Source organism: Paracoccus sp. PARArs4 (assembly GCF_947311865.1).
In the GTDB taxonomy this organism is placed as follows: Bacteria; Pseudomonadota; Alphaproteobacteria; order Rhodobacterales; family Rhodobacteraceae; genus Paracoccus; species Paracoccus zeaxanthinifaciens.
Genome location: NZ_CAMZMW010000017.1, coordinates 1 through 54,531, shown reverse-complemented (window position 1 = coordinate 54,531; position 54,531 = coordinate 1). Strand labels below are relative to the sequence as shown.

The following is a 54,531-nucleotide window of genomic DNA, read 5'->3' as shown; positions in this document are numbered from 1 at the left end:
AAAGCCGCTGGATCGCGATCCACGACCATACCGAGGTGCTGGCAGGCATCCGCCTGACGCCGACGACGGCCCGCTGCGGCATCTACAGCTACATGATCCGGGACGCGCAGGAAGGCGTGCTGGGCGGATCGATCCCGCAGAACCTGCTGGATGACAAGGCCCCGGTCGATCCCAATGTCTGGGAATGTTCGCGCGTGTTCGTCAGCCATGCCATCCCCCAGAGCGCGCGTCGCCGGGTGCATTTCAAGATGGTCGAGGCGATGACCGGGTCCGCCCGCGAACTGGGCGCGACGCAGCTGATCGCGCTCACCGGTGCGAACTGGGAACGCTGGTATGGCCGCTGCGGCCTGGATGCCCATGCCCTCGGGCCGGTGATGTGGATCGACGACGGCGAATTCCAATGCGTGTCCATCGACCTCAGCGTCAAGATGCACTGATGACGAACGGGGCTGTTGCAGCCCGCGCGTCGTGCTTAGATTGGGGCCATCATGGCCGATCTGTTCGACAGCAAAGACGACCCGCAGCCCCCGACGCGTTCGGGGGTCCGACCCCTTGCCGACCGCATCCGGCCCGCCAACCTGTCCGAGGTGATCGGCCAGGCGCATGTTCTGGGCGATGACGGCCCCCTGGGCAGCATGCTTGCGGCGGGCAGCCTGTCCTCGGTCATCTTCTGGGGCCCGCCGGGGGTCGGCAAGACCACCATCGCGCGGCTTCTGGCGGACGAGACCGACCTGACCTTTGTCCAGATCAGCGCGATCTTCTCGGGGGTGCCGGAGCTGCGCAAGGTCTTCGACGCCGCCAAGATGCGGCGCGGGCAGGGGCAGGGCACGCTGCTGTTCGTCGACGAGATCCACCGCTTCAACAAGGCGCAGCAGGACAGCTTTCTTCCCCACATGGAGGACGGCACGATCCTTCTGGTCGGCGCCACCACCGAGAACCCCTCGTTCGAGCTGAACGCCGCACTTCTGTCGCGCGCGCAGGTCATCGTCCTGCAGCGCCTGTCCTTGGCCGAGCTGGAGCTGCTGGCGCAGCGCGCCGAGCGCGACCTGGGCCGCAAGCTGCCCCTGACCGCGCAGGCCCGCGACGGGCTGCTGGAAATGGCCGATGGCGACGGGCGGGCCGCGCTGAACCTGATCGAGCAGGTCGCGGCCTGGCGGACGGATGCGCCGCTTGGGCCCGACGATATGGCACGCCGCCTGCAACGGCGGGCGATGAAATACGACAAGTCCGGCGACGAGCATTACAACCTCATCTCCGCGCTGCACAAATCGGTGCGCGGCAGCGATCCCGACGCGGCGCTGTACTGGCTGGGCCGCATGCTGGAGGGGGGCGAGGATCCGCGTTACCTTGCCCGCCGCATCACCCGCATGGCGGTCGAGGATATCGGCCTTGCCGATCCCGCGGCGCAGCGCCACTGCCTGGATGCCTGGGCGCTGTATGAACGCCTTGGCAGCCCCGAGGGGGAACTCGCGCTGGCGCAGGCCGTGATCTATCTCGCGCTCGCGCCGAAATCGAACGCCGGATATGCCGCCTACAAGGCCGCGCGGGCCGAGGCGAAGCGCACCGGCAGCCTGATGCCGCCCGCCCATATCCTGAACGCGCCGACCAGGCTGATGAAGGAACAGGGCTACGGTTCGGGCTATGCCTATGACCACGACGCCGAGGACGGCTTCAGCGGGCAGAACTATTTCCCCGACGGGATGAAGCGGCCCGTTCTCTATACCCCGGTCGAGCGGGGGTTCGAACGGGAGCTGAAACGCCGTCTGGACTGGTTCGTCAGCCAGCGTCTTAAGCGCGGCGGTTGACTTTGGCGGCCAAGGGGAACAGAGCCACGTGATGATGAACCCTTACCTTCAGGTGGCGATCGGCGGTGCGACGGGCGCGGTGATGCGCTTTGCCGTCACGCGGCTGATGCCGTGGCACGGTCCGCATTTTCCCGTCGCGACGCTGACGGTGAACGTGCTGGGCAGCCTTGCCATGGGCGTCCTTGCGGCGTCCTTAGCGCATCGCTTCGGCAACCAGTTCGCGCCGATGCTGCTGACGGGCCTTCTGGGCGGGTTCACGACATTCTCGGCCTTCTCGCTGGATGCGCTGACGCTGTACGAGCGTGGGCAGCATCTGGGGGCGGCCATTTACGTGCTGGCCTCGGTCACGCTGTCGCTTGTGGCAGTGATCGCGGGGCTGGCAGCCGGACGAGGGTTATTCGCATGAGCGGCGTTCAGACGATCCGCATCGGCCAGGACGAGGGCGACCAGCGCCTCGACCGCTGGCTGAAAAAGAAATTTCCGCAGCTGACGCAGGGCGCGGTCGAGAAGATGTGCCGCACCGGCCAGCTTCGCGTCGATGGCGGTCGCGTGAAGGCCGCGACACGGCTGGAAGAGGGGCAGGAGGTCCGCATCCCGCCACTGCCCGACGACCGTCCCGCGCCCTCGCAGGCTGCGGGCCCGCGCGTGGGCGATGCCGACGCGCAGATGATCCAGGCCGCGGTCCTGTGGAAGGACGAGCACATCATCGCGCTGAACAAGCCGCCGGGCCTGCCCAGCCAAGGCGGAAGCGGGCAGGGGAACCGTCACGTCGACGGCCTGACCACCGCGCTGATGTTCGGCTACAAGGACCGGCCCAAGCTGGTGCACCGGCTGGACAAGGATACCTCGGGGATCCTGCTGCTGGCGCGCACCGATCGTGTCGCCCGCGCCCTGTCCGAGGCGTTCCGCAACCGCACCACGCGCAAGATCTACTGGGCCGCGGTCGCGGGCACGCCGCATCCGCGCATGGGCACGGTCCGCTATGGCCTGGTCAAGGCCCCCGGCCACGGGCGCGGCGGCGAGGGCGAGAAGATGATGGCGATCCATCCCCGCGACATCGACGCGACCGAGGGCGCGAAGCGCGCGACCACGGATTACGCCGTTCTCGATGCGCTTGGCACGCGGGCCAGCTGGTGTGCACTGGTGCCGATCACCGGGCGCACCCACCAGCTGCGCGCGCATATGGCCGAGCTGGGCCATCCGATCGTGGGCGACGGCAAGTATGGCGGCTCGGGGCAGGAGAACCTGGGCGACGGCTGGGGTGCGCAGCTGGGCGGAGAGATCAGCCGCAAGCTGCACCTGCACGCCCGCAGCCTGTCCTTCGACCATCCGATCACCAAGAAGCGCATCACGGTGACCGCGCCCTTGCCCGATCACATGGCGCGGACCTGGAAGACGCTCGGCTGGAACGAGGCCGACGTTCCGGCGGATCCCTTCGCGGACGACGAATGAGGCTGGTCGTCTTCGACGTGGACGGCACGCTGATCGACAGCCAGGCGCTGATCCATCACGCGATGTCCGAGGCATTCGAGGGCGAGGGTCTGGCCGCGCTGCCCAAGACGCAGGTCCTGTCGATCGTGGGGCTGTCGCTGCCGGTCGCCGTCGCGCGGCTGGCGCCGGACCTGCCCGGTGACATGCAGGGCCGCATCGTCGAGGGCTACAAGCGGGCCTTCATGGCGGGCCGCAAGGCGCAGCCCGCGCCACTCTATCCCGGGGCGCGGGCGTGCCTCGACCGGCTGGGGGCGCGCGACGACCTGATGCTGGCGGTCGCGACGGGCAAGTCCCGCCGAGGCCTGGATGCGATGATCGCGCATCACGGGCTGGAGAACCGCTTCCTCAGCCTGCAGACGGCGGACGGCCATCCGTCCAAGCCCCATCCCGCGATGCTGCAGGCCGCCATGTCCGAATGCGGGGCCGAACCCGCGCGCACGGTCATGATCGGCGACACCAGTTTCGACATGGAGATGGCGCGCGGGGCAGGGGCTACGGGCCTGGGCGTCGCGTGGGGCTATCACGACAGCGATATGCTGTGGCAGGCGGGCGCGTCACGGATCGCGCCCGATTTCGCGGAACTTGAACGGATGATCGAGGAGTGGGCGGCATGAGCGAATGGAAAGCGCGCCGGTTCTGGAAGGTGGCGGATATCAGGACCGCCGATGCCGGATGGGAGGTCGTGCTGGACGATCGCCCCCTGCGCACCCCCGGCAAGCAGGCGCTGATCCTGCCGACCGAGGGGCTGGCCCGCGCCGTCGCCGCCGAATGGGACGCGCAAGAGCAGGAGATTCGCCCCCAGACCATGCCGCTGACCCGCGCCGCGAACTCGGCCATCGAAAAGGTGCGTCCGCAATTCGCAGGCGTTGCGGCCATGCTTGCCGAATATGCGGGCACGGACCTGCTGTCCTATCGGGCAACCGACCCGCAAGAGCTTGTCGATCTTCAGGCGCAGGGCTGGGACCCGATCATCGATTGGGCCGCCGAACGCCATGACGCGCGGCTGGCGGTAACCGCGGGGGTGATGCCGGTGGCGCAGGACCCTGCCGTGCTGGGGCGGCTGCACGACCGGGTGGCGGGGCTGGACCTGTTCGGCCTGACCGCGCTGCACGACCTTGTAACGCTGCCCGGATCGCTGATCCTGGGCCTTGCCGTCATCGAGGGGCGGCTGGATGCCGAGGGCGCCTTTGCCCTGTCGCGCATCGACGAGGAATACCAGATTCGCCAATGGGGCGAGGACGAGGAGGCGCAGGAGGCGGCGGCCGCAAGGCTGGTCGCGATGCGCGATGCGGAACGTCTCTGGCAGTTGACCCGCACCGATTGAAAGCGCGCGCCTGTCCAAGGCGGCGCTTGACGCAGCAACTTGTATCGGCACAATACCGCCTATTGGGGCGGCAATTCGTGGCCCCAGAACGATAAGGATCGCCAATGCGGTCCATTCCGCGTCCGGACGGGGTCTGACGTCGCCCGGAAGCTCCAACACAGAGGTAGAAATGAAAAAATCGGTTTTCCTGGGCACGGCAGCCGCGGCGACGCTGATCGCGGGCATGGGTGTGGCGCAAGAGGGATCGACCCTGGCCCAGGTGCAGGAACGTGACGAGCTGAACTGCGGCGTGAACACCGGCCTCGTCGGCTTCGCGGCACCGGATGCGAACGGCAACTGGACCGGCTTCGACGTCGCGCTGTGCCGTGCGGTCGCCGCCGCCGTGCTCAGCGATTCGTCGAAGGTGAAATTCGTGCCGACCACGGGTCAGACCCGCTTCACGGCGCTCAGCTCGGGCGAAGTCGACGTGCTGGCGCGCAACTCGACCTGGACCTATTCGCGCGACACCGACCTCAAGCTCGATTTCGCGGGCGTGAACTACTATGACGGCCAGGGCTTCATGGTCCGCAAGGACCTGGGCGTGACCTCGGCCAAGGAACTGGACGGCGCGACCATCTGCATCCAGACCGGCACCACGACCGAGCTGAACCTCGCCGACTATTTCCGCGCGAACCAGATGGACTACACCCCCGTCAACATCGACAGCAACGCCGAGGGCGAGCAGCAGTACATGGCGGGCGCCTGCGACGCCTATACCACCGACGCCTCGGGGCTGGCCGCGACCCGCGCCGCCTTCGCGGATCCGGAGAACCACATCATCCTGCCCGAGATCATCTCGAAGGAGCCGCTTGGCCCGGCAGTCCGCCACGGCGACAACAACTGGGGCGACATCGTCGGCTGGACGCTGAACGCACTGGTCGCGGCCGAGGAATACGGCGTCACCTCGAAGAACATCGAGGAGCTGTCGAAATCCTCGAACAACCCCGAGGTCCAGCGCCTTCTGGGTTCGACCGACGAGCTGGGCGCCATGCTGGGCCTGGACGCCGAATGGGCCAAGCGCGCCATCCAGGCGGGCGGCAACTATGGCGAGATCTTCGCCGCCAATATCGGTGAGCAGACGCCGATCGGCCTGGCCCGTGGCCTGAACGCGCAGTGGACCCAGGGCGGCCTGCTCTACGCGCCCCCGTTCCGCTGATCCGGGACAGGGCCGGTCCCGTTCGGGGACCGGTCCGACCCTCGCGCCCGCGCGGGGGTCACCTTCAACGATAAGCCCGCCGCCTTATCAAAACGGCGCAAAGCCGATGGCGGGTGACAGGGGAAAATTTCTATGACGGACCTTCCGGCGCCGGCGAATCCGCCGTTCCGGCCGAGCATGCTGATCAATGATCGGCGATATCGGTCGCTGACCTTCCAGGTCGTCGTGTTCATCCTGGTCATGGCTGCGGCCTGGTGGCTGGTGGACAACACGATCCGCAACCTTGCGGCACTGGGCAAGACCTTCGATTTCGGCTTTCTCTGGAACCGCGCGGGGTACGACATCCCGCAGACTCCGATCCCCTATACCGCGGACGACACGCATTTCCGTGCCGCCGCCGTGGGCCTTCTGAACACGCTGATCGTCTCGATCCTGGGCTGCATCGCGGCCACGGTCGTCGGGATTGCCGTCGGCGTCGCGCGCCTGTCCAACAACTGGCTGTTCGCGCGGCTGATGACCGTCTTCGTCGAGATCTTCCGCAACATGCCGCTGCTGCTGTGGATCCTGATCATCTATGCGATCTTCACCGAGATCCTGCCCGCGCCGAACGCCTATCGCGGCGAGGACCCGGCATGGTCGATGATCCTGTGGGACAATGTCGCGCTGACGAACCGCTATACCGCGATCCCCACCCTGGGGATGACGAACGACCCGGGCAGCCTGGATCTGGGCGCGCGCATCACGATCAGCTGGGCCACCATCGCGATCGTCGCGGCGCTGGTCCTTGGCTGGATCGTGCGCGGCCGCATCCGCGATCACGCGCAGAGGGTTCAGGACAAGACGGGCACGCGCCCGACCACCTGGTGGAAGTCGCTGGCCGTCATGACCGTGCCGACGCTGCTGCTGATCTGGTATTTCGGCCTGCACCTGGTCCCCCCCTCGCTCAAGGGGTTCAACTTCACGGGCGGCCTGAACGTCGCGAACGCGCTGGTCGCGCTGTGGCTGGCGCTGACGCTCTATACCGCGGCCTTCATCGCCGAGATCGTGCGCGCGGGCATCCTGGCCGTCAGCAAGGGCCAGTCCGAGGCGGCCTTCGCCCTGGGCATGCGTCCCAAGCGGACGATGAACCTGGTGATCCTGCCGCAGGCGCTGCGGGTCATCATTCCGCCGCTGATCTCGCAATACCTGAACCTGACCAAGAACAGCTCTCTGGCGATCGCGGTCGGCTACATGGACCTGCGCGGCACGCTTGGCGGGACCACCCTCAACCAGACCGGCCGAGAGCTGGAGGCCATCCTTCTGATGATGTTGACCTACCTGGCGCTCAGCCTGATCATCTCGGCGGGGATGAACGTCTTCAATTCCCGCGTGAAGCTGAAGGAGCGGTGAAATGAGCGATACCCACGCCCAGACCGTCGCCTTCGTGCGCGACACCATGCTGCCCGCCGCCCCGCCGCCCGCCCAGCAGGCCGGCGCGGTCCGCTGGCTGCGAGAGAACCTGTTCTCGGGGCCGGTGAACACGGTTCTGACCCTGCTGGGTCTGGCCATCATCTGGTTCCTCTATGTCGCCTTCGGGGACTGGTTCGCCCATTCCGTCTGGAATGCGGACAGCCTGCCCGAATGCCGCGAGATCATCGCCCAGACCTGGGGCGAGGGCGCGCGCGGCGCCTGCTTCGCCGTCATCCGCGAACGCTGGAACCAGTATGTCTTCGGCTTCTATCCGCCCGAGCTGTACTGGCGGCCGGTGATGACCTTCGGCCTGCTGATGGTCGCGCTGATGCCCGTCCTGTTCGGCGCATCGCTGTCGATCCGGCGGATCGTACTGTCGGCAACGGTGGCGCTGACGCTGCTGGCGATGATCGCGCTTGGCGCGCCCATCGTCTGGCTGGTCTTCGCCGTCGCGGTCATGGCCTTCGCCTTCTACGCCTCCGAGACCGAGATCACGCGGCTTCTGCCCTTCTCGGCGCTGTTCCCGCTTCTGGGGGTCTGGCTTCTGTGGGGCGGTTCGCTCTGGGGTCCGATCTTCGTGCTGGTGGGGCCGGTCCTTGGCTGGATCACCTGGCGCGTGCTGTCGCCGCGCTCGGCGATGCTGGCCACGATCATGGCGGCGCTGGTGACGGTGGTCTTCTGGCTGTTCGTCGCGGGCGACGCGGCGGGCGATGCGCAGAACCTGCTGCCGATGGGGATCCCTGCGGTCGCCTCCAGCAGCTTTGGCGGGTTCCTCCTGTCGATCACCATCGGCGTGGCGGGCATCGCCCTGTCGCTGCCCCTGGGGATCGTGCTGGCGCTGGCGCGGCGTTCGGACATGTTCCTGATCACGACCCTGGCCGTCGTCTTCATCGAGTTCATCCGCGGCGTGCCCCTGATCACGCTGCTGTTCGTGGCGTCGCTTCTGCTGAACTACTTCCTGCCGCCGGGGACCAGCTTCGACATCATCCTGCGCGTCATCATCATGGTGACGGTCTTCGCCGCCGCCTACATGGCCGAGGTGATCCGCGGGGGCCTGGCCGCGCTGCCCAAGGGCCAGTACGAGGCCGCGGACGCGCTCGGGCTGGACTACTGGAAGGCGCAGCGGCTGATCGTGCTGCCGCAGGCGCTGAAGATCTCGATCCCGGGGATCGTCTCGACCTTCATCGGCATGTTCAAGGACACGACGCTGGTCACCTTCGTGGGTCTGTACGATCCGCTGAAATCCATGTCCGACGCGGTGCGCGCAAGCACGTCCTGGAAGGGTATCTACTGGGAACCCTACATCTTCGTCGGCTTCATCTTCTTCCTCATCTGCTTCGGCATGTCGCGGTACTCGATGTACCTGGAACGCCGTCTGCAGCGTGGTCACCGTTAAGGACAGGATCATGAACGAAACCATCACCCGCCAGATCGACCGGAGCCACATGACGGTCAGCGACGAGGTCGCGATCGAGATCCGGAACATGAACAAGTGGTACGGTACCTTCCACGTGCTGCGCGACATCGACCTGACCGTGCATCGCGGCGAACGCATCGTCATCGCGGGCCCCTCGGGGTCCGGGAAATCGACGCTGATCCGCTGCATCAACCGGCTGGAGGAACATCAGGCCGGCCATATCGTCGTGGACGGGGTCGAGCTGACCAGCGACATCAAGAACATCGACAAGGTGCGTTCCGAAGTCGGCATGGTGTTCCAGCACTTCAACCTGTTCCCGCACCTGACCGTGCTGGAGAACTGCACGCTGGCGCCGATCTGGGTCCGCAAGGTTCCCAAGAAGCAGGCCGAGGAAACGGCCATGCATTTCCTGTCCAAGGTCAAGATCCCCGACCAGGCCCACAAGTATCCGGGCCAGCTGTCGGGCGGGCAGCAGCAGCGCGTCGCCATCGCGCGGTCGCTGTGCATGCAGCCGCGCATCATGCTGTTCGACGAGCCGACCAGCGCGTTGGACCCCGAGATGATCAAGGAGGTCCTGGACACCATGATCGAGCTGGCCGAGGAGGGGATGACCATGCTGTGCGTCACCCACGAGATGGGCTTTGCCCAGGCCGTGGCGAACCGCGTGATCTTCATGGACCAGGGCCAGATCGTGGAACAGAACGAACCGGTCGAGTTCTTCAACAACCCCAAATCCGAGCGGACGAAGCTGTTCCTCAGCCAGATCCTCGGGCACTGAACGGGGCCATCGAATGCGCAAAGGCGGGGAGCGATCCCCGCCTTTCGTCGTTTCGGGCCTGCCTTGTCAGCTGCGCCCGTCGAAGCGGATGAAATCCATCACGCTGCCATTGCCCGGGGCGATCTCGGCCCAGCTCTCGACCTCGAAATCGACGACGAGGGTCGCGGCTGTGGGATAGCTGCGGAACTCGGGGTCCAGCGGTGCGCGCGCAGGCAGCATCGCCGCGAATTCCGAGATGCCGGGGTTGTGCCCGATCATCATCACCGTGGGCTGAGTGGCCGAACGCAGCACCGCCAGCATCCGGTCCGGCCCCGCGTGATAGAGGGATTTCTCGAAGCGCATCACGGGCCGCACTTCCAGCGGTGCGCCGGACACCACGTCCCAGGTCTGGCGCGTGCGCGTCGCGGTCGAGCACAGAACCTCTTCGGGTTCGTAGCCGCGGCTGGCCATCCAGTCGCCAAGCGCGCGGGCGGAACGGCGTCCGCGTTCGTTCAGGGGCCGGTCGTGATCGTCCAGCGTCGGATCGTCCCACGCCGATTTCGCGTGTCGCGTCAGGATCAGTCGGCGATGTCCAAGCGGGGTCATGTTCGGGTCAGCCCTTTCGTGCCGTGGCAGGAATCGCAGCCTGCCACAGCCCGTCTTGTCCCCGCAAGCGCGTTACAGGCCGCTTGCGCCCTGCCGCAGGCCGCGCGGCTTGACGCGCGGTTCGGTCGTGCGGATCAACGAGCCCGCGCCATGTTCGGTGAACAGCTCCAGCAGGCAGGCGTTCTGGACGCGTCCGTCCAGGATGACGACCGCGCGGACACCGTCCTCGATCGCCTTCAGGGCGGTCTCGGTCTTGGGGATCATGCCGCCCGCGATCTGGCCGTCGGCGATCATGTCGCGCACCTGGTCCGGGGTCAGCTGGGTCACCACCTCGCCCGAGGCGTCCTTGACCCCCGCCACGTCGGTCAGCAGCAGCAGGCGGTCGGCCTGCAGCGCACCGGCGATGGCGCCCGCGGCGGTGTCGCCGTTGACGTTGAAGGTCTCGTTATCCTCCATCCCCGTGGCGACGGGGGCGATGACGGGGATCATCCCCGCGCCGTAAAGGTCGCGGATGATCTGGACGTTCATCTCGACGGGGCGGCCGACGAAGCCCAGTTCGGGATCGTCCGCCTCGCAGACCATCATGTCGTCGTCCTTGCCGGAAATCCCGACCGCGCGGCCGCCGGCATCGTTGATCGCCTGGACGATGCGCTTGTTCACCAGGCCCGACAGCACCATCTCGACGACCTCGACGGTCTCCTTGGTGGTGACGCGCTTGCCGCGGACGAAATTGCTCTCGATGCCCAGCTTGCCCAGCAGTTCGTTGATCATCGGGCCGCCGCCATGGCAGACGATGGGGTTCATGCCGACCTGCTTCATCAGCACGATGTCGCGGGCGAATTCCGCCATCGCATCGTCGTCGCCCATGGCGTTGCCGCCGAACTTGACCACGACCACCGCGCCTGAATAGCGCTGCAGATAGGGCAGGGCTTCCGAAAGCGTGCGTGCGGTGGCGATCCAGTCCCGGTTCATGTTCTGCTTTCTCATCCCTTGATCCCCGTGATTAGGGGCGGACCCTAGGACGCGCGGGCGGTTCAGTCCAGCCCGGCGATGATGGCGCGAAGCGTGGCGATCCCGTCGGCCTTCTCGGACGAGGTGACGACCAGCTCGGGGAAGGCGGCGGGGTGCTTCTGCAGCTCTTCCTCGCATTGCGCCAGCACCGGCTTGATCGCGTTCGGGCCCAGCTTGTCGGCCTTGGTCAGCACGACCTGGAAGGGCACGGCAGAGCGGTCCAGCAGGGTCATGATCTCGTGGTCGACCGGCTTGATGCCGTGGCGCGAATCGATCAGGCAGAAGGCGCGGCGCAGCGTGGGCCGCCCCGCCAGATAGGATTTCAGCAGCGTCTGCCATTTCTGGACGACCGGCAGCGGCGCCTTGGCAAAGCCATAGCCCGGAAGGTCGACCATGAAGGCGCGCTCGCCCAGCTTGAAATAGTTGATTTCCTGCGTGCGGCCCGGCGTGTTCGACGCGCGGGCGATGCCCTTGCGGCCGGTCAGCGCGTTGATCAGGCTGGACTTGCCCACGTTGCTGCGGCCCGCGAAGCAGATCTCGGGGCGGTCGGCGGGGGGCAGGCCGTCCATGGCGACGACACCCTTGAGGAAATCGACCGGACCCGCGAACAGCTGGCGCGCGGCCTCGGCGACATGGGCTTCGGGTTCGGGGGCGACGGGGAAAGAGACCTTCATGCGGTAACCTGATCCTGAAGGCGGATCGTGCCGCCGGTGACGACCTCGGCAAAGACGCCGAAATCGGTATGTCCATAATTCTGGCGCAGCGCGTCCAGCATGTCGATGTCGCGCTGGCCGGTGGTCGTGTCGATGCTGGTGGCCTCGCAGCGGGTCACATGGTCGGTGACGCGCAGCTCGACCTCGCCCAGGCGGATGACGCGACCGATCCAGTCGCGCTCCTCGAAGGGGGCGAGGCCCTCGATCCACAGGTTGCCGCGCCAGCGACGATGGCCCGCGACAAGGCCCGTGCGGGCCTCGAGGTCTCGCAGGCTGTCCAGCGACAGGATCGACAGCCAGGGCCATTTCTGGTCGGTCCAGATCGCCGCGCCGCGAACAAGGCGCGTCGGCGCGGGGCCCTGCCACAGCGGGCGCAGCCAGTCGATCAGGCGCGGCCCCTCGGTTTCGGGATCCAGCGTGATGCTGCCTGCGCGGGGATGTGCAAGGTGCAGAAGCCCGTCGCGCCAGCCGCCGTCGATGGCCTGCAGATCGGCCGAGGCGACGCCGCGCAGAAAGGCGGATTTGGGCAGCCAGCGATCCGGCTGCCCTTCGGTTTCACTGGCGATGGCCAGCCGCTCGCCCGCCTCGGTCAGGACCGCCCATTCGCGGTCGCCCGGCATGCGGGTGGCGGGCTGCAGGCGCACCGCGTCCAGCCCCTCGCCTCCGATCGACTTGACCGGATGGCGACGGATCATGGCCAGACGCGGCGCGCCCATCACTTGCCCTTGCCGCGCGACGGCAGCGAGGCGCGGATGTTGCCGAACAGGTCGGGCCGGTGGCCGTGCATCGACATGATCGTGTACTGCTGGATGATCGTGATCGTGTTGTTCGTGATCCAGTACAGGACCAGCCCCGAGGCGAAGCCGCCCAGCATGAACATGAAGATCCAGGGCATCAGCGCGAAGATCATCTTCTGCGACGGGTCCTGCGGCGTCGGGTTCAGACGCTGCTGCATCCACATGCTGACACCCAGCAGGATCGCCAGCGCCGGCAGCGACAGCGAGTGCAGCAGCGTGCCCTGCGCCGGTGCCGCGAAGGGCAGGACGCCGAACAGGTTCAGCAGGCTGGAGGGGTCCGGCGCCGAGAGGTCGCGGATCCAACCGATCCAGGGCGCGTGGCGCAGTTCGATCGTGACGAAGATCACCTTGTAGAGCGAGAAGAAGATCGGGATCTGCAGCAGGATCGGAAGGCAGCCCGCGGCCGGGTTCACCTTCTCGCGCTTGTACAGCTCCATCACCTCTTTCTGGAACTTCATCCGGTCGTCGCCGGTGCGGGTCTTGATCTCCTCCATCTGGGGCTGAAGTTCCTTCATCTTCGCCATCGAGATGTAGGATTTGCGCGCCAGCGGGAAGACCAGCATCTTCAGCACGACGGTCAGCGCAATGATCGCCCAGCCCATGTTGCCGATGATGCCGTTCAGGAAGTGCAGCAGGCGGAAGATCGGCTTGGTCAGGAAGTAGAACCAGCCCCAGTCGATCGAGTCGACGAAGCCCTGGATGCCCAGGTCGTCCTCGTAGCCCTTGATGACCTCCCAGACCTTGGCGCCCGCAAAGAGGTAGCTGTCCGAGGATGCGGTCGCGCCCGGCTGGACGGTCTGCATCGGGAAGCGGGCCTCGGTCTGGTAGATGTCGGCGCCGTCGGCATATTTTACGACCGCGGTGAAGGCCTGGCCCGGTGCGGGGGCCAGCGTCGTCATCCAGTACTTGTCGGTGAAGCCGATCCAGCCGTTCTCCTCGACCTCGAAGATCTCGGCGCGGCCCTCGCGGGGCTGCTGTTCGAAATCGGGCAGGTCGTCGTAATCCTGTTCGATCAGCGTGCCGTCCTGCATGCCGACGACGCCCTCGTGCAGCACGAAGAAGTTCTGCGTGTCGGGTTCGCCGTGGCGGGCGATGATGCCGTAGGGGGCGGCGGCGAAGGCCTGGTCGCCGTTGTTCTCGACGCTCTGGCTGACGGTGAACAGATAGTTGTCGTCAAGCGCGAAGGTCCGGCGGAAGACCTGGCCCGCGCCGTTGTCCCATGCCAGCGTGACCGGGTTGCCGGGCGACAGGGTCTCGCCCTGCTCCAGCGTCCAGACGGTCGCGGGGTTCGGGACCAGCGACGGGTCGGTGCCCGCGCCGGGGGTCCAGCCATAGACGGCGTAATAGGGCTTCGAGGCGCCGGATTCGATCCCTGCCTCGGCCGTGGCGGAAGAGGGCGACAGAAGGCGCACATTGGGCGAGCTGTCGTCGTTCTCTTCGCGGTAGCGAAGCAGCAGCAGGTCGTCCACGCGACCGCCGGCCAGCGAGATCGAGCCTTCCAGCGCGGGCGAGTCGATCGCCACGCGGCCCACGGGCTGATCGCCCGCGGTCTCGGGGGTCTCGGCCAGGTCGGCGCCGTTGCCCGCGGTCGTGGCGGGGGCAAGGGGCTGGTCGGGCATGCTCTGCTCGGCCACGGGCTGTCCCGAGGGTTGATCCGTGGCAGGTTCCGGTGCGAACACCGTGTACCAGACCATGATCACCAGGAACGACAGCACGGTCGCCAGGATCAGATTGCGGTTGTTGTCGTCCATTCCGTCACCACCGTCATCGCGTCAGTCGCGCCGGTTCAACAGAACGGACCCCGAAAGGTCAAGCGGAATTGGGCTTTCGCGGCCCCTGGCGGGGCTGCGCGGCCCGTGAAAACGTGGCGTTCAGCCCCGTTTCGCGATCTGCGGCAGCTGCGATGCGGCGGTCGCCTGCGCGGTCAGGAAATCATGCGTCGCCGACAGCGGCATGGGTCGCGCGATGGCATAGCCCTGAACCTCGTCGCAGCCCATCTGCGCAAGGAAGGCGTATTCCTCGCGCGTCTCGACGCCCTCGGCCAGCGCGGCGATGCCCAGCCGTTCGGCCAGGGCCAGGATCGCAAGGATCATCCGCTGCTGGCCCGCATCCACGTCGCAGGCGGTCACGAAGCTGCGGTCGATCTTGATGCGGTGGATGCCGAACTGCCGGATTGCGTCCAGGCTGGCATAGCCCGTGCCGAAATCGTCCAGGTCGATGCAGCAGCCGGCCTTGGCCAGCTTGCCCAGGTTCACCCGCGTCTCGGCATTGCTGGTCACGGGCCCCACGCTCTCCAGCACCTCGACCACCAGTCGGGCGGGCGCGATCTCGTGGCGGTCCAGTTCCCACAGCAGGCAATCGGCAAAGCCGCGGCTGGACAATTCACAGTTCGAGATGTTGATCGAGACGGTCGGCACGTCGAAGCCCGCCCGGTCCCATGCCTTCAGCGCCTGCATGGACTGCGCCAGCATCACCAGCGTCAGGCTGTTGTGATCGGCATCGCCCATCTGCGGCATGAAGGCGCCGGGGGGCAGAAGCCCGCGCTGCGGGTGGTTCCACCGGGCCAGCGCCTCGAAGCCGGTGATGCGGCCCGAATGGCAGCATTGCTGGGGCTGGAAGAAGGCCTCGAACTCGCCCGCCTTGATCGCGTCGGAAACGGTGGCGGCCAGGTCGCCCGAGGCAAGCGCGGGATCGTGGGCATACATCGTCATCCGCCCGAGCGCGCTGTCGGGCAGCCCGCGCATCCGGCGCAGCGCGTTGTCGGTCATCAGCGCGACATCGGGCAGGTCGGGCGCGTCGGCATGGACCAGGACGCCCGTCAGCACCGGCGTCACGTTGCGCCCGCCAAGGGGGATGGTCCGCTGGCCCAGCTGGTGCAGCCTGCGCCCCACCTGCATCGCGTCGCGTTCGGACCGGTCGCGCAGCACCACCGCGAACAGGCCCGGCCCCACGATCTGCAGCGGGTCGCAGGGCCTGACCGCCCCCCCGAGCGTCATGGACAGCTGCACGATCAGATGGCTGACCGCCGTCTTGTCGAGGATCTGGGACAGGCTCTCGATATTCTCGAGCCGCAGAAGAAGCACGCTGCGCGCAAGGTCCTGCGGATCGGCCGGTTTCGTCAGCCTGCGGAACGGCGAGAGGATGCGATCGAGTTTCTTGGACATGCCGGACCTTTCACGGAATCACCGACACGAGCATTAGACCCGATTGCTTGTCGTTCCGTTAATGTTCCTGCGTTCCGCGCCCCAGATCGGGCACCGGATCGGCATTTTCGGCCGGATCGCCCGGGAAAAGTCCCGAAAAATCGAACAGTTTCGGATCCAGCAGATGCGAGGGGCGCACGTTCATCAGCGACCGGAACATCACCTGCCTGCGTCCGGGGGTGCGTGCCTCCCATTCGTCCAGCATGCGCTTGACCTGGACGCGCTGCAGGCCCTCCTGGCTGCCGCAGAGATCGCAGGGAATGATGGGATAGTTCATGGCCCGTGCGAAGCGGTCGCAATCGTCCTCGGCCACATAGGCAAGGGGGCGCAGGACCGTCAGGTCGCCATCCTCGTTCAGCAGCTTGGGCGGCATGGTGGCCAGCCGTCCGCCGTGGAACAGGTTCATGAAGAAGGTTTCCAGCATGTCGTCGCGGTGGTGGCCCAGCACCACGGCGGAACAGCCTTCCTCGCGCGCGATGCGATAGAGATTGCCGCGACGCAGCCGCGAACACAGCGCGCAATAGGTCCGGCCGGCGGGCACCTTCTCCTTCACGATGGAATAGGTGTCCTGGTATTCGATCCGGTGCGGAACGCCGCGTTCCTTCAGGAAGGCCGGCAGGACCGTCGCCGGAAAGTTCGGCTGCCCCTGGTCCAGGTTGCAGGCCAGCAGCTCGACCGGCAGAACGCCGCGCCACTGCAATTCGTGCAGGATCGCCAGCAGGGTATAGCTGTCCTTGCCGCCCGACAGGCAGACCAGCCAGCGATCGCCGGGGCGGACCATGCCGTAATCCTCGATCGCGGCGCGGGTCTCGCGCACCAGGCGCTTGCGCAGCTTGCGGAACTCGGTCGAGGAGGGGGCGCCCGCGAAGAGCGGGTGGATATCGGAATCGTCAGCGTCGTCCAGCATCGCGAACCTTCTGGTCGTGGTCCGGGTCGGCGCCCGGCACGGGGTCATAACCTTGGCCGCCCCAGGGGTGGCAGCGACCGATGCGGCGCAGCGTCAGCAATCCGCCCCGCCATGCACCGTGACGTTCGAGGGCCTGCAGCGCATAGGCCGAGCAGGTCGGCTGGAACCGGCAGCCGTGACCGACCCAGGGGGATGCGACAAGCCTGTAGGCACGGACGGGCAGGGCCGCGATCCGTGCAAGGGGGCTCATCTGTGCACCTTGCGCAGGGCGCGGCGCAGTTCGTCCTGCATCTGGGCGAAATCGCGGGTCGCGGTGGCCTCGGGGCGGCCGACCAGAACATAGTCCCAGCCCCGGCGGCCATCCTGCGGCAGCACGAGGCGCGCGATCTCGCGCAGGCGGCGCTTGGCGCGGTTGCGCGCCACGGCATTGCCCAGCTTTTTCGAGCAGGTGAAACCAATGCGCAATTCCCCGTCATCCCCGCGATCGCGGGCCTGAAGCAGGAACGCGGGCATCGGCGTGCGCGACGCCTTGGCGCAAAGAAGGAAATCGGCGCGTTTCGCGATCACCTTCGGCATGGACGCAGACATGCGAAATGCCGCCCGGTCTGCATCCGGCGACGTATCGTCTGCGGGATGGGGCAGGGGCGGCATCTCGAGTAGTCTTGCAGGCAGCAAAGCCGCCGACAGGATCGCCTAGGCGATCACGCCGACAGACGCTTGCGGCCCTTGGCGCGACGGGCGTTCAGCACGCGACGGCCGCCTTTGGTGGCCATGCGGGCGCGGAAGCCGTGACGGCGCGCACGAACGAGGTTCGAGGGTTGGAAGGTGCGCTTCATGGTCATACTCCGGTGTCGTATCTTGCGGATGGTCACCGTACGGGGCAGGTTGCAGAAAACTGCCCCGCGCCACGGCGCCGGTCATTCGAAGCCCGCTCATTAGTGAAGAACCTTCCGCGCGTCAACCATGCAAAACGGGTTCGGCGATGCCCAAATAGACGTGGAACTTCGGTTCAATCACATTCGTTTGATGTGCAATCCATGACGGATCCATCCCAAAAGCGGCTGCCTGCGAAGAAAAGACCACGATAACATGAGACTGAACACGATCTCTGGCCGATTCGCCGCTTTGACGATGATGTTCGTCCTGCTGGCCGAGCTGTTCATCCTGCTGCCGTCGCTGGCGGGATTCCGGCTGGACTACCTCGAATCGCGGCTGGAACGTGCGCAGATCGCAAGCCTTGCGCTGCTTGCCACCGACGAGACGCTGGCCTCCGACCTGGAATCGGAGCTGCTGCAGAACGCGGGCGTGTTCAACGTGGTCCTGCGGCGCGACGACATCCGCCAGCTGGTCCTGTCCTCGCCGATTCCCGGCCCGGTCGTCGCGACATACGACCTGCGCGAGGATGGCGTGATGCAGACCATCGACGATTCGCTGATCGCCATCGCCGATTCCGAGAACCGCGTGATCCGGGTGATCGGATCGCCCGTGAACCAGGCGGGCCAGCTGATCGAGATCACGATGGAGACGCTGCCCCTGCGGCAGGCGATGGTGGAGTATGTCCTGCGGCTTCTGGCGGTGTCGGCGCTGTTCTCGATCCTGACGGCGGTGCTGCTGTTCCTTGCAGCGCAGCGCATGATCCTTGCGCCGATCCGGCGGGTGATCACGCATATGTCCGCCTATGCCGGCGCCCCCGAGGATGCGCGCAGCATCATCATCCCCGATGCCCGGCTGGAGGAGCTGCGCGAGGCCGAGACCGCGCTTCAGACCATGCAGCAGACCGTGACCTCGTCTCTGAAGCAGAAAGAGCGCATGGCCCAGCTGGGGCAGGCGGTCGCCAAGATCAGCCACGACCTGCGCAACATCCTGACCACGGCGCAGATCTTCGCCGACCGGCTGGAGGACAGCGCCGACCCCAAGGTGCGGCGGGCCGCGCCCAAGCTGGTGAACTCGATCACGCGGGCGGTGAACCTGTGCGAGACGACGCTGGCCTTCGGCAAGGCCGAGGAACCCGCGCCCACGCTGTCGCGCTTCAACCTGGCCCAGCTGGCACAGGAGGTGGTCGAGGCCGAGACCCTTGCGGGCGAGGCTGCGGGCAAGGTCGATTTCCTGACCGACATTCCCGGCGGCATGATCCTGCGCGCGGATCGCGACCAGCTGTATCGCGTGCTGTCGAACCTGGTGCGCAACGCGCGGCAGGCGATCGAGGGGACGGGCCAGAACGGCACGATCGAGCTGAGCGCGGGCGAGGGCGAGTCCGATTGGTGGATCCGCGTGGGCGACAGCGGGCCGGGGCTGCCCGAAAAGGCGCGGGAATACCTGTTCAAGCCCTTCTCGGGCAGCACGCGCCGCGGGGGGACCGGGCTTGGGCTGACCATCGCCGCCGATCTCGTGCGCGGGCACGGGGGCAGCCTGAACCTGATGCGCAGCGACGAGGACGGGTCGGAATTCTGCATCAAGCTGCCGCGCGACCTGGCGCAGATGCCTGCGCGCGAGGGTGCCCCCGCCTGACGCCGGGTTCCTGGCGTTGCCTGCGAAAAGTTTCGACACCCGGACGAATGGGCCTTGCGTCCCCCCGCACCCACGGTTAGTAACCGCCCTCACAGACGGACCCGTAGCTCAGCTGGATAGAGCACCAGACTACGAATCTGGGGGTCGGGCGTTCGAATCGCTCCGGGTCCGCCATTTCCCCATAGTCCAGATCGACGCATCGCCAGTGCCCCGGGGCATATTGCGCGTCCTTCGGTCCGATTCGATGCCATCGGCAGCGTGGGGACCGTGCGGGAAACCCGTCCGGAAATATCCCGCCGAATTCGTCACATACTTGTCGGAATGCCCCTTGCAGCCGCCGGCGACCGCGGTTAGTAACCGCCCACACAGACGGACCCGTAGCTCAGCTGGATAGAGCACCAGACTACGAATCTGGGGGTCGGGCGTTCGAATCGCTCCGGGTCCGCCATTTCCCCATAGTCCAGATCGACGCATCGCCAGTGCCCCGGGGCATATTGCGCGTCCTTCGGTCCGATTCGATGCCATCGGCAGCGTGGGGACCGTGCGGGAAACCCGTCCGGAAATATCCCGCCGAATTCGTCACATACTTGTCGGAATGCCCCTTGCAGCCGCCGGCGACCGCGGTTAGTAACCGCCCACACAGACGGACCCGTAGCTCAGCTGGATAGAGCACCAGACTACGAATCTGGGGGTCGGGCGTTCGAATCGCTCCGGGTCCGCCATTTCCCCATCATCGGAAGAACAGCAAGGCAGCGACCGTTTTGGTCGGGGCCCTTCATGTCGTTCCCGAAGGTTTGCGGCTGCCGGTCCCGACGGCAGCCGATTCTGTCATGCGCCGGATCAGGCTAGGGGCACCAACCGGTCGCGATCCGCATCCTGGCGCGCGTCAAGGGCGCCGCGACGGACGGCCTGCACGACCAGCCCGTGAATCGGCATGCCCCGATCCTGTCGCAGCACCGCAGGCGTCAGGCGGGCGTCGAAGCCCGCGTGATCCAGCAGTGTCGCAAGATGCGGCGCGGCATGGGCGAAGCGACGGCTGGGGCGCAGGACATAGGCCTCGGTCCCGTCATGCGCCTCGACCGTGAAGGCGAAGCGGCCGCCGGGGCGCAGCGCCTGCGCGACCCAGGCCACGATCTGCTCCAACGCGCCAAGATAGGCGAAGACATCGGCGGCGGTGACCAGATCCCACCGCCCCGCCTGCGGCGCCAGCGCCGAGAGGTCCGCCTTGGCCAGCCGGTCATAGATGCCCTTGGCCCCGGCCTCGCGCAGCATCTCGGCCGAGATGTCCCACCCTTCCAGCCAGTCCGCGCGGTCGCGCAGATGCGTGCCCATCAGCCCGGTGCCACAGCCCAGGTCGAGAACGCGCCCAAGCGGCCCCGCAAGGCCGGATGCGATCAGTTCGGGCGCGCGATAGTCCAGCTTCTCTACCAGCGATTCCTCGAAGCCCGCGGCGTATTGGTCGAACAGCGTCTCGACGAAGGCCGAGGGCATGGCATCGGCCAACGAGCGGTCCCGCAGCAGGTCGAGGCACAGCGCCGCGCCCAGCCGGTCCTCGGGGTCCAGATCGAGCGCGCGGCGGAAGGCGTCATCGGCCAGGGGCAGGCCCGCCGCCATGCGGATCTCGCCCAGGCGGAACCAGCCCGCGACCCAGTCGGGCCGCAGTTCCAGCGCCTGGAGATAGATTTCGGATGCGGCATTCGCGTCGCCGGGCAGCATCGCCTCGGCATATTCGGCGCGACGATCCGCAATGAGATCGCCCGACGACAGGGAGAGTATCGACATGTTCAGCTTCTGGGAAAGAAGCGGTCGCCATCCGACCGCAAGCGCCATCTATGCCGATGCGGGGCGGCGTCAAGATGCGACGGTGGGGAAGGGCGGTTCTGGCGGAGGCGGTGGGATTCGAACCCACGGTGGGCTCTCACCCACGTCGGTTTTCAAGACCGGTGCATTAAACCACTCTGCCACGCCTCCGACCGTTGCGGAGTAGCGGGTCGCAGGCGCGACCGCAAGGCTCAGCGAGAGAGGGTGACGCTGTTCGTCGCGCCGCTGACCTCGACCCCGCGGATGCGGGCAAGCTGGCGATAGTTCAGCGGCAGGCCCACGGTGATCGGATCGGTCACGGGGTTCGCGGGCAGGGCGCGGGCGGGGTTGTCGGCGACGGGCGGCAGGGCCACGAAACGCAGGCGGAGGATGCCGTCGGCATCGGGTTCCAGCTTGCCGCGGGGTTGCGGGCGGACGGGAACCAGCGCGGCCTGGCGATAGCCCTTGACCGGGGCCGCGCCCTGCACGACCAGCAGGCGACCTTCGCCCAGGGGCTCCCAGCTGGCGGCGACGATCTGCGGGACGCCGGGGCGTTCGTCGCCCGCGGTGACATATCCGCCCTCGGGGGCGATGCTGGGGGCCGTGCGTTCGGGCTGGGGCAGCCATCCGAGCGGGTTCAGCCGGCTGTCGCCGAACCGTCCGCAACCGGCGATCGCGGTGGCGCCGATCAGCAGCGGCAGGATGAATTTCGCCATGGCAGGTCCCCCTTGTTCCTTGGCCCTTGTGATAGGGGAAAGCGGCTGCGCGGAAAAGCCTCTTTGACCTTCGGGGCAGGCCACGCTAGGCCATGCGCATCTGAAGGAGATGAGCATGGCGACCGCAGCATTCGAAGAGATCGCAGAAACCTTCGACTTCCTCGACGACTGGGAGGATCGCTATCGCCACGTGATCGAGCTGGGCAAGGCGATGCCGCCGCTGGATCCCGCGCTGCAGGTGCCCGCGAACAAGGTCGACGGCTGTGCAAGCCAAGTGTGGATCCACCCGCAGATCGCGGATGGACGCTTCGATTTCCACGGAGAGAGCGACGCGCTGATCGTGCGCGGCCTGATCGCGGTGCTGCACGCGCTGTATTCGGGCGTGCCGGTGGGCCAAGTCGGCCAGATCGACGCGCAGGCCGAATTGTCGCGGCTGGGCCTGGACGAGCACCTGTCGGCGCAGCGCTCGAACGGGCTGCGCGCGATGGTGGAGCGGATCAGGCTGCTTTCCGCCGCCGCAAGCTGATCCAGCCGCCGCCGAGGACCCGGCTGCTGTCGTTCTGGTAGAAGACGCAGGCCTGGCCGGGGCTGACGCCTTCCTCGGGGTCCAGCAGCTCGACCTCGGCGCGGCGACCGGGCAGGGGGCGCAGGATCGCGGGCCGCGGCGGGCGGGTCGAGCGGATGCGGACCATGACCGGGATCTCTCCCTCGAATGCCTGGTCGCCCAGCCAGTTCACCTCGCTGACATTGACGGTCTGCGTGGACAGGGCGGCGCGCGGTCCGACGACGACGCGGCGCGTCTCGGGCTCCAGCCGCACCACATAGAGTGGGTCGCCCAAGCCACCGATTCCCAGGCCCCGACGCTGGCCGATCGTGTAGTGGATCACGCCGCGATGCTGGCCCAGCACGTTGCCGTCCATGTCCACGATCTCGCCCGGATCGGCGGCACCGGGGCGCAGCTTCTCGATGACCGAGGCGTAGTCGCCATTGGGCACGAAGCAGATGTCCTGGCTGTCGGGCTTGTCCGCGACCGACAGGCCGTATTCGGCGGCCAGCGCGCGGGTCTCGGCCTTGCTTTCCAGGTGGCCCAGGGGGAAGCGCAGGAAATCCAGCTGCTCTTGCGTGGTCGAGAACAGGAAATAGCTCTGGTCGCGGTTCTGGTCGGCCGCCATGTGCAGCTCGGCCCGGCTGTCGCCCTGCTTGCGCTGGATATAGTGGCCGGTCGCCATGCAGTCGGCATCCAGATCGCGCGCGGTTTCCAGCAGGTCGCGGAACTTCACGCGCTCATTGCAGCGGATGCAGGGCACGGGGGTCGCGCCGGCCAGATAGGCATCGGCGAATTCGTCGATCACGGATTCGCGGAACTTGTTCTCGTAATCCAGCACGTAATGGGGAAAGCCCATGCGCTCGGCCACGCGGCGGGCATCGTGGATGTCCTGACCCGCGCAGCAGGCGCCCTTCTTGGCCAAGGCCGCCCCGTGATCATAGAGCTGCAGCGTTACGCCCACCACGTCGTAGCCTTCGGCATGCAGCTTGGCCGCCACGACCGAGCTGTCGACGCCGCCCGACATGGCGACCACGACGCGCGTCTGCGACGGCGGCTTGGCAAAGCCGAGGCTGTTCAATTCGGTGTCGCGCGCCGTCGCGCGGATGCTGGTGTCGAGGCTCATGGATGGTCTTTCACGGGTCTTGGCGCGGCCGCAGCCGACGAAACTCGATCAAAATATAGGAGAATGCCGCATATTCTCAACCCCGCCGGGGCGTTCCGGCTAACGCGGTCTTAAGTCGTGGGGGTGCATACCGGCCCCAACAAGTCGGAGGCAGTTCATGTTCGTGAAGAAAACCAATGGTCCGCGGACCGTCACGCTGGCCGATGGGCGCATCCTCAGCATCGCGGACCTGCCGTCCGCCGACACGCGCTGGGTGGCCAGTCGCAAGCAGACGGTGGTGCTGGCGGTGGCCCACGGGCTGATCGCGCGGGACGAGGCCATCGCGCGCTATGGCCTGTCGGACGAGGAGTTCGACGGCTGGTGCGCCGCGGTCGCCCGGCATGGCAAGGCCGCGCTGAAGGTGACGTCGCTGCAACGCTATAGACAGCCGCAGGTTGAGCATCGTAACGGTTAATCGCGGCAGGTAACCTCGTGTTAACCGGTTCGTCTCAATGTTCAGGTTCGAAGAATTCGACGAATCGGGGGATACCAAGAATGCGAATCCTACTTGTGGAAGACGACCCCAGCACGGCCCGCGCGATCGAGCTGATGCTGACCTCGGCCAGCTACAACGTGTTCCGGACGGATCTGGGTGAGGAAGGCATCGATCTTGCCAAGCTCTATGATTACGACCTGATCCTGCTGGACCTGGACCTGCCCGACATGAACGGGATGGAGGTGCTGCGCCACCTGCGCATGTCGCGCATCGACACCCCGATCCTGATCCTGACCGGCAGCGACGACACCGAGAGCAAGCTGCGCGGTTTCGGCTTCGGGGCGGACGACTACATGACCAAGCCCTTCAACCGCGAGGAACTGCAGGCCCGCATCCAGGCCATCATCCGCCGCTCCAAGGGCCATTCGCAGGCGTTGATCCACACGGGCGAGATCACGGTGAACCTCGACGCGCGCTCGGTCGAGGTGGGCGGCAAGCCGGTGAACTTGACAGGCAAGGAATACCAGATCCTGGAACTGCTGAGCCTGCGCAAGGGCACGACCCTGACCAAGGAGATGTTCCTGAACCATCTCTATGGCGGCATGGACGAGCCCGAACTGAAGATCATCGACGTGTTCATCTGCAAGCTGCGCAAGAAGCTGTCCGAGGCGCTGCAGGGCCGCAACTATATCGAGACGGTATGGGGCCGCGGTTACGTGCTGCGCGATCCCGGCCCCGCGGAACAGGAACGGCTGGCCATCGGCGCCTGAGCGCGTCTGGACGACGCGCGCAGCATGGGCGATACCCGGTCCGAAGGGCGGCACGGCGCCGCCCCGGGAAGGCAGGGGTTTGGCAATGGCACAGGAAATCGCGGATCGCATACCGGTCGAGGCGCTGGACAAAGACGCCGCCCGTACCGAGATCGCCGAACTGTCGCAGCGGATGTCGGATGCCGACACCGCCTATCACCGCGACGATGCGCCGGTCATCGCGGATGCGAAATACGACGCGATCAAGGCGCGGCTTCTGGCGCTGGAACAGGCCTTCCCCGACCTTGTCCAAGCGGACAGCCCGACCGCGAAGGTCGGTGCCGCCCCCGCCGAGGGCTTTGGCAAGATCACCCATGCGCAGCGGATGATGTCGCTGTCGAACGGGTTCGACGACGCCGATGTTCAGGATTTCCTGGCCCGCGTCCGGAATTTCCTGGGGCTGAAGGCCGACGAACCGCTGGCCGTGACCGCCGAACCCAAGATCGACGGCCTCTCGCTGTCCCTGCGATACGAGGACGGCGAACTGATCCAGGCCGCCACGCGCGGCGACGGGGCGGTGGGCGAGAACGTGACCGCCAACGCCCGCACCATCGCCGACATTCCCCACCGGCTGGAGGGCGATGTCCCGTCCATCCTCGAGGTCCGCGGAGAGGTCTACATGACCCACGCCGATTTCGAGGCGTTGAACGCCTCGGGCGACGGGCGCGTCTTTGCCAACCCGCGCAATGCCGCTGCCGGTTCGCTGCGCCAGCTGGACCCCGCGATCACCGCGCGCCGTCCCCTGCGTTTCTTCGCCTATGCCTGGGGCGAGGTGTCCGCGCCGCTGGCCGACACGCAAATGGGCGCGGTCGAACGCCTTGCCGCGCTGGGCTTCCAGACGAATCCGCTGATGCAGCTTTGCGACGACGCGAAGGGCATGATCGCCACCTGGGCCGGGATCGAGCAGCAGCGTGCCACGCTGGGCTATGACATCGACGGCGTTGTCTACAAGGTGAACGATCTCGGCTATCAGGCGCGGCTGGGCTTCCGCTCGACGACCCCGCGCTGGGCGCTCGCGCACAAGTTCCCGGCCGAACTGGCATGGACGCGGCTGGACCGGATCGAGATCCAGGTCGGGCGGACCGGCGCGCTGTCGCCCGTCGCGCGGCTGGAGCCCGTGACTGTGGGCGGGGTCGTCGTCTCGAACGCGACGCTTCACAACGAGGATTACATCGCGGGCACCGACAATGCCGGCCAGCCGATCCGTGAGGGGCGCGATATCCGCGAGGGCGATTGGGTCCAGATCTATCGCGCGGGCGACGTGATCCCCAAGATCGCGGATGTGGACCTGTCGCGCAGGCCCGAGGACAGCGTGCCCTTCGCGTTCCCGACGCTGTGCCCCGAATGCGGCTCGGACGCGATCCGCGAGCCCGGCGACAGCGTCCGCCGCTGCACCGGCGGGATGATCTGCCCCGCCCAGGCGGTCGAGAAGCTGAAGCATTTCGTCGGCCGACAGGCCTTCGACATCGAGGGGCTGGGCGCCAAGCAGGTCGAGATGTTCTTCGCCGACACCACGCTGCCCATCCGCGAGCCCGCCGACATCTTCACGCTGGCCGAACGCGATGCGGCGAACCTTGCCAAGCTGAAGAACCGCGACGGCTTCGGCGCCCGCTCGGCCGAGAAGCTGTTCGCCGCGATCGAGGAGCGCCGCCGCATCCCGCTGGCCCGCTTGGTCTTCGCGCTTGGCATCCGCCATGTCGGAGAGGTCGCAGCCCAGACCCTCGCCCGTCATTTCGGGACCTGGGACGCGCTTCTGACCGCCATCGACGGCGCGGCGCAGGAACCCGCATTCGCCGCCACCGACGACAAGCTGCGCCGCGCCGCGCTGCCCGACAGTCCCCACTGGGCCGAACTGACGGGCATCGACGGGATCGGCGGGGTGCTGGTGAACTCGCTCGTGACGACCTTCGCGCAGCCCGCCGAACGGCGCGGCATCGACCGCCTGGTCGAACAGCTGGACATCCAGCCCGCCCAGGCCGCCAGCACGACGCAGACCGAGATCACCGGCAAGACGCTGGTCTTCACCGGCACGCTGGAACGCATGTCGCGTGCCGAAGCCAAAGCCAGGGCCGAGGCGATGGGCGCCAAGGTCGCGGGCAGCGTCAGCGCCAAGACCGACCTGCTGATCGCCGGGCCGGGCGCGGGATCGAAGGCCACCAAGGCCGCCGACCTGGGCGTCAAGGTCATCGACGAGGACGAATGGCTGCGCATCGCGGGGTCCGCATGACCGAGACGAAGGGCCGCCCTCCGGCGCTTTTCCCGCTGTTCGCGGGGATCGAGACGCTGCCGGGGATCGGCCCGAAGGGTCGCGCGGCGCTGGCGCAGATGGGCATCGAGCGTCCGCGCGACCTTGCGCTGACCCTGCCCACGGGCGGCATCGCGCGCCGCAGCCTGACGCGGATCGCCGATGCCCGCCCGCCCGAGATCGTGACGATCCCCGTCACCGTGCTGCGCCATCACCAGCCGACGGCCAAGGGGCGGCCCTGGCGAGTCCATTGCTCGGACGGCGAAGGCGATCTGACGCTGGTCTTCTTCCACCCCCGCGCCAAGTGGATCGAGGCGCAGCTGCCCGTCGGCGCGCGCCGCATCGTCAGCGGCAAGGTCGAGCTGTTCGACGCAAGCTGGCAGATGGTCCATCCCGACCACATCCTGCCCGAGGGCGACCCGCTGCCCCCCGCGTTCGAGCCGACCTATCCGCTGTCGGCGGGGCTGACGCAGCGCGTGATGGCCAAGGCCGCAAGCGCCGCGCTGGCGCTGCTGCCCCGTGCCGACGAATGGATCGACGCGCAGCTGATGCGCGATCGCGGCTGGCCCGGCTTTGCCGAGGCTCTGCACCAGGCCCATGCCCCCGAGGCGGCCCGCGCGCTGTCGCCCGACAGCCCCGCGCGGGCGCGGCTTGCCTATGACGAGCTGCTTGCCCACCAGATGACCCTTGCACTGGTTCGCCGCGAAAGGCGCCGGTTGCGGGGTCGCGCCAGTCCGGGCGACGGCCGCCTGCGCCAGCGCGTTCTGGACAGCCTGCCCTGGCCGCCCACGGGCGCGCAGTCCCGCGCCGTGACCGAGATCACCGCCGACATGGCCAGCGACCGCCGCATGAACCGCTTGCTGCAGGGCGATGTGGGCGCGGGCAAGACGCTGGTCGCCATGCTGTCCGCGCTTGCCGCGGTCGAGGCCGGGGGCCAGGCCGTGCTCATGGCCCCGACCGAGATCCTCGCCCGCCAGCATTTCCGCGCGTTGGAGCCTCTGGCGCAGGCCGCGGGCATCCGGCTGGCCGCGCTGACCGGTCGCGACAAGGGCGAGGGGCGTGCCCGGACCCTGGCCGATCTGGCCGATGGCGGCATCGACATCCTGGTCGGCACCCATGCCGTCTTTCAGAAGGACGTGCATTTCCACGATCTCCGCCTTGCGATCATCGACGAACAGCACCGCTTCGGCGTGGGCCAGCGGCTGGAACTGGCCGCCAAGGGCGAGGTGCCGCCCGACATGCTGATCATGACCGCGACGCCCATCCCGCGATCGCTGGCCCTGTCGCAATATGGCGATCTGGACCTGTCGGTGCTGGACGAGAAACCGCCGGGACGTCAGCCGATCACGACCGTCATGATCGGCGATCAGCGCATGGACGAGGTGGTCGAACGCCTGCGCCGTGCCTTGGCGCAGGGCGCGCGCGCCTATTGGGTCTGCCCGCTGGTCGATGAGAGCGAGGTCACCGACCTGACCGCCGCCGAGGCGCGGTTCACCGCGCTGCGTGCGCAGTTCGGCGAGATGGTGCGCATGGTCCACGGCCAGATGCCCGCCGATCAGCGCGACGCCGCCATGTCGGATTTCGCCAGCGGTCGCGCGCAGCTTCTGGTCGCCACCACCGTGATCGAGGTCGGCGTCGATGTCCCCGAGGCCACGATCATGGTCATCGAACGCGCCGAGAGCTTCGGTCTTGCCCAGTTGCACCAGCTGCGCGGGCGCGTCGGGCGCGGGGCAGGGGCCTCGACCTGCCTGCTGATGTATCACGCCCCCCTGAACGAGACCGGGCAGCGGCGCCTGACGACGCTGCGCGACACCGAGGACGGCTTCCGCATCGCCGAGGTCGACCTGGAGATGCGCGGCGCGGGCGATGTTATCGGAACCGCGCAATCGGGCCTTCCGCGCTTTCGCATCGCGGACCTGGAACACCAGGCCCCGCTGATGGCCGTCGCCCGCCAGGATGCCCGCGCGCTGCTGGAGATCGATCCCCAGCTGGAGGGTGAACGGGGCCGCGCGATCCGCATGCTGATGTGGCTGATGGAGCAGGATCGCGCGATTCGGATGATCCAGATCGGCTGACAAGCACGAATGTTCTTAAAAAGTTCTTTACCGAATCGTTCCCATATGAGAACAAAGCGGCAACAGAGAGGAGTTGCTGCCCATGACCCGCGAATTCGTCTGTGATGTGATCGGTATCGCCGCGCTGACCGCCACCACGCTGGTGGTCCTTTACCTGCCGGTGATCCTGCAAGCCTGAGATCTGCCCCGCGTCGCTGATACGGTGCCCACGCCTGTGCACCGCCTCTGTCCAAGCACGCGCAACTGGACCGGTCCTGGCAGGGACCGGTCCTTTTTTCTTCCGCGATTTTCGGAGGGTTCAGGCCGCGGCCTTGTCCATCGCCTCCAGCGTGGCATCCCATGCCAGCAGGATCGAGGCGTGGCGGTTCGGATATTCCCGTGCGGGCAGCAGGGCCTCAAGCTCGGCGAAGGGGCCGTCGGGGGCCGGCCCGTCCTGCTTCAGCATCGCCGACAGCCGGTCGCGCGCATCCGCGATCGTCGCGCGGTCCATCCCGATCACCGCGGATCCCAGAACGGAGGCTGAGGCCTGGCCCAGGGCGCAGGCGCGCACCTCCTGGCCGAAGCGTGCGATGCGCCCGTCCTGCAGGCCCAGATGCACCGTCACCGACGATCCGCAATGCGGCGAACGGCGCATCGCGCTGGCATCGGGGGCCTCGATCGTGCCCAGATGCGGGATCGTCGTGGTCAGCGCCAGGATGCGACGAGAGTAGAGCTGCATGAGGTCGGCTTCGGCCATGGATCGATCCTTGCGGTATTCCCGGTGCCGGGGCTTTCGCGCCCGGTCCTGGGGTTCTAGATAGGAACGCGGATTGCGAAAGGAAACCCGATGTTCGACCCCGCCGGCCTGAAATACGACACGAACGGTCTGATCCCCGCCATCGCGCAGGATGCGACCACCGGCGAGGTGCTGATGATGGCGTGGATGAATGCCGAGGCCGTCGCCCGGACGCTGGAAACCGGTCGCGTGACCTATTGGTCGCGGTCGCGCCAGTCCTTCTGGATCAAGGGCGAAAGCTCGGGGAACGTGCAGGAGCTGGTGGATTTCCGCGTCGATTGCGATGCCGACTGCCTGCTGGTCATGGTGAACCAGACCGGCCCCGCCTGCCATACGAACCGCCGCAGCTGCTTCTATACCGCCATCCGCGACGGCGAACCGGTCGAGCTGATGCAGCCGATGGCCTAGAGCCCGACCATCCGCAGGATGTCCTGCGGTTCCGCGCCCTGATCCCGGAAGGCACGGATCGCGCGGGCATCGTCGCGCTTGGCCAGCCTGCGCCCCTCGTGGTCGCGGATCAGCCGGTGGTGCAGATAGTCCGGAACCGGCAGGTCCAGAAGGCGCTGCAGCAGCACGTGGATGAAGGTCGAATCGAACAGGTCGCGCCCCCGCGTCACCAGCGTGACGCCCTGCGCCGCGTCATCCACGACCACCGCCAGGTGATAGGACGTGCCCATGCCCCGGCGCGACAGGATCACGTCGCCGATATCCGACAGGAACTGCGCGCGGGTCATGACGTGATCCTGCCCGCCGTCGCGAAACCCGATGCGGCCGGTCGCCAGCGCGTCGAAGGCGCGCGCGACGTCCAGCCGGATCACGTCGTCGGGGGCAGCCTCGCGCATGTCGCGCCCGCGGCACGTCCCGGGATAGATCAGCCCGTCCGGCCCCGCGGGCAGCGCGCCCTCTTGCGGGGCGGACATCGCGGCGCGGATGTCGCCGCGACGGCAGCGGCAGGGATAGGTCAGGTCCGCCAGCCGCGTCAGCGCGTCCATGTATGCGGGCATCCGGTCCGACTGGCGCAGGACGGGGCTTTCCCATTCCAGCCCCAGCCAGGACAGGTCCTGCAGGATCGCGGCCTCGTATTCCGGGCGGCAGCGGTCGCGGTCGATATCCTCGATCCGCAGAAGGAATCGCGCCCCGGCCCTTGCCGCGACGATCGCGGAAAAGGCGTGCCCAAGGTGCAGAAGCCCCGTGGGCGAGGGCGCGAAGCGGGTTACTGTGCCGCCAGCCATGCCTGGAAATCGTCCTTGGCGCGCTGCGTATAGGCCGGATAGCGGTCCTTGCGGCCGCGCCGTCCGCCGCGCATTTCCGGCAGGGGCGGGAACAGGCCGAAATTCACGTTCATCGGCTGGAAGGTCTTGGCCTCGGCTCCGCCGGTGATGTGATTGACCAGCGCGCCCATCGCGGTGGTGAAGGGCGGCGGACCCAGGTCGCGGCCAAGCGCCTGCGCGGCGGCCATGCGCCCCGCCAGAAGCCCCATGGCCGAGCTTTCGACATAGCCCTCGACGCCCGTCACCTGGCCCGCGAAGCGCAGGTTCGGCCGCAGGCGCAGGCGCATGCGGTCGTCCAGCAGCGTGGGCGAGTTCAGGAAGCTGTTGCGGTGGATGCCGCCCAGCCGCGCAAAGCCCGCATCCTGCAGGCCGGGGATCATGCGGAACACCTCGGTCTGGGCGCCGTATTTCATCTTCGTCTGGAAGCCGACGATATTGTACAGCGTGCCCAGGGCGTTGTCGCGGCGCAGCTGCACGACGGCATAGGCCTTCTCCTCGGGCTTGTGGGCGTTGGTCAGGCCGACGGGCTTCATCGGGCCGTGGCGCAGGGTCTCGCGGCCGCGCTCGGCCATGACCTCGATCGGCAGGCAGCCGTCGAAATAGCCGGCGGTCTCGCCCTCGTGGAACTCGGTCTTGTCGGCGGCCAGAAGCGCGTCGATGAAGGCCTCGTACTGCTCCTTGTTCATGGGGCAGTTGATATAGGCCTTCTGCTCGGCCTCGGTCTCGCCCTTGTCATAGCGGCTCTGTTCCCAGGCCACCGACATGTCGATCGTGTCGGCATGGACGATGGGGGCGATCGCGTCGAAGAAGGGCAGCGCGTCGGCGCCGGTCACGTCGCGGATCGCATCGGCCAGCCCGTCCGAGGTCAGCGGACCGGTCGCCACGATCCAGTTGCCGTCCTGCGGCAGGTCCGTGATCTCGGCGTCGCGGATCTCGATCAGGGGTTCGGCCCGCAGCGCCTCGGTCACGGCGGCAGAGAACGCATCGCGGTCCACGGCCAGCGCGCCGCCCGCGGGCAGGCGGTGGCGGTCGGCCATTGACATGATCAGGCCGCCAGCGGCCCGCATTTCCCAGTGCAGCAGGCCCACGGCGTTCATCACGTCGTCATCGGAACGGAAGCTGTTCGAGCAGACCATCTCGGCGCAATCGCCGGTGCGATGCGCGAAGGTGCCCTTGGAGGGGCGCATCTCGTGCAGGATGACGGGAACGCCCGCGCGGGCGATCTGCCAGGCGGCCTCGGACCCGGCCAGTCCGGCGCCGATGATGTTGACGGGTTCCATGCGGGCCTCCGAATGCTGCGGATGGGGCAGCAGCTAGCAATCCGCGGCCCCGAATGAAAGAGGCGGCGCCCGTTGGGGCACCGCCTGCGACGATTTGGGTGCATGCCCGATGGGGCAGGCGATCAGCCTTCGGCTGCTTCCTCGGCCTCTTCGCCTTCCGCCTCGGCCTCGTCCGAACGCAGGGCGGACGGAGCGGCGATGTTGGCGATGACGAAGTTGCGGTCGATGGTCGGCTTGGCGCCTGCGGGCAGCTTCACATCGTTGATGTGGATGCTGTCGCCGACTTCCAGGCCGGCCAGATCGACGACGATCTGCTCGGGGATGTCACCGGCGGTGACGATCAGCTCGACCTCGTTGCGGACGTGGACGATCGTGCCGCCCTTGCGCAGACCCGGGCAGTTGTCCTCGTTCTCGAAGACGACCGGGATGAACAGGTTCACCTTCGAGGTGCGGCGCAGACGCATGAAGTCGATGTGGATCGGCAGATCCTTCACGACATCGCGCTGGACGCCACGGCAGATGACGCGGACGTCGTCCTGGCCTTCGACCTTGAGGTTGAACAGGGTCGCCATGAAGCGGCCTGCACGCAGCTTGGTCAGCAGCTTGTTGAAGTCGAACTGGATCGCAACGGGTTCCTTGTTGTCCCCATAGACGATGCCTGGCACCTTGCCTGCACGGCGAGCTTGGCGGGCGGCCCCCTTGCCCGTCCCCGCGCGAGGCTCGGCCACCAGATCCGGGATCTCTTTGGCCATATCTCTAATCCTTACATTTGTTGACGGCGCCATCCTCCAAGGGTGCATGGCGACCAAGCGGTGCCCTTAACGCAAACCCGATTGCATGTGAAGCCGGAAAAGCACATTCCCGCGCGCAAGGATGGCAGCGCTTGGCCCCTCGCGGCGGTTCGGTCATATTGCGCGGACGAATCCGCATCAGGCGGGCGAAGCATTGAGGCGGAACTTGAGGCAGGCAACGACTCGCCATGCGGCGACGGACTGGATGCGTCTTGCGATGGCGGCATTCGTCGTCATCGGACATTCGGGCGCGGCGCGTGATACCATCGGCATGGCGGACCTTGCCGCCGGCAATACGCTGCTGCGGGTGGCGGTGCCGGTCTTCACGTTGATCGCGGGGTTCTATGCGGAATCCATGCTGCGGCGTGGCGACCTGTCGAAATGGTCGGGCAGGCTGCTGGCGCAATACGGCGGCTGGTCGCTGATCTATCTGGTGTTCCTTGCGACCTACTTCCTCAACCGTTCGGGGGTACGCACGTTCGAGGAGCTGGTGCTTGGCTTCATGCATCTGTGGTTCCTGATGGGCCTTGCCCTGGCCGGGATGATGCTGGCCTTCTTCCGCCGGTTCGGTCCCTTTGGGGTGGCCGCGTCCGCGATCGGCTTTGCCGGGGCAGGGTTCTTCATTCAGCATGCGCGCATGGCATGGGGGATGGAACTGGACCTCGAACTGTATCGCAACGGCCCGTTCTACCTCTATCCCTATCTGGCCATAGGCTGGCTGCTGGCCAGGGTTCCGGCAGAACGGCTGCCATCGACGCCGGTGCTGGGGATCGCCTTCGGGGTCGGTATGGCGCTTGCGATGTATCAGAGCGGGTACTGGCTGCAGCGCCTGGGCGAGGATCCGCTTCTGGAGATGCCGTACGGCCATCTGCTGATGTGTCCGGCGCTGTTTCTGCTGGTGCTGAGGCTGCCGCTGCCCGAGACCCGGCTGCCGCTTGGTCGCGCGGCGGCCGGGATTTATGTCATGCATGTGCTGGTGCTTCAGGGGCTGCCCTGGATCGGTATCGATACGGCGTGGATCCGCGCGGTGATCGCCTTTGCCGTGCCCTTCATGATCGTGGCGGTCACGGTGTCGCTCAGCGCGCGGATGCCGTTCCTGTCGCGGCTGTTCTAGGCGACGGGGTATTCCGACAGGAAGTCGCGCGGGATCAGCATGTTGTGGCGGCCCACATCGTCGATCCGGCGTTCGCCGCACAGCGCCATCGTGGTGTCCAGCTCGGCCCGGATGATCTCGAGCGCGCGGGTCACGCCCTGTTCGCCCATCGCGCCCAGCCCGTGCAGCCAGGCCCGCCCGATCCAGGTCGAATGGGCGCCCATCGCCAGCGCCTTCAGTACGTCCTGACCCGAGCGGATGCCGCTGTCCATGTGCACCTCGACCCGGTCGCCCACGGCATCCACGATATGCGGCAGCATCCGGATCGAGGACATCGCCCCGTCCAGCTGGCGTCCGCCATGGTTGCTGACGACGATCGCATCCGCGCCGAAATCCGCCGCGATCCGCGCATCCTCGGGGTCGAGGATGCCCTTCAGGATCAGCTTGCCGCCCCACATGTCGCGGATCGCCGCGATCTTGTCCCAGTCCAGCCTCTCGTCGAACTGCTCGGCCGTCCAGCTGGACAGGGAACTGGTGTCGCCGACCCCCTTGGCGTGGCCCACGATATTGCCGAAGAAGCGGCGCTTGGTGCGCATCATGCCCATGCCCCACCGCCAGCGGGTCGCAAGGTCCAGCATCGTGGGCAGGGTGAACTTGGGCGGGGCCGACAGCCCGTTCTTCAGGTCCTTGTGCCGCTGGCCCAGGATCTGCAGGTCCAGCGTCAGGACCAGCGCGCTGCAATTCGCGGCCTTGGCGCGGTCGATGATGGCGGCCAGGAATTCCTGGTCCTTCATCACGTACAGCTGGAACATGAAGGGCTGCGAGACATTCTGCGCCACATCCTCGATCGAGCAGATCGACATGGTGGACAGGCAGAAGGGCACGCCGAACTTCTCGGCGGCGCGGGCGGCGTGGATCTCTCCGTCGGCATGCTGCATGCCGGTCAGGCCCACGGGGGCCAGCGCCACCGGCATGGTCGAGGGCAGGCCCACGATGTCGCGCGCGACGCTGCGGTCCGACATGTCCACGGCGACCTTCTGGCGCAGCTTCAGCTGGGCGAAGTCGGTCGTGTTCTCGCGGAAGGTCTGCTCGGAATAGCTGCCCGATTCGGCATAGTCGTAGAACATCTTCGGCGTCCGCGCCTTGTGCAGGCGCTTCAGGTCCTCGATGCAGGTGGTGACTGGCACGGTTTCTCCCCCCTCAGGTATCCGGTCTGGTCAGTTGGCGGCGCGGGCCCTGATGTCGTCCTCGACCACGGGGCCGCGCAGGGCATCCGCCCTTGCCCGCAGGGCCGCCGCGCGTGCCTCGGCCCCTGCCTCGACCTGTTCGGGCGCTGCGGCCACGGGTTCGGCATGGGCGGGCAGATCGGGTTCGGCCAGGATCTGGTCGGTCGGCAGAAGTTGGGGGAAATCCCCCCCTTCGGAACAGGCGGCCAGCAGCAGAAGCAGGGCGGGTGCGTATCTCATGGGCGGCACGTTACGCGCGGGTGCGGCGCAGGGCAACGGCTTCCAATCCGCGCCCAAGCGGCGATAGGATGGGGCATGGCACGCACCCAGGGATCCCGCGCGGAAATCACCGGACCGCTTCTTCGCGAAACCGCACGCAGGTTGTTCGCGCGGCAGGGCTATGCGGCAGTGTCGATGCGCCAGATCGCGGCTGCGGTCGGGGTGCAGGCGGGCGCGCTCTATGCCTATACGCCCGACAAGCAGGCGCTGCTGTTCGACCTGCTGGAAAGCCACATGCAGGATCTGCTGGCGGCGTGGCAGGACGATCCGGCCCAGCCCGCGCTGCAGCGGCTGGAACGCTTCGTGCGCTTCCATATCGGCTTCAGCATCGACCATCCCGACGCGGTGTTCCTGTCCTACATGGAGCTGCGCAACCTCTCGCCCGAGAACTTCGCCCGCATCGCGGAACTGCGCGGCCGCTACGAGGCTGCGCTGCAGGCGATCCTGCATGACGGCCAGGCCGCGGGCAGCATGCGGTTCCAGGACCTGCGGCTGGCCACGCTGGCGCTGATCGCGATGCTGACCGGGGTCGCGAACTGGTACCGCGAGGGGGGGCGTCTTGATCGCGACCGGATCGGCGACATCTATTGGGGGCTTGCGCAAGGTGCCGTCGGCGCGCAATAGCCACAGCTTCCCAGACCCCTTCCTGCCCGCTTGCCGCAAGCCGGGCGATCACGGATAATCGCGCCCATGTCCCTTCCGCCCGGTTTCCTCGACGAGATTCGCAACCGCGTCCCGATCAGTCGCGTGATCGGCAAGAAGGTGACGTGGGACCTGCGCAAGTCGAACCAGGGCAAGGGCGACTGGTGGGCGCCATGCCCGTTCCACCAAGAAAAATCGGCCAGCTTCCACTGCGACGACCAGAAGGGCTTCTATTACTGCTTCGGCTGCCAGGCCAAGGGCGACGCCTTCACCTTCCTGCGCGAACATGACGGGATGGAATTCATGGAGGCGGTCAAGCTGCTGGCCGCCGATGCGGGTCTGTCCATGCCCGAACCCGACCCCCGCGCCCGCGAACGCACCGACAGGAAGGCATCCCTGTTCGAGGTGACCGAGGCCGCCTGCCGCTGGTTCCGCCTGCAGCTGCAGACCGGGGCTGCGGCGGATGCCCGCGATTACCTGGACCGGCGCGGGTTGGACGCCCCCGCGATCGAGAAGTTCGAGATCGGCTTCGCCCCCGACAACCGCACCGCGCTGACCCGCGCACTGATGGACAAGGGCATCGACGAGGCCCGCATCATCGAGGCCGGGATCGCCGCGCGACCCGACGGGGGCGGTGCGCCCTATGATCGATTCCGCGGGCGCATCGTCTTTCCGATCCGCGACGGGCAGGGCCGCTGCATCGGCTTCGGCGGGCGGGCGATGGACCCGAACGCGCGGGCGAAATACCTCAACAGCCCGGAAACGCCGCTCTTCGACAAGGGGCGCAACCTCTACAATCTCGGACCGGCTCGGGCGGCGGTGTCCAAGGGGCAGCGCCTGATCGTGGCCGAGGGCTACATGGACGTGATCGCCCTGTCGCGGGCAGGGTTCGAAGGCGCGGTCGCCCCCCTGGGCACTGCCATCACCGAGGAACAGCTGCGCCTGATGTGGCGCGTCGCCCCCGAACCCGTGATCGCGCTGGACGGCGATGCGGCGGGTCAGCGGGCGGCGCAGAGGCTGATCGACCTCGCGCTGCCGCTGACGGGACCGGGGCAGGCGCTGCGCTTCGTGATGCTGCCCGCGGGTCAGGATCCCGACGACCTGATCAAGTCCGCCGGCCCCGGCGCGATGTCGGCCCTGCTGGACCAGGCCCGCCCGCTGGTCGACCTGCTCTGGAGCCGCGAGACCCAAGGACAGGTCTTCGACAGCCCTGAACGCCGCGCGGCCCTGGAACGCCGCCTGTCCGAGGCCACGGGCCGCATCCCCGACGAATTGACGCGGCGCCATTACGACGAGGAACTGCGCCGCAAGCGGTGGGACCTGTTCGGCGGCAACCGTCGCCAGTCCGGCAATCGCGACGGCTGGCGGCCGGGCGGGGCAGGGCGCAGCCCGGCCCGGCGCGGAGGGGCCTCGATGGCCCCGCGCGTGCCGATCCTGCCCGCCAGCTTCGCGGTCCCCGAACGCGGCGAGGATGTCCTTGAAGGTGCGGCCCTGCTGATCTGCGCGCTGCGCCCGGGGTTGGTCGCGCAGGCGGAACCGCGTCTCGAACGCCTGCTGCCGCGCGATGCGGATCGCGCAGCGCTGCTGCACGACCTGCTGACGGGGGGCGATGGCGCGCCCGGTCGCGCGGCCCTTGAAAGCCTGCGCCGGGACGCCCATCTGGGCCTGACCCCGACCGTGATCGAACAGCAGGAGGATGAGGCCGCCGCCGCCATCTTGGCGAATTTGCTGGACCGCCTTGAGGCCTTGCGCGCCACCAGCCACGAACTCGCCCGCGCCGAGGCCGAGATCCAGGGCGAGGTGGACGAGGGACTGACCTGGCGCATCAGCCAGATCGCCCGCGCAAGGCACCGCGCCGAACGCCCCGACATGGAAACGACCAGCGACCTCAACGAGGATCGCGACGCCCTTTCGAACGAACTGCAACGCTTCCTCAGTGCCGAGATCTGGCGCAAGCCGCCCCGCCGCTGAGCATCGCGAATCGCAGTTCCGAATCACCGCTGCGGCCGCTCTTTGATTCGGCCGCGGATCGCGCTAGAAACGATACGATTTTGCGACGATTCGGCATCGGCTGCGAATCGCTTGCCAAGACCGCGCCGAGAAGGAGCCCTGGATGGCCGCCAAGGACGACGATCACGACAAGACCGACAAGGACGACAACGCCCATTCGCTCGACATGAGCCAGGCGGCGGTCAAGAAGATGATCACCGAAGCGCGCGAGCGCGGGTACATCACCTATGACCAGCTGAACCAGGTCCTGCCGCCCGAACAGGTCAGCAGCGAGCAGATCGAGGACGTGATGTCGATGCTGTCCGAAATGGGCATCAACGTCATCGAGGAAGAGGAAGGCGCCGAGGAGAGCGAGGGCGGTGCCGTCGTCGCCGCGGGCTCCGGCTCTCGCGAGGTCGCCGTCGCCGCCACCGAGACCGAGAAGCTGGACCGTACCGACGATCCCGTCCGCATGTACCTGCGCGAGATGGGCAGCGTCGAGCTGCTCTCGCGCGAGGGCGAGATCGCCATCGCCAAGCGGATCGAGGCCGGTCGCAACACGATGATCGCGGGCCTGTGCGAAAGCCCGCTGACCTTCAAGGCCATCACCCTGTGGCGCGACGAGCTTCTGGACGAAGAGATCCTGCTGCGCGACGTGATCGACCTGGAGACGACCTTCGGTCAGTCGATGGAAGGCGATGACGGCGACGACGAGGAAGAGCTGGCCCCCCAGGCCGAGCAGCCCGCCGCCGCCCAGTCGGGCCAGCAGCAGACCGCCAAGCGCGAGGAATACGACGCCGACGGCAACCCGCTGCGCAACGACGACGAGGAAGAGGACGAGGAAGGCGCGAACCTGTCGCTGGCCGCGATGGAGGCCAGCCTGAAGCCGCGCGTCCTGGAGACGCTGGAACATATCGCGCTGTTCTACGAACGCCTGTCCGACATGCAGGACCAGCGGATGTCCGCGACCCTGAACGAGGATGACAGCTTCTCGGCCAGCGCCGAGAGCGACTATCAGAAGCTGCGTTCGGAAATCGTCGTCCTGGTGAACTCGCTCCACCTGAACAACAGCCGGATCGAGGCGCTGGTCGACCAGCTCTATGGCATCAACCGCCGTATCGTGACGATCGATTCGGGCATGGTGAAGCTGGCCGACGCGGCCCGCATCAACCGTCGCGAATTCATCGACGCCTATCGCGGGTCCGAACTGGACCCGACCTGGATGGACCGCATGGGCGCCCAGGCCGGTCGCGGCTGGAAGGCGCTGTTCGAACGTTCCAGCGAACAGGTCGAGAAGCTGCGCAACGACATGGCCGAGGTCGGCCAGTATGTCGGCGTCGACATCGAGGAATTCCGCCGCATCGTCAGCCAGGTGCAGCGCGGCGAGAAGGAGGCCCGCCAGGCCAAGAAGGAGATGGTCGAGGCCAACCTGCGCCTCGTGATCTCGATCGCCAAGAAGTACACGAACCGCGGTCTGCAGTTCCTGGACCTGATCCAGGAAGGCAATATCGGCCTGATGAAGGCCGTGGACAAGTTCGAGTATCGTCGCGGCTACAAGTTCTCGACCTATGCGACCTGGTGGATCCGCCAGGCGATCACGCGGTCCATCGCGGACCAGGCGCGGACCATCCGCATCCCGGTCCACATGATCGAGACGATCAACAAGCTGGTCCGCACCGGTCGCCAGATGCTCCACGAGATCGGCCGCGAGCCGACGCCCGAGGAACTGGCCGAGAAGCTGCAGATGCCGCTGGAGAAGGTTCGCAAGGTGATGAAGATCGCCAAGGAGCCGATCAGCCTCGAAACCCCGATCGGGGACGAGGAAGACAGCCAGCTGGGCGATTTCATCGAGGACAAGAACGCCGTCCTGCCGCTGGACAGCGCGATCCAGGAGAACCTCAAGGAAACGACCACGCGCGTCCTGGCCAGCCTGACCCCGCGCGAGGAACGCGTCCTGCGCATGCGCTTCGGCATCGGCATGAACACCGACCACACCCTGGAAGAGGTCGGCCAGCAGTTCAGCGTCACCCGCGAACGGATCCGCCAGATCGAAGCCAAGGCCCTGCGCAAGCTGAAGCATCCCTCCAGAAGCAGAAAGCTGCGGTCCTTCCTTGACCAGTGACGGTGGGCATACGGAAGGGCTAGGTTTCATCCTCTATCGCAGTGCGGCGGCACCAGACCTCGGGTCCGAGGATCTGAAGCGGATCCTGGCCGTCGCCCGACAGCGCAACGAGGAACACGGCCTGACCGGCTGCCTGCATCACGAGGACGGGATGTTCTTCCAATGGCTGGAGGGGCCGACGGCCCCCCTGGCCGAGGTGGTCGCGATGATCCGGGCCGACCGGCGCCACGAGGCGCTGGCCGTCCTGGATCAGGGCCCCATCGCGCAGCGCCGGTTCCACGACTGGCGCATGCGCTTTTCCGACCGCGACAGCGGATCGCTGATGGACTGGATCGCCGGCATGGGCGGTTCGACCTTCGACCGCGGCGCATATGCCGGCGGTGTCACCTCGTTCCTGCAGTCCCTGTCCGCCTGAGCGGGCCTTGCGCGGGCAGCACGAAATGTGAACACTCGGCCCCGACACGATAGGGGCAAGACATGTCGCAGACGGGCCTTCTGGCCGATCCGATGAATATCCACATCCTGCTTGGCTGCATCGCGGCGCTGTTCGCGATCCTGTGGCTGCGCGCGCGGCAGGCCGCCGCGTCGGCGGTGGCGCAGGCGCGGATGGATGCGCAGGCCGTGCGGCACGACGCCCAGATGCAGATCTCGTCCCGCGAGGGGCGCGTGGCCTCGTTGACCGAACGCCTGGGCGATCTGGCCGAGGAGCGCGACAACCTGACCGACGCGCTGCACCGCGCCAACCGGGAACTGGCCGATCAGCGCACCCAGCTGGCCGAGGTTCGGCTGACGGCCAGCAAGGACCGAGAGGCCGCCGAGCGCGAGATCGCCACCCTGCGCGAGCTGCGCGAGGAGATGACCGGCCAGTTCCGGCTGCTCTCCACCGAGACCCTGCGCGTCCAGCGCGCCGATCTGCAGCGCAGCCAGAACGAACAGCTGAACGCGCTGCTGACGCCCTTCCGCGAACAGGTCGGCCGCTTCCAGACCGAGCTTCAGGCCCGCAACAAGGTGCTGGACCAGGAATCCGCGCGGCTGCACGAACAGATCCTGTCGCTGCACCGCCGCTCCGAGGAGATCAGCCGCGAGGCCGTGAACCTGACCCGCGCGCTCAAGGGCGACAAGCAGCGGCAGGGCGCCTGGGGCGAGATGGTGCTGGAGCGGATCCTGGAGGAATCGGGCCTGCAGGCGGGCACGCATTTCGACATGCAGTCCAGCTGGCGCGACGAGGACAATAAGCTGTGGCGCCCCGATGTCGTCGTGAAGATGCCGCGCGGCAAGGTGATGGTCATCGACAGCAAGGTGTCGCTGAACGACTACGAGACCTCGGTCGCGACCGAGGATCCCGCCGAGGCGCAGGCCGGGCTGCGCCGCCATGTCCAGGCCGTGCGCAACCACGTCAACACGCTGGCCGAGAAGGGCTATCACCGGATGGACGACGGCTCGGTCGATTACGTGCTGATGTTCATCCCGATCGAGGGCGCGTTCTCGGAGGCGCTGCGGGCCGATCCGCAGCTGGCGGCCTATGCGATGGAGCGGCGCGTGGGGCTGACCACGCCCACCACGCTGATGCTGACCCTGCGCACGATCGAGCATATCTGGGCCGTCGAACGGCGAGAGAGCAACGCGATGGAGATCGCGCGGCGTGCAGGTCAGCTCTATGACAAGGTCGCGGGCTTCGTCGATGCGATGGAGGGCGTGGGCCGCGCGCTGGACCAGGCCAACAAGGCGCATGGCCAGGCGATGGACCGGCTGACGCGCGGCTCGGGCAACGTCATCCGCCAAGTCGAGATGCTACGCGGACTGGGCGCGCGCGCCAGCAAGCAGATATCGCTGGATCACGACCGCGAGGACCCCGCATTGCACCCCCCCGAGGAGGACGCATGATCAGGCAATTCGATGTCAAGACGAACGGCCCCGCCTGCCACGAGATCACCCGCGACGTGGCCGCATGGCTGCGGGGGCAGGGCGACGGGCTGCTGGTTCTGATGATCCGCCACACCTCGGCCTCTCTGTTGATACAGGAGAATGCCGATCCAGAGGTGCAGACCGACCTGATCGGCTGGTTCGACCGGCTGGTGCCGCCATCGACCGACCCCTCGATGCGGTGGCTGACGCATACATATGAAGGGCCGGACGACATGCCGGCCCATATCAAGTCCGCGATGCTGCCGACCAGCCTGCAGATCCCCGTGCAGGATGGCCGGATGATGCTGGGCCGCTGGCAGGGGATCTATGTGGTCGAACACCGGACCCGCCCGCATCGCAGGCAGGTCGCGGCGCTGTTTCAGCCGTTGTCCTGAGGCATCAGGAACACCTCTCGGATGGCGGCGCGTTCGGGGGCCTCGATCATGTGGATGACGGCGTTCGCAACGTCCTCGGGTTGCAGCTTGTCCGGCGCGCCGTCGTCGAAGAAGGCGGTATCCACCATGCCCGGCGCCACGACCGAGCAGCGCCCGCCCCATTCGCGCATCTCGTCGGCCAGGTTCCCGGCATAGCCGTGCACGAACCACTTGGTCGCGCCATAGATCGAGCCCGGGATGTGCCTGCGCCCCGCAGCCGATCCGGTCAGGACCAGCGTGCCCTTGGTCTTGCGCAGCTCGGGCAGGACCGCCCGCGCGGTCAGGATCACGCCCATCACGTTCAGGTCGATCATGCCGCGGATGTCGTCCAGATCGCCCGCCTCGGTGCCGGGCTTGGACAGGCCGCGGCCCGCATTCGCGAATGCGGCGTCGATCCCGCCGAAGCGGTCCGCCGTGGCCGCGACGGCCTTCTGCAGGTCGTCGATATCGGTCGCGTCGCCGGTCTGCACCAGCGCCTTGTCGCCCAGTTCCTGCGCCAGCTCGTTCAGCTTGTCGGCCGAGCGCGCGAACAGCGCGACGTTCCAACCGGCGGCGACGGCCGCGCGGGCCGTTTGCGCGCCGATCCCCGAGGATGCGCCGGTGATGAAGAGGGTCTTGGACATGATGCCTCCGCTTGCCATGAATGTCGTCGGTTCGGATTTGCAGGCGTCGAACGCGTCCGCCGCGACGGGGGTTCCGACAAGGCGATCGCGTGGGGGGGCGCATCTTGTGGGGCGTTGATAAACCCTACCCAATCCCTGCGGTTATCCCTATAGTGGCTGCGGATCAGGGGACGAAAGGGACAACCCAATGCGCTGCCCGTTTTGCGGAAATGTGGACACGCAGGTCAAGGACTCGCGTCCGGCCGAAGACAATGTCGCCATTCGTCGCCGCCGCTTCTGCCCCGCCTGCGGGGGGCGCTTCACCACCTATGAACGCGTGCAGCTGCGCGATCTGGTCGTCGTGAAATCCACCGGCCGCCGCGAGGATTTCGACCGCGACAAGATGGCCCGCTCGATCCGGATCGCCATGCAGAAACGTCCCGTCGAACCCGAACGGATCGAGCAGATGATCAGCGGCATCGTCCGCAGGCTGGAAAGCACGGGCGAGACCGACATCCCCTCGAAGATGATCGGCGAGATCGTGATGGAATCCCTGTCGCGCATCGACAACGTCGCCTATGTCCGCTTCGCCAGCGTCTACAAGAACTTCCAGGACGCGGACGATTTCGACAAGTTCGTGTCGGAACTGCGCCCCGGCGCCGCGACGGATTGACCTTGGCACGGCCGGATGATCTGCGCCACATGGCCCATGCCATGCGGCTGGCGCGTCGGGGCTTGGGCAATGTCTGGCCGAACCCGGCGGTGGGCTGCGTCATCGTGGCCGATGGCCGGATCGTCGGGCGTGGATGGACCCAGCCGACGGGGCGGCCCCATGCCGAGCGCATGGCGCTGGACCAGGCCGGTCCGCTGGCCCGTGGCGCGACCGCCTATGTCACGCTGGAACCCTGCGCCCATCACGGTCGCACGCCGCCCTGCGCGAACGGGCTGGTCGACGCGGGGATCGCGCGCGTCGTCAGCGCGCTGACCGATCCCGACACGCGGGTCGCCGGTCGCGGGCACCGCATCCTGCGCGATGCCGGGGTCGAGGTCGCCGAGGGCGTCATGGCGGCCGAGGCCGCTGAACTGCAGGCGGGCTTCCTGATGCGGCTGACGCAGGGACGCCCCTTCGTCACGTTGAAATTGGCCAGCAGCCTGGACGGTCGCATCGCGATGGCCAGCGGCGAAAGCAAGTGGATCACCGGCCCGCGGGCCCGCGCGCATGTCCATGCCCTGCGCGCCCAGCATGACGCCATCATGGTCGGCGGCGCGACGGCGCGGGCCGATCTGCCGCAGCTGAACGTGCGTGGGATCACCGTGCCGCAGCAGCCCGTGCGCATCGTCGTGTCAGGGCAGGCGCTGCCGCCGCTGCCGGTGCAGGACGACATGCACGGCCCCCTGTGGCGGGTCGAGGGCCGCCCCGATGACATCCTGCGCGACCTGGCGCAGCGCGGCCTGACGCGCATCTTCTGCGAGGGGGGCGGGCGTTTGGCGGCGAAACTGCTGTCGGCGGGGCTGGTCGACCAGATCGTCGGCTATACTGCCGGGCTTGCGCTCGGGGCCGAGGCGCGGGCCTTCATGGGGCCGACAGGCTGGACCGCCCTGGCCGAGGCTCCGCGCTTCGACCTGGTGGAGACGCGCCGCATCGGGCCGGACCTGTTCCACCGCTGGCGACGGACCTAACGCCGCCAGATCCAGGCCTGCCCCGCAAGCGCGCCCTGCGCCTTGGCCAGCAGCCGCAGGGCAGGGGGCTGCCCCGTCAGCCCACCGCTCAGGCGTTCCAGTGCGACCTCGACCGGGCAGGGCAGTCCGCTGACCGGATCGCGATACCGCGGATAGGCGACCAGGCAGGCATGGACCAGCGCCGCAAGATCGGGCCGCGCCTGCCTGCGTTCGGGCACCGGACCCAGATCGCGCGTCAGCCCCCAGCCCGCATAGAAGGGCGCACCCAGGGTCGTCACCGACCGCCCGCGCAGAAGCGCCTCGAACCCAAGGGTCGAGGTGATGGTCCAGACCTCGTCCACGGCCTCGATCAGGGCGACGGGATCGGCGCGACGGGCGACGTGATCGGCCAGCCGCGCCATGTCGGCGGCATCGATCAGGCCGGGGCGCAGGCCCGCCTCGACATCGGGATGGGGCTTGTAGACGATCCAGGCATCGGGGTTCTCGGCCCGTGCGCGTTCCAGCGCGGCAAGGTTCGTGCGTTCCGCCCCCGCGCCCTTCAGGATCGAGGCGTCGTCCTGGACCTGCCCCGGCACGAGGATGCGCCGCCTGCCGTCGCGGGGCGGCAGATCGCCCGCACCGCCAAGATTGTACTTCGTCAGACCGCTCTCGATCAGCGCCGCGATCAGGCGCTCCGCCCTGTCGCGCCCGCCGGGGGGCGGCCCCTTGGCGATCAGCCATTCCAGCCGCGATGGCCCGGTCGGATCGAAATAGATCCCCATGTCGTCGGCCACCACCGACAGGGGCGGGGTCAGGTCCGCGCCCAACCCGCGAGAGCGCAGGAACCCGTCCTCGACCCGGATCGCCTGCGGAACGTCGCGGGCCTTCGACGCCCATGCCAGCGTGACCTGCGGCGACGGGATCGGGGCGTGGCGCAGGGGGCGCACCTCGCCGAATTCGCGGGCGAGGAAGCGGCGCTTCCACAGGCGCATCCCGTGGGCGACATGGCCGTTGCGGTCCTGGCGAAAGACGCGGGCCTCGGCCTCGACCTGGTCCAGGGCGCCGTCGAAATCGGTCAGGCGGTCGCGGCACGGATCGTACCAGGCGGGGCCTTGCAGATGGCTGGCGGCGAACAGCGCCTGCGGGGTCGCGGTGCCGCGGCGGGGCAGCGGAACCTCGTCCGTGCTGAGGCCCCAGCCCGCATAGAAGGGGCGCCCGAACAGGCGCGGGCGGTGCCCTGCCAGCAGCGCCTCGTATCCCAGCTGAGAGCTGACGGCATAGACCGCATCCGCCCCTTCGACCAGCCGCCAGGGCGAGACCGGCCCGTCGCAGATCGTGTCGCCCTGGCGCAGGTCGTCCGGCCCCAGATGCCCCGCCCGCAGTCCGGCAGCGGTTTCGGGGTGGGTGCGGATCACGATGCGCTTGCCGGGGTTCTCGTCCCGCGCGGCGGTCAGCATCCGCAGAAAGGTCGCGCGATCCGCGCCCTGCAGGGACGCATCCCCGCGCGTCTGGTCGATCACGAGGACATAGCCCGCGGGCGGGGGCGCAAGGCCCGGGTCGTGGTGGTTGTATTTCGACAGATCGGCAGCGCGCAGCCGCGCCAGCGCCAGGGGTGCCCGATCCAGCGCCACGGGGTCGGGTGCTGCGATCAGGCGTTCCAGAAGCGAGGGGGCAGACGGGTCGAAATGCAGTCCGTGCGGATCGATCAGCAGCCCGATGGGACCGCGCGCCGCGATGGGCCCCCTGGCGCGTCCCGGCAGGACCGAGCGCAGGAATGCATCCTCGACCGTGACGACGGGGGCACCGGTGCGGGCGGCGATGGCGCGTCCGCGCCAGGCGGTCGGGCTGGCGCCCCAGATGCCGATCGCGTCGCCCGCGCGCGGAATGCCGACCGTGGGCGCATATCCCGCCAGCGTCATGATCCGCGCCAGTCGCGGATTGCGCAGGAAGCCCAGGTTGAAAACGCGAAGCCGCCGAGGGGTCCCGGCGGCTTCCTGTGTCGTGTCGCTCATTCGCGGGGGATCATTCGCCGATGCTGGACAGGCTGTCGGCGGTCGCCGCGCTGCCCGTGATCGCGCTGAGCGTCTTCTGCCACTGCACATAGGGTGCCTCGGTGACATAGACCGTGTCGCCGTCGCGGATCAGGAAGTCGCGCGCCAGGAACAGGCCGTTGGGGCGCGTCAGGTCCAGCACATAGGCGAAGCGCTGCGTGCCGACGACCGGCTTGCCCAGAACGCGGCTTGCGACGGATTCGGGTTCGTCGCGCAGCACGAAGACGCCCGTCGGGTCGGCAAGGCTGCTGCTGAGACCGCCGACCATCGCGATGGCCTCGACCGCGTTGATGGTCTCGTTGCCCAGGGGCACCCGGGTCTGTCCGCCAAGCGCGCCGAGCGCGGTGAAGTTGCGCTGGTCTTCCTCGACGACGATGAGGTCGCCGGGGCGCAGCGCGATGTCGTTCGACGGGCTGGCATAGAGGTCGGTCAGCCAGACGCGCCCGCTGTCGCCGCCGCGCTTGACGGTGACGACCGCGATCTCGGGCTGGATGGCGACGCCGCCCGCCCTGGCCAGCATGGCCGAGAGCGTGCGGGTCGGGCGTTCGATCGGATAGACGCCCTGCGCGCTGACCTGGCCCACGACCGAGACGGTCGCGCCGTCACCCGCGATGCGCTGGACGGTCACCTGCGGATCGGGCGTCTGCGCCGACAGGCGCTGCGTGATGTTCTGGCGCAGCTGGTCGGGCGTGCTGCCCGCCGCGCGCACGCGGCCCGCATAGGGCACGAAGATGTAGCCCGAGCTGTCCACCTGGATCTCGGTCAGGGTGCTGGAGCTGGACCCGAGCGAGGTCAGCAGCCCGTCATCCACGTTTTCCCAGATCGAGAGGCCCAGGACGTCGCCCGGACGGATCTCGTCCGCGCCGACCTGGCCTGCCGAACGGAAGCTGGCCGAGAAGCCGTAGGACGGCACGAAGTTCGACGCGCGGGTCACGTGGTCGTTCACGTAGATGACCTGCGTGTTGCCGCCGCGTTCGACCGCGCCGTTGAAGATCTCGTTCTTGTTCGGCCCCGAACGCGGCAATGCGCATGCCGCAAGCAGGGTCATCGACGCCAGCATCAGGATCCTGATGGGGCCGGTCCGAAGGATTGCTGTCACCTCGTCGTCTCCTCGTTATCGAGTTCCGGGCTTGGCGCCGGATATTGGGGCCACCATATCGCCCCGGTTACATGTGGGCCACAGCTTTCGACAGCTATGACTTGCCTTGATCAAGTTGCTGCCGGGGAATGGTCGTCCCGGCGGCAAGTGCCTCGTAGGGGTCGCGGGCGGCCAGCATCAGGTCCGCCACCTGCCGCAGCGCATGCGCCCGCGACCGGCCGGCATAGAAGCCGCCGGGGATCTGGCTGGTCTGCAGCAGATAGTCGCGGAAGGTGCGATAGGCCTGCGGGTCGGGCGCGTCCGGCGCCGCAAGGAAATCGGCCAGCGGCTGGTTGGACACGAGGCCCGGCTTGTCATAGACCGCCCGCCCGAGCGCCTTGACCGGCACGCCGCGCCACATGGCCTGCTGCGCCCCGGTCGAGTTCACGGTGACCACCGCGCGCGCATGGGCCATGATGTCGGCCAGCTTGCCGCCCCGGATGTAATGCACGCGCCCAGTCAGGCCGTGGCGTTCGCAGGCGGCGCGGATGGCGCGGCGGTTGCCCGCGCGGCCGTCCTCCAGCGGGTGTGCCTTGAAGACCAGGTGGTGATGGCGCGGCGCGGATTTCGCGAAGGCGTCGATCACCATGTCCACGAATTCCGCGTTCCGCCTGAAATCCGAATGCCCGAGGAAGCTGGCATCGTGTTCCAGCTGCATCAGCACCAGGCTGTAGGGCCAGCCCGACAGGCGCAGCTTGCGCCATTGCAGCGTCCGCGTCGTGGCATAGACCGGCGCCATGACCAGCCTGCGCAGGTTCAGGCGGAACTCGTCGAAGACCGAGATCGAGCGATGCCCGCGATAGGCGCGATAGCGCGCGTTCCGCAGCAGGATCAGGAAATGGTAGAACGCGCCATAGAACTTGTGCTGGCGCATGTCGCCCCAATGGGCGGGCGGGCGGCGCACCTCGGAGATCTGCTCTCTCAGGACGGCGCGCATCTGCGCCAGCGGGATCTGCATCAGCACCGAATTGCCGTTCGAGCCGCCGCGCTCGTAGGTGATCCAGTAGGGGCGGAGATAGCCTTCCTCGAAGACATGCACGGTGATGCCGCGTTCTGCGGCCATGCGGCGGGCCTCGGCATGGATCTGCCGCACGTCGCCATAGAGCACCAGATCGGTCACGCCCTTGTCGGTCAGGATCGCGTCCAGATGCGCGGGCCAGTCCTCGACCGGGCCTTCGTGGCGCAGGAAGCGGGCGCGGTCGGACCAGAAGAACTCGTCCCCCGCATTGAAGCCGCAGCGCCAGACGGTCGATCCGGCCGCGCGCAGAAGGCGGGCAAGGCGGTCGAAGAACGGCCCGTGCGGCCCCTGCAGCATCAGGAAGACGCGTTCTTCGGGGGGGCGTGTCGGGGGCTGGACCCCATGATCGTCGGCTGGGTGCTGGAACATGGTCACTTCTGAACGCGCGTCATCTGGCACAGGCATGCCATGCCAAGGGCGTTCTATCCAGACAAATGCCCCACGCTTTCGCGGGGCGTGACCCGACGGCATCGGTCTGCCCTGTCGCAAGCGGTGCTTGAACGGACAGGGTGGATCGCCTAGTTCGGTTGCAAAGGCGAAGGGGGTGCTTTCAGATGTTCACCGGCATCATCACGGATATCGGCAAGGTCGCGCAGGTCGAGATGCGCGGCGACATGCGCGCGCGCATCGCCTGCAGCTATGACATGGGCGGCGTCGACCTGGGCGCGTCCATCGCCTGCGACGGCGTCTGCCTGACGGTCATCGCCAAGGGCGGGGACTGGTTCGATGTCGACATCTCGGCCGAGACGCTGTCCAAGACGAATATCGGCACTAATGGCTGGCCCGTCGGCAAGCGCCTGAACCTGGAACGCGCGCTGCGCGTCGGCGACGAGCTGGGCGGCCATATCGTCAGCGGCCACGTGGACGGCGTCGCCACCATCGTCGAGGCCCGCAACGAGGGCGACAGCCTGCGCCTGACCTTCGAGGCCCCCGCCGACCTGGCACGCTTCATCGCGCCCAAGGGCTCGGTCACGCTGAACGGCACCTCGCTGACCGTCAACGAGGTGTCGGGCAACCGCTTCGGCATCAACCTGATCCCGCACACGCAGGAAGTCACCACCTGGGGCGAGGCCGCCACCGGCGATGCCGTCAACCTCGAGATCGACACGCTTGCGCGCTATGTCGCGCGCCTTGCGGAAGCCGGCGCGGCCTGACGCCCGCCGGACCGGGCCAACGGCCGGGCCAATTCGAAGGAACGAAGACATGAAGTTTGAAGAACCCGGCCCGGTCGAACGCGACCTTGCTGCTGCCATCGCCCCCATCGAGGAGATCATCGAGGAGGCCCGCAACGGCCGGATGTTCATCCTTGTCGATCACGAGGACCGCGAGAACGAGGGCGACCTGGTGATCCCCGCGCAGATGGCCACGCCGAACGCGATCAACTTCATGGCGACGCATGGGCGCGGCCTGATCTGCCTGTCGCTGACGCCGTCGCGGATCGAGGCCCTGGGCCTGGGCCTGATGAGCCCCAAGAACTCCAGCCGCCACGAGACTGCCTTCACCATGTCCATCGAGGCGCGCGAGGGCGTGACGACCGGCATCAGCGCCCATGACCGCGCGCGCACCATCGCGGTGGCGATCGATCCCGACAAGGGGCCTGCCGACATCGCGACGCCCGGCCACGTCTTCCCCCTGCGCGCGCGCGAGGGTGGCGTGCTGGTCCGTGCGGGCCATACCGAGGCCGCGGTCGACATCTCGCGCCTGGCGGGGCTGAACCCTTCGGGCGTGATCTGCGAGATCATGAACGAGGATGGCAGCATGGCCCGCCTGCCGGACCTGGTCGATTTCGCGCGCCGCCACGACCTCAAGATCGGCACGATCAGCGATCTCATCCGCTATCGCCGCAGGCATGACAACCTGATCGCCGAACGCGCGCAGCGCTCGGTCCATTCGGTGCATGGCGGCGACTGGATGATGCGCGTCTTCGCCGACGAGACCCAGGGCTCGGAACATATCGTGCTGACCAAGGGCGACCTGACCGCCCCCGGTCCGGTGCTGGTGCGCATGCACGCGCTGGACCCGCTGCACGACGTGCTGGGCGTTGGCCGCGAAGAGGCCGGCAGCCTGCCTGCCGCCATGAACGAGATCGCGGACGAGGGGCGCGGCGTCGTGGTCCTGATCCGCGATCTGTCCAAGGCCATCGCCACCCCCGACGAGGTCGGCGCCCACACGCTGCGTCAATACGGGCTGGGGGCGCAGATCCTGTCCGCGCTCGGCCTGTCCGAGCTTGTGCTGCTGACGAATTCCGCGCCCGTGAAGGTCGTGGGGCTTGACGCCTACGGCCTTTCCATCCATTCCACGCGGCCTATCCCCAAGGACTGACCATGGCCTCGAACACATCACATCACGAACTGCCTCTGCCGCAATTCGACACCGCGCCGCGTCTGCTGGCGGTGATCGCGCCCTATTACAAGGACATTGCGGATGACATGCTGACCGGCGCGCGGGCGACCGCCGAGGCCGCGGGCGCGACGCTGGACGTGATCGAGGTGCCCGGCGCGCTGGAGATCCCGACCGCCGTGGCGCTGGCCGCCGAGAGCGGCCGCTATGACGGTTTCGTGGCCATCGGCTGCGTCATCCGGGGCGAGACCACGCATTACGATACCGTCTGCAACGACAGCTCTCGCGGGTTGACGCTGCTGGGGCTGCAGGGGATCTGCCTCGGCAACGGTATCCTGACGGTCGAGAATTACGAGCAGGCCGCGCGCCGCGCCGATCCGACCGATATGAACAAGGGCGGCGGTGCCGCGGCGGCCGCGCTGCACCTGATCGCGCTGAAGCGTCGCTTCCGTCCGGGAGGTACGCCGAAACCCGGCCATCCCGACGTGATCCGCCTGGCGGGCGAACTGGAAGGGCAGGGCAAGGCATGAGCACCGAAGGCAAGCGTCCCGATCGCCGCGCGCTGAGCAGCGCCGCACGTCTCTATGCCGTGCAGGCCCTGTTCCAGATGGAGGCCGCCGGCCAGACCGCCGACCGCGTCCAGCGCGAGTTCAGCAGCTATCGCATCGATTTCGACGACCGCGACGGCCACACCGCCGAGGCCGACGAGAACCTGTTCCGCCGCATCACCGACGATGCGGTCACCTGGCAGTCGAAGATCGACCAGGCGACCGACCGCGCGCTGGTCGCGAAATGGCCGATCGACCGGATCGACCCGGTGCTGCGCGCGCTGTTCCGCGCCGCCGGTTCCGAGATGATCGCCGACCGCGCGCCGGGCAAGGTCGTCATCAGCGAATATGTCCGCCTCGCCTCGGCCTTCTTCCCTGAGGGCAAGGAGGCCAGCTTCGTGAATGCGGTGCTGGATCACATGACGCGCAACCTCAATCCCGACTCGCTCGGGTAAGGGCGCGACAGGTTGGAATTGCACAAGGCCCGGTCACGACGACCGGGCCTTTTTGCATGCGCAGACCGTGTGATTTTACGGCTTTCAGAAGCGGTTCCGTTGCAATTGCGCCACAAAATGCAAACCCAACGGACGTTTTCGTGATGCCTGTTTCGCGGGCACTCACCCCAATGTTTCAGGCGGATCGCGTCATGGTTGACGTTAGGGCAGGATGCTTGCCCGTGGATTTGCAGCACATGCAGGGGGTTCGGGAATGCAAGGATTGGTTGCATCACCATTTGTTACATCTGGATTCCGGCATCTATCCGCCGAAGCCGCGCGGGATCACCCCTGCTCACGATTCCGAGATCATTCAACGAATTGCGGCGACCTATGAACCGTCCGGCCTCGCCATTACTTGATCTGCCAGCAGAGATGCTCTGGCCCGCAAGGGAACCAGGACAACGATACTCAGCTCGTGAGGACATACGAATGAAAAAAGTTACGCTGCTGACCGGCACCGCCGCAATCCTGACCGCGCTGTCGGTTCCTGCCTTCGCGCAGTCCGAGATCTCGACCGGCGCCGATGCCGTCGGCGTCACCGCAGTCGACGACCGCATCACCGACATCGAAGATGATGTGTCCGACAACTTCGAGCGCGACCTCGACGCCGACCGCTTCGGTCCGGCCTCGCGCCGCCAGGGTCTGTTCGGCACCATGTCGCTGAGCTATGCCGGCCGCACCGGCAACACCGAGAACCAGGATCTCGCGATCGCCGGCCGCATCAACTACAACGAAGGCCAGTTCGCCCAGAGCGTCGGCCTGTCGATCGAGTTCGGCGAGGACGACAACGGCGACAAGGACCAGGAAGAAGTCAACGCGATCTATGACGCGCAGTACTACTTCAACGACCAGTTCTATGCCTTCGCACTGGGCCGCATCAGCTCGGACGGGCTGGTCGACGGTGAAGCCAACAGCGCTTCGGACAGCGCGGCCGATGTCGCCGACGAGCTTAGCGACCTGCGTCGCGACGCTTTCCTCGGCTTCGGTCCGGGTTACCGCATCATCAACACCGAGCAGACGACCTGGCGCGTGCAGGGCGGTATCGGCGTGCGCTACACGCAGACCGGCCAGCAGTACCTGGACGACGACTCGGATACCGAGATGGGCTACATCGCGTCGTCGCGCGTCTATCACCGAGTGAACGACAACGTCTTCATCACGAACGACACCGACTATCTGGGTTCGGACGATGCGGATGACGTCATCAGCAACGAGTTCGGCGTGAACTTCAAGGTCTCGGACCAGCTGGCGACCCGCATCAGCTACACCACCGAATACCAGGAGAACCGCGAGATCCGCACCGACAACTCGCTCGGCGTGGCAGTGGTCTACGGCTTCTGATCCATCCCTCTGGATCGATGTCTCTCGGAAGGGCGGTCTTCGGACCGCCCTTTTCCTTTGCGCAGGCGCGCGAAGGACATGCCGCATGATGGGGGAGGGGGTGGCGGGAACCGCAGCAACCGTGTCGGCGACAGATTCCCCGAAAGCCTGAACAATCAGGTGGGTGCCAGATAACGTGACCAGGGCCACGACAGAGCCAGCCCCCTCGGAAATCTTATAGGCCAGTGGAAAAAAGGCCGAGCACGAGAAGAGCAGAAACCCGCCATGGCCAGAGCTAGGGCCGATCACCGCGCTTTTCAAGCGGCAAGCCGGATTCGCGGGTTCGGCGGGGCGATTCTGGGTTTTCGGGTTGTGTTTCGGGGCCGTGTTCGGTGGGGTTTCCGGCGATCGTCGGAAACGATATGAGCGTTTTCAGTGGGTTGCGCGGAATCCGGTGTCGATTTGCGGGAATCTTGGATTTTCTGCTTGCGGGTTCTGATCGGTGTGTCTAAACACCGCTTCACCGAAGGGCGGGACACGCCGGACGGTGCGACGGACCGGCCTCGAGGGGTTGGGCA

Annotated in this window: 55 protein-coding genes and 4 tRNA genes (1 of these 59 only partly in view); 35 read left to right on the top strand and 24 right to left on the bottom strand. The window is 67.3% G+C overall.

Annotated features, from left to right (window positions below; translation table 11 throughout):
- The 10 genes from QMZ16_RS13465 to QMZ16_RS13420 form a co-directional block, all read left to right on the top strand.
- Positions 1-437 carry the 3' portion of an acyl-homoserine-lactone synthase gene (locus QMZ16_RS13465; RefSeq protein WP_022708237.1) on the top strand. 154 nt of this gene lie to the left of the window's left edge, so 437 of the gene's 591 nt are visible here — the last part of the coding sequence; the start codon falls outside the window, past its left edge; it ends in the stop codon at positions 435-437.
- Between the two features lie 51 nt (positions 438-488).
- Positions 489-1,805: a replication-associated recombination protein A gene (locus QMZ16_RS13460; protein WP_282603653.1), complete on the top strand. Its 1,317-nt coding sequence runs from the start codon at positions 489-491 to the stop codon at positions 1,803-1,805.
- A gap of 31 nt (positions 1,806-1,836) precedes the next feature.
- Entirely contained in the window at positions 1,837-2,211 is a 375-nt protein-coding gene (gene crcB, locus QMZ16_RS13455; RefSeq protein WP_282603652.1) for a fluoride efflux transporter CrcB, read from the top strand.
- The gene (locus QMZ16_RS13450) at positions 2,208-3,257 is read left to right on the top strand and encodes an RluA family pseudouridine synthase (protein WP_282603651.1); all 1,050 of its coding nucleotides are present in this window, start codon (positions 2,208-2,210) and stop codon (positions 3,255-3,257) included. Before crcB ends, QMZ16_RS13450 begins: the two co-directional genes overlap by 4 nt.
- Entirely contained in the window at positions 3,254-3,910 is a 657-nt protein-coding gene (locus QMZ16_RS13445; RefSeq protein ID WP_282603650.1) for an HAD-IA family hydrolase, read from the top strand. The genes QMZ16_RS13450 and QMZ16_RS13445 overlap by 4 nt, the downstream gene beginning before the upstream one ends.
- The gene (locus QMZ16_RS13440) at positions 3,907-4,620 is read left to right on the top strand and encodes an ATP12 family protein (protein ID WP_022708242.1); all 714 of its coding nucleotides are present in this window, start codon (positions 3,907-3,909) and stop codon (positions 4,618-4,620) included. Before QMZ16_RS13445 ends, QMZ16_RS13440 begins: the two co-directional genes overlap by 4 nt.
- Before the next feature lie 169 nt (positions 4,621-4,789).
- Entirely contained in the window at positions 4,790-5,815 is a 1,026-nt protein-coding gene (locus QMZ16_RS13435) for an amino acid ABC transporter substrate-binding protein (RefSeq protein WP_022708243.1), read from the top strand.
- Between the two features lie 177 nt (positions 5,816-5,992).
- Positions 5,993-7,204 (top strand): ABC transporter permease subunit, encoded by a 1,212-nt coding sequence (locus QMZ16_RS13430; RefSeq protein WP_282603649.1) that lies wholly within the window; start codon positions 5,993-5,995, stop codon positions 7,202-7,204.
- Between the two features lies 1 nt (position 7,205).
- Positions 7,206-8,660 (top strand): amino acid ABC transporter permease, encoded by a 1,455-nt coding sequence (locus QMZ16_RS13425; protein WP_282603648.1) that lies wholly within the window; start codon positions 7,206-7,208, stop codon positions 8,658-8,660.
- 10 nt (positions 8,661-8,670) lie between these two features.
- Positions 8,671-9,459, top strand: coding sequence for an amino acid ABC transporter ATP-binding protein (locus QMZ16_RS13420; protein ID WP_022708246.1), 789 nt, complete (start codon positions 8,671-8,673; stop codon positions 9,457-9,459).
- A gap of 66 nt (positions 9,460-9,525) precedes the next feature.
- Here the strand turns inward: QMZ16_RS13420 and QMZ16_RS13415 are convergent, their stop codons facing one another.
- The 10 genes from QMZ16_RS13415 to rpmH form a co-directional block, all read right to left on the bottom strand.
- Positions 9,526-10,044, bottom strand: coding sequence for a histidine phosphatase family protein (locus tag QMZ16_RS13415; RefSeq protein WP_282603647.1), 519 nt, complete (start codon positions 10,042-10,044; stop codon positions 9,526-9,528).
- 72 nt (positions 10,045-10,116) lie between these two features.
- A complete protein-coding gene (gene argB / locus QMZ16_RS13410; protein ID WP_028725977.1) occupies positions 10,117-11,016 on the bottom strand; it encodes an acetylglutamate kinase in 900 nt (299 codons plus the stop codon).
- Between the two features lie 62 nt (positions 11,017-11,078).
- Positions 11,079-11,729, bottom strand: coding sequence for a ribosome biogenesis GTP-binding protein YihA/YsxC (gene yihA, locus QMZ16_RS13405; protein WP_282603646.1), 651 nt, complete (start codon positions 11,727-11,729; stop codon positions 11,079-11,081).
- The gene (locus QMZ16_RS13400) at positions 11,726-12,484 is read right to left on the bottom strand and encodes an MOSC domain-containing protein (protein ID WP_282603645.1); all 759 of its coding nucleotides are present in this window, start codon (positions 12,482-12,484) and stop codon (positions 11,726-11,728) included. Before QMZ16_RS13400 ends, yihA begins: the two co-directional genes overlap by 4 nt.
- On the bottom strand, positions 12,484-14,316 hold the full coding sequence (gene yidC / locus QMZ16_RS13395) for a membrane protein insertase YidC (protein WP_282603644.1): 1,833 nt from the start codon (positions 14,314-14,316) through the stop codon (positions 12,484-12,486). The genes QMZ16_RS13400 and yidC overlap by 1 nt, the downstream gene beginning before the upstream one ends.
- A 120-nt stretch (positions 14,317-14,436) precedes the next feature.
- Complete coding sequence (locus QMZ16_RS13390) at positions 14,437-15,729, bottom strand: EAL domain-containing protein (protein WP_282603643.1); 1,293 nt, start codon at positions 15,727-15,729, stop codon at positions 14,437-14,439.
- A gap of 58 nt (positions 15,730-15,787) precedes the next feature.
- Positions 15,788-16,675, bottom strand: coding sequence for a tRNA 2-thiocytidine(32) synthetase TtcA (gene ttcA, locus QMZ16_RS13385; RefSeq protein WP_022708253.1), 888 nt, complete (start codon positions 16,673-16,675; stop codon positions 15,788-15,790).
- The gene (gene yidD, locus QMZ16_RS13380; RefSeq protein WP_022708254.1) at positions 16,659-16,925 is read right to left on the bottom strand and encodes a membrane protein insertion efficiency factor YidD; all 267 of its coding nucleotides are present in this window, start codon (positions 16,923-16,925) and stop codon (positions 16,659-16,661) included. Before yidD ends, ttcA begins: the two co-directional genes overlap by 17 nt.
- The gene (gene rnpA / locus QMZ16_RS13375) at positions 16,922-17,263 is read right to left on the bottom strand and encodes a ribonuclease P protein component (protein ID WP_028725979.1); all 342 of its coding nucleotides are present in this window, start codon (positions 17,261-17,263) and stop codon (positions 16,922-16,924) included. Before rnpA ends, yidD begins: the two co-directional genes overlap by 4 nt.
- 113 nt (positions 17,264-17,376) lie before the next feature.
- Positions 17,377-17,511: a 50S ribosomal protein L34 gene (gene rpmH / locus QMZ16_RS13370; protein WP_028725980.1), complete on the bottom strand. Its 135-nt coding sequence runs from the start codon at positions 17,509-17,511 to the stop codon at positions 17,377-17,379.
- A gap of 253 nt (positions 17,512-17,764) precedes the next feature.
- Between rpmH and QMZ16_RS13365 the strand changes: the two genes are divergently transcribed.
- The 4 genes from QMZ16_RS13365 to QMZ16_RS13350 all read left to right on the top strand — a co-directional run bounded on the left by QMZ16_RS13365 (position 17,765) and on the right by QMZ16_RS13350 (position 19,905).
- Positions 17,765-19,183 carry a HAMP domain-containing sensor histidine kinase gene (locus QMZ16_RS13365; RefSeq protein ID WP_022708257.1) on the top strand — a complete coding sequence of 473 codons (1,419 nt, stop codon included), beginning with the start codon at positions 17,765-17,767 and terminating at the stop codon, positions 19,181-19,183.
- Between the two features lie 97 nt (positions 19,184-19,280).
- Positions 19,281-19,357 (top strand) — tRNA-Arg (locus QMZ16_RS13360).
- A gap of 197 nt (positions 19,358-19,554) precedes the next feature.
- Positions 19,555-19,631: transfer RNA gene (locus QMZ16_RS13355), tRNA-Arg, on the top strand.
- Between the two features lie 197 nt (positions 19,632-19,828).
- Positions 19,829-19,905, top strand: a tRNA-Arg gene (locus tag QMZ16_RS13350).
- A gap of 118 nt (positions 19,906-20,023) precedes the next feature.
- Here the strand turns inward: QMZ16_RS13350 and QMZ16_RS13345 are convergent.
- The 3 genes from QMZ16_RS13345 to QMZ16_RS13335 all read right to left on the bottom strand — a co-directional run bounded on the left by QMZ16_RS13345 (position 20,024) and on the right by QMZ16_RS13335 (position 21,699).
- Positions 20,024-20,965 carry a methyltransferase domain-containing protein gene (locus QMZ16_RS13345; RefSeq protein WP_282603642.1) on the bottom strand — a complete coding sequence of 314 codons (942 nt, stop codon included), beginning with the start codon at positions 20,963-20,965 and terminating at the stop codon, positions 20,024-20,026.
- Between the two features lie 99 nt (positions 20,966-21,064).
- A tRNA-Ser gene (locus QMZ16_RS13340) sits at positions 21,065-21,154 on the bottom strand.
- 41 nt (positions 21,155-21,195) lie between these two features.
- On the bottom strand, positions 21,196-21,699 hold the full coding sequence (locus QMZ16_RS13335) for a hypothetical protein (RefSeq protein WP_282603641.1): 504 nt from the start codon (positions 21,697-21,699) through the stop codon (positions 21,196-21,198).
- A 115-nt stretch (positions 21,700-21,814) separates the two neighbouring features.
- Between QMZ16_RS13335 and QMZ16_RS13330 the strand changes: the two genes are divergently transcribed.
- Complete coding sequence (locus tag QMZ16_RS13330) at positions 21,815-22,225, top strand: SufE family protein (RefSeq protein WP_022708260.1); 411 nt, start codon at positions 21,815-21,817, stop codon at positions 22,223-22,225.
- On the opposite strand, the gene mnmA is transcribed toward QMZ16_RS13330, so the two are convergent.
- Positions 22,197-23,369: a tRNA 2-thiouridine(34) synthase MnmA gene (gene mnmA, locus QMZ16_RS13325; protein WP_282603640.1), complete on the bottom strand. Its 1,173-nt coding sequence runs from the start codon at positions 23,367-23,369 to the stop codon at positions 22,197-22,199. The two genes, QMZ16_RS13330 and mnmA, sit on opposite strands and share 29 nt — an antisense overlap.
- A 157-nt stretch (positions 23,370-23,526) precedes the next feature.
- Here mnmA and QMZ16_RS13320 point away from each other — a divergent pair, with 157 nt between their 5' ends.
- The 4 genes from QMZ16_RS13320 (at position 23,527) to recG (ending at position 28,973) form a co-directional block, all read left to right on the top strand.
- Positions 23,527-23,823, top strand: a complete 297-nt coding sequence (locus QMZ16_RS13320) for a DUF1153 domain-containing protein (RefSeq protein ID WP_022708262.1) — start codon at positions 23,527-23,529, stop codon at positions 23,821-23,823.
- Between the two features lie 80 nt (positions 23,824-23,903).
- Positions 23,904-24,614, top strand: coding sequence for a response regulator transcription factor CtrA (gene ctrA / locus QMZ16_RS13315; protein ID WP_282603639.1), 711 nt, complete (start codon positions 23,904-23,906; stop codon positions 24,612-24,614).
- Positions 24,615-24,699: 85 nt separating this feature from the next.
- Complete coding sequence (ligA, locus tag QMZ16_RS13310) at positions 24,700-26,880, top strand: NAD-dependent DNA ligase LigA (RefSeq protein WP_282603638.1); 2,181 nt, start codon at positions 24,700-24,702, stop codon at positions 26,878-26,880.
- Positions 26,853-28,973 carry an ATP-dependent DNA helicase RecG gene (recG, locus tag QMZ16_RS13305; RefSeq protein WP_282603637.1) on the top strand — a complete coding sequence of 707 codons (2,121 nt, stop codon included), beginning with the start codon at positions 26,853-26,855 and terminating at the stop codon, positions 28,971-28,973. Before ligA ends, recG begins: the two co-directional genes overlap by 28 nt.
- 298 nt (positions 28,974-29,271) lie before the next feature.
- On the opposite strand, the gene QMZ16_RS13300 is transcribed toward recG, so the two are convergent.
- Positions 29,272-29,709, bottom strand: a complete 438-nt coding sequence (locus QMZ16_RS13300) for an iron-sulfur cluster assembly scaffold protein (protein WP_282603636.1) — start codon at positions 29,707-29,709, stop codon at positions 29,272-29,274.
- A 90-nt stretch (positions 29,710-29,799) separates the two neighbouring features.
- Here QMZ16_RS13300 and hisI point away from each other — a divergent pair, with 90 nt between their 5' ends.
- The gene (gene hisI, locus QMZ16_RS13295; RefSeq protein ID WP_022708268.1) at positions 29,800-30,156 is read left to right on the top strand and encodes a phosphoribosyl-AMP cyclohydrolase; all 357 of its coding nucleotides are present in this window, start codon (positions 29,800-29,802) and stop codon (positions 30,154-30,156) included.
- Here hisI and gluQRS read toward each other — a convergent pair.
- The 3 genes from gluQRS to QMZ16_RS13280 all read right to left on the bottom strand — a co-directional run bounded on the left by gluQRS (position 30,153) and on the right by QMZ16_RS13280 (position 33,051).
- Positions 30,153-30,980, bottom strand: coding sequence for a tRNA glutamyl-Q(34) synthetase GluQRS (gene gluQRS, locus QMZ16_RS13290; protein ID WP_282603635.1), 828 nt, complete (start codon positions 30,978-30,980; stop codon positions 30,153-30,155). The genes hisI and gluQRS overlap by 4 nt on opposite strands.
- Positions 30,962-32,299 carry a methylenetetrahydrofolate--tRNA-(uracil(54)-C(5))-methyltransferase (FADH(2)-oxidizing) TrmFO gene (gene trmFO / locus QMZ16_RS13285; RefSeq protein WP_282603634.1) on the bottom strand — a complete coding sequence of 446 codons (1,338 nt, stop codon included), beginning with the start codon at positions 32,297-32,299 and terminating at the stop codon, positions 30,962-30,964. Before trmFO ends, gluQRS begins: the two co-directional genes overlap by 19 nt.
- Before the next feature lie 122 nt (positions 32,300-32,421).
- Complete coding sequence (locus QMZ16_RS13280; RefSeq protein WP_282603633.1) at positions 32,422-33,051, bottom strand: 50S ribosomal protein L25/general stress protein Ctc; 630 nt, start codon at positions 33,049-33,051, stop codon at positions 32,422-32,424.
- A 244-nt stretch (positions 33,052-33,295) separates the two neighbouring features.
- Here QMZ16_RS13280 and QMZ16_RS13275 point away from each other — a divergent pair, with 244 nt between their 5' ends.
- Positions 33,296-34,204, top strand: a complete 909-nt coding sequence (locus tag QMZ16_RS13275) for an acyltransferase family protein (protein WP_282603632.1) — start codon at positions 33,296-33,298, stop codon at positions 34,202-34,204.
- Here QMZ16_RS13275 and QMZ16_RS13270 read toward each other — a convergent pair.
- Together QMZ16_RS13270 and QMZ16_RS13265 are read right to left on the bottom strand one after the other, a co-directional pair.
- Positions 34,201-35,370 (bottom strand): alpha-hydroxy acid oxidase, encoded by a 1,170-nt coding sequence (locus QMZ16_RS13270; RefSeq protein ID WP_022708273.1) that lies wholly within the window; start codon positions 35,368-35,370, stop codon positions 34,201-34,203. The genes QMZ16_RS13275 and QMZ16_RS13270 overlap by 4 nt on opposite strands.
- A 30-nt stretch (positions 35,371-35,400) precedes the next feature.
- Entirely contained in the window at positions 35,401-35,649 is a 249-nt protein-coding gene (locus QMZ16_RS13265) for a hypothetical protein (protein WP_282603631.1), read from the bottom strand.
- A 75-nt stretch (positions 35,650-35,724) separates the two neighbouring features.
- Here QMZ16_RS13265 and QMZ16_RS13260 point away from each other — a divergent pair, with 75 nt between their 5' ends.
- The 6 genes from QMZ16_RS13260 (at position 35,725) to QMZ16_RS13235 (ending at position 42,741) form a co-directional block, all read left to right on the top strand.
- Positions 35,725-36,312 (top strand): TetR/AcrR family transcriptional regulator, encoded by a 588-nt coding sequence (locus QMZ16_RS13260; protein ID WP_282603630.1) that lies wholly within the window; start codon positions 35,725-35,727, stop codon positions 36,310-36,312.
- Between the two features lie 66 nt (positions 36,313-36,378).
- The gene (dnaG, locus tag QMZ16_RS13255) at positions 36,379-38,301 is read left to right on the top strand and encodes a DNA primase (RefSeq protein WP_282603629.1); all 1,923 of its coding nucleotides are present in this window, start codon (positions 36,379-36,381) and stop codon (positions 38,299-38,301) included.
- A 142-nt stretch (positions 38,302-38,443) separates the two neighbouring features.
- The gene (gene rpoD, locus QMZ16_RS13250; protein WP_282603628.1) at positions 38,444-40,441 is read left to right on the top strand and encodes an RNA polymerase sigma factor RpoD; all 1,998 of its coding nucleotides are present in this window, start codon (positions 38,444-38,446) and stop codon (positions 40,439-40,441) included.
- Positions 40,431-40,856, top strand: a complete 426-nt coding sequence (locus tag QMZ16_RS13245) for a BLUF domain-containing protein (RefSeq protein ID WP_282603627.1) — start codon at positions 40,431-40,433, stop codon at positions 40,854-40,856. The genes rpoD and QMZ16_RS13245 overlap by 11 nt, the downstream gene beginning before the upstream one ends.
- A gap of 62 nt (positions 40,857-40,918) precedes the next feature.
- On the top strand, positions 40,919-42,325 hold the full coding sequence (gene rmuC / locus QMZ16_RS13240; RefSeq protein WP_282603626.1) for a DNA recombination protein RmuC: 1,407 nt from the start codon (positions 40,919-40,921) through the stop codon (positions 42,323-42,325).
- A complete protein-coding gene (locus QMZ16_RS13235) occupies positions 42,322-42,741 on the top strand; it encodes a secondary thiamine-phosphate synthase enzyme YjbQ (protein WP_282603625.1) in 420 nt (139 codons plus the stop codon). Before rmuC ends, QMZ16_RS13235 begins: the two co-directional genes overlap by 4 nt.
- On the opposite strand, the gene QMZ16_RS13230 is transcribed toward QMZ16_RS13235, so the two are convergent.
- Positions 42,726-43,403, bottom strand: coding sequence for an SDR family oxidoreductase (locus QMZ16_RS13230; RefSeq protein WP_282603624.1), 678 nt, complete (start codon positions 43,401-43,403; stop codon positions 42,726-42,728). The two genes, QMZ16_RS13235 and QMZ16_RS13230, sit on opposite strands and share 16 nt — an antisense overlap.
- Positions 43,404-43,590: 187 nt before the next feature.
- Between QMZ16_RS13230 and nrdR the strand changes: the two genes are divergently transcribed.
- Positions 43,591-44,055: a transcriptional regulator NrdR gene (nrdR, locus tag QMZ16_RS13225; protein WP_022708282.1), complete on the top strand. Its 465-nt coding sequence runs from the start codon at positions 43,591-43,593 to the stop codon at positions 44,053-44,055.
- A gap of 29 nt (positions 44,056-44,084) precedes the next feature.
- Entirely contained in the window at positions 44,085-45,062 is a 978-nt protein-coding gene (ribD, locus tag QMZ16_RS13220; RefSeq protein WP_282603658.1) for a bifunctional diaminohydroxyphosphoribosylaminopyrimidine deaminase/5-amino-6-(5-phosphoribosylamino)uracil reductase RibD, read from the top strand.
- Here the strand turns inward: ribD and QMZ16_RS13215 are convergent.
- The 3 genes from QMZ16_RS13215 to QMZ16_RS13205 all read right to left on the bottom strand — a co-directional run bounded on the left by QMZ16_RS13215 (position 45,059) and on the right by QMZ16_RS13205 (position 49,617).
- Positions 45,059-47,053, bottom strand: a complete 1,995-nt coding sequence (locus tag QMZ16_RS13215; RefSeq protein WP_282603623.1) for a capsular polysaccharide biosynthesis protein — start codon at positions 47,051-47,053, stop codon at positions 45,059-45,061. The two genes, ribD and QMZ16_RS13215, sit on opposite strands and share 4 nt — an antisense overlap.
- Positions 47,054-47,063: 10 nt before the next feature.
- Complete coding sequence (locus QMZ16_RS13210) at positions 47,064-48,152, bottom strand: polysaccharide biosynthesis/export family protein (RefSeq protein ID WP_282603657.1); 1,089 nt, start codon at positions 48,150-48,152, stop codon at positions 47,064-47,066.
- Positions 48,153-48,285: 133 nt separating this feature from the next.
- Complete coding sequence (locus tag QMZ16_RS13205; RefSeq protein ID WP_282603622.1) at positions 48,286-49,617, bottom strand: capsular biosynthesis protein; 1,332 nt, start codon at positions 49,615-49,617, stop codon at positions 48,286-48,288.
- Between the two features lie 185 nt (positions 49,618-49,802).
- Here QMZ16_RS13205 and QMZ16_RS13200 point away from each other — a divergent pair, with 185 nt between their 5' ends.
- From QMZ16_RS13200 to QMZ16_RS13175, 6 genes are all read left to right on the top strand, one after another.
- Positions 49,803-50,402: a riboflavin synthase gene (locus QMZ16_RS13200; RefSeq protein WP_022708287.1), complete on the top strand. Its 600-nt coding sequence runs from the start codon at positions 49,803-49,805 to the stop codon at positions 50,400-50,402.
- A 49-nt stretch (positions 50,403-50,451) separates the two neighbouring features.
- Complete coding sequence (ribB, locus tag QMZ16_RS13195; RefSeq protein WP_022708288.1) at positions 50,452-51,570, top strand: 3,4-dihydroxy-2-butanone-4-phosphate synthase; 1,119 nt, start codon at positions 50,452-50,454, stop codon at positions 51,568-51,570.
- Between the two features lie 2 nt (positions 51,571-51,572).
- Positions 51,573-52,118: a 6,7-dimethyl-8-ribityllumazine synthase gene (locus QMZ16_RS13190; RefSeq protein ID WP_282603621.1), complete on the top strand. Its 546-nt coding sequence runs from the start codon at positions 51,573-51,575 to the stop codon at positions 52,116-52,118.
- Positions 52,115-52,591 carry a transcription antitermination factor NusB gene (gene nusB / locus QMZ16_RS13185; RefSeq protein ID WP_022708290.1) on the top strand — a complete coding sequence of 159 codons (477 nt, stop codon included), beginning with the start codon at positions 52,115-52,117 and terminating at the stop codon, positions 52,589-52,591. The genes QMZ16_RS13190 and nusB overlap by 4 nt, the downstream gene beginning before the upstream one ends.
- Positions 52,592-52,812: 221 nt before the next feature.
- Positions 52,813-52,992 carry a hypothetical protein gene (locus QMZ16_RS13180; RefSeq protein WP_282603620.1) on the top strand — a complete coding sequence of 60 codons (180 nt, stop codon included), beginning with the start codon at positions 52,813-52,815 and terminating at the stop codon, positions 52,990-52,992.
- Positions 52,993-53,062: 70 nt separating this feature from the next.
- Positions 53,063-53,974: a DUF481 domain-containing protein gene (locus tag QMZ16_RS13175; protein WP_282603619.1), complete on the top strand. Its 912-nt coding sequence runs from the start codon at positions 53,063-53,065 to the stop codon at positions 53,972-53,974.
- Positions 53,975-54,531: the final 557 nt, after the last annotated feature.

What these genes read in the sequence shown, in the direction of transcription:
- QMZ16_RS13460 (WP_282603653.1), top strand. Translation starts at nt 489, where the DNA reads ATGGCCGATCTGTTCGACAGCAAAGACGACCCGCAGCCCCCGACGCGT.
- crcB (WP_282603652.1), top strand. Translation starts at nt 1,837, where the DNA reads ATGATGAACCCTTACCTTCAGGTGGCGATCGGCGGTGCGACGGGCGCG.
- QMZ16_RS13450 (WP_282603651.1), top strand. Translation starts at nt 2,208, where the DNA reads ATGAGCGGCGTTCAGACGATCCGCATCGGCCAGGACGAGGGCGACCAG.
- QMZ16_RS13445 (WP_282603650.1), top strand. Translation starts at nt 3,254, where the DNA reads ATGAGGCTGGTCGTCTTCGACGTGGACGGCACGCTGATCGACAGCCAG.
- QMZ16_RS13440 (WP_022708242.1), top strand. Translation starts at nt 3,907, where the DNA reads ATGAGCGAATGGAAAGCGCGCCGGTTCTGGAAGGTGGCGGATATCAGG.
- QMZ16_RS13435 (WP_022708243.1), top strand. Translation starts at nt 4,790, where the DNA reads ATGAAAAAATCGGTTTTCCTGGGCACGGCAGCCGCGGCGACGCTGATC.
- QMZ16_RS13430 (WP_282603649.1), top strand. Translation starts at nt 5,993, where the DNA reads ATGCTGATCAATGATCGGCGATATCGGTCGCTGACCTTCCAGGTCGTC.
- QMZ16_RS13425 (WP_282603648.1), top strand. Translation starts at nt 7,206, where the DNA reads ATGAGCGATACCCACGCCCAGACCGTCGCCTTCGTGCGCGACACCATG.
- QMZ16_RS13420 (WP_022708246.1), top strand. Translation starts at nt 8,671, where the DNA reads ATGAACGAAACCATCACCCGCCAGATCGACCGGAGCCACATGACGGTC.
- QMZ16_RS13415 (WP_282603647.1), bottom strand. Translation starts at nt 10,044, where the DNA reads ATGACCCCGCTTGGACATCGCCGACTGATCCTGACGCGACACGCGAAA.
- argB (WP_028725977.1), bottom strand. Translation starts at nt 11,016, where the DNA reads ATGAACCGGGACTGGATCGCCACCGCACGCACGCTTTCGGAAGCCCTG.
- yihA (WP_282603646.1), bottom strand. Translation starts at nt 11,729, where the DNA reads ATGAAGGTCTCTTTCCCCGTCGCCCCCGAACCCGAAGCCCATGTCGCC.
- QMZ16_RS13400 (WP_282603645.1), bottom strand. Translation starts at nt 12,484, where the DNA reads ATGGGCGCGCCGCGTCTGGCCATGATCCGTCGCCATCCGGTCAAGTCG.
- yidC (WP_282603644.1), bottom strand. Translation starts at nt 14,316, where the DNA reads ATGGACGACAACAACCGCAATCTGATCCTGGCGACCGTGCTGTCGTTC.
- QMZ16_RS13390 (WP_282603643.1), bottom strand. Translation starts at nt 15,729, where the DNA reads ATGTCCAAGAAACTCGATCGCATCCTCTCGCCGTTCCGCAGGCTGACG.
- ttcA (WP_022708253.1), bottom strand. Translation starts at nt 16,675, where the DNA reads ATGCTGGACGACGCTGACGATTCCGATATCCACCCGCTCTTCGCGGGC.
- yidD (WP_022708254.1), bottom strand. Translation starts at nt 16,925, where the DNA reads ATGAGCCCCCTTGCACGGATCGCGGCCCTGCCCGTCCGTGCCTACAGG.
- rnpA (WP_028725979.1), bottom strand. Translation starts at nt 17,263, where the DNA reads ATGTCTGCGTCCATGCCGAAGGTGATCGCGAAACGCGCCGATTTCCTT.
- rpmH (WP_028725980.1), bottom strand. Translation starts at nt 17,511, where the DNA reads ATGAAGCGCACCTTCCAACCCTCGAACCTCGTTCGTGCGCGCCGTCAC.
- QMZ16_RS13365 (WP_022708257.1), top strand. Translation starts at nt 17,765, where the DNA reads ATGAGACTGAACACGATCTCTGGCCGATTCGCCGCTTTGACGATGATG.
- QMZ16_RS13345 (WP_282603642.1), bottom strand. Translation starts at nt 20,965, where the DNA reads ATGTCGATACTCTCCCTGTCGTCGGGCGATCTCATTGCGGATCGTCGC.
- QMZ16_RS13335 (WP_282603641.1), bottom strand. Translation starts at nt 21,699, where the DNA reads ATGGCGAAATTCATCCTGCCGCTGCTGATCGGCGCCACCGCGATCGCC.
- QMZ16_RS13330 (WP_022708260.1), top strand. Translation starts at nt 21,815, where the DNA reads ATGGCGACCGCAGCATTCGAAGAGATCGCAGAAACCTTCGACTTCCTC.
- mnmA (WP_282603640.1), bottom strand. Translation starts at nt 23,369, where the DNA reads ATGAGCCTCGACACCAGCATCCGCGCGACGGCGCGCGACACCGAATTG.
- QMZ16_RS13320 (WP_022708262.1), top strand. Translation starts at nt 23,527, where the DNA reads ATGTTCGTGAAGAAAACCAATGGTCCGCGGACCGTCACGCTGGCCGAT.
- ctrA (WP_282603639.1), top strand. Translation starts at nt 23,904, where the DNA reads ATGCGAATCCTACTTGTGGAAGACGACCCCAGCACGGCCCGCGCGATC.
- ligA (WP_282603638.1), top strand. Translation starts at nt 24,700, where the DNA reads ATGGCACAGGAAATCGCGGATCGCATACCGGTCGAGGCGCTGGACAAA.
- recG (WP_282603637.1), top strand. Translation starts at nt 26,853, where the DNA reads ATGGCTGCGCATCGCGGGGTCCGCATGACCGAGACGAAGGGCCGCCCT.
- QMZ16_RS13300 (WP_282603636.1), bottom strand. Translation starts at nt 29,709, where the DNA reads ATGGCCGAAGCCGACCTCATGCAGCTCTACTCTCGTCGCATCCTGGCG.
- hisI (WP_022708268.1), top strand. Translation starts at nt 29,800, where the DNA reads ATGTTCGACCCCGCCGGCCTGAAATACGACACGAACGGTCTGATCCCC.
- gluQRS (WP_282603635.1), bottom strand. Translation starts at nt 30,980, where the DNA reads ATGGCTGGCGGCACAGTAACCCGCTTCGCGCCCTCGCCCACGGGGCTT.
- trmFO (WP_282603634.1), bottom strand. Translation starts at nt 32,299, where the DNA reads ATGGAACCCGTCAACATCATCGGCGCCGGACTGGCCGGGTCCGAGGCC.
- QMZ16_RS13280 (WP_282603633.1), bottom strand. Translation starts at nt 33,051, where the DNA reads ATGGCCAAAGAGATCCCGGATCTGGTGGCCGAGCCTCGCGCGGGGACG.
- QMZ16_RS13275 (WP_282603632.1), top strand. Translation starts at nt 33,296, where the DNA reads ATGCGTCTTGCGATGGCGGCATTCGTCGTCATCGGACATTCGGGCGCG.
- QMZ16_RS13265 (WP_282603631.1), bottom strand. Translation starts at nt 35,649, where the DNA reads ATGAGATACGCACCCGCCCTGCTTCTGCTGCTGGCCGCCTGTTCCGAA.
- QMZ16_RS13260 (WP_282603630.1), top strand. Translation starts at nt 35,725, where the DNA reads ATGGCACGCACCCAGGGATCCCGCGCGGAAATCACCGGACCGCTTCTT.
- dnaG (WP_282603629.1), top strand. Translation starts at nt 36,379, where the DNA reads ATGTCCCTTCCGCCCGGTTTCCTCGACGAGATTCGCAACCGCGTCCCG.
- rpoD (WP_282603628.1), top strand. Translation starts at nt 38,444, where the DNA reads ATGGCCGCCAAGGACGACGATCACGACAAGACCGACAAGGACGACAAC.
- rmuC (WP_282603626.1), top strand. Translation starts at nt 40,919, where the DNA reads ATGTCGCAGACGGGCCTTCTGGCCGATCCGATGAATATCCACATCCTG.
- QMZ16_RS13235 (WP_282603625.1), top strand. Translation starts at nt 42,322, where the DNA reads ATGATCAGGCAATTCGATGTCAAGACGAACGGCCCCGCCTGCCACGAG.
- QMZ16_RS13230 (WP_282603624.1), bottom strand. Translation starts at nt 43,403, where the DNA reads ATGTCCAAGACCCTCTTCATCACCGGCGCATCCTCGGGGATCGGCGCG.
- nrdR (WP_022708282.1), top strand. Translation starts at nt 43,591, where the DNA reads ATGCGCTGCCCGTTTTGCGGAAATGTGGACACGCAGGTCAAGGACTCG.
- ribD (WP_282603658.1), top strand. Translation starts at nt 44,085, where the DNA reads ATGGCCCATGCCATGCGGCTGGCGCGTCGGGGCTTGGGCAATGTCTGG.
- QMZ16_RS13215 (WP_282603623.1), bottom strand. Translation starts at nt 47,053, where the DNA reads ATGAGCGACACGACACAGGAAGCCGCCGGGACCCCTCGGCGGCTTCGC.
- QMZ16_RS13210 (WP_282603657.1), bottom strand. Translation starts at nt 48,152, where the DNA reads ATGCTGGCGTCGATGACCCTGCTTGCGGCATGCGCATTGCCGCGTTCG.
- QMZ16_RS13205 (WP_282603622.1), bottom strand. Translation starts at nt 49,617, where the DNA reads ATGTTCCAGCACCCAGCCGACGATCATGGGGTCCAGCCCCCGACACGC.
- QMZ16_RS13200 (WP_022708287.1), top strand. Translation starts at nt 49,803, where the DNA reads ATGTTCACCGGCATCATCACGGATATCGGCAAGGTCGCGCAGGTCGAG.
- ribB (WP_022708288.1), top strand. Translation starts at nt 50,452, where the DNA reads ATGAAGTTTGAAGAACCCGGCCCGGTCGAACGCGACCTTGCTGCTGCC.
- QMZ16_RS13190 (WP_282603621.1), top strand. Translation starts at nt 51,573, where the DNA reads ATGGCCTCGAACACATCACATCACGAACTGCCTCTGCCGCAATTCGAC.
- nusB (WP_022708290.1), top strand. Translation starts at nt 52,115, where the DNA reads ATGAGCACCGAAGGCAAGCGTCCCGATCGCCGCGCGCTGAGCAGCGCC.
- QMZ16_RS13175 (WP_282603619.1), top strand. Translation starts at nt 53,063, where the DNA reads ATGAAAAAAGTTACGCTGCTGACCGGCACCGCCGCAATCCTGACCGCG.